The following is a 56,051-nucleotide window of genomic DNA, read 5'->3' as shown; positions in this document are numbered from 1 at the left end:
ACCCGATCAGCTTCGCCACTGATGCCTCCAGATGTCTCGCAACTGTCCTTGCCTACCGAAATCCTAGGACAAGGTAAAAACACACGTTGCGAGACACGCCGACTCGCCCGCTTACCTCGGGCGACGGCTCACGCATCCCTGCCACCGAGCGGATGTGAACTGTGTCTATTTCCCGGAATGCGCCGCTCCGATATGTCTCGTCAAAGTGTCCCGCATCCCACGGGTTCCGAGACAACCGTTGAACCACAGCACCATTTTGGTGGTTAGGCCCCGGCGGCGTGTCAGCAACAATTGCATCTCTTTTGGAGAAATACGTTAAATCCGATTTGTTCGAATAGATTCCTCTGCCTTAAAGCGCAGTTCCACGTCTGTTCCAAGGACTAATCCCGCTCGTGAATATCGTCCCCGCATCGCTGCAAACGGGATGCGACATGATCGAATCAATTTGAACTCAACCTGGACCTGATCAAACACCCTTCTATTCTCTAAGCAGTAACACTGCGGGTGCATCTGGGACCCGCTATTCACGCGAGCTCGCACCCCTGAGCGCGTGACTGGCATTGCGGCCCGCGCTAACTGGGTACTGTGGGGTGTGGCTTACGCATATGAGGACCTGAATGAGGCGCAGTTCGAGGCGCTCGTTGTCCAGGCAGCCAAGCTCAGGCTCGGAAAAGGAGTCCAAGGATTCGCGGCTGGCGTAGATGGTGGGCGCGACGCTCGTTTTGAGGGGCTAGCGGACGGCTTTCCCAGCTGGGCACGCCCGTGGGATAAGATCACGATAATCCAGGCGAAGCACACGAATTCGTATGGTTATTTCTCGGATCCCGATTTTGGCGGCACTAGCGAAACCGCGGTGCTGACCTTAGAACTCCCTCGTGCAAAAAAGCTGCACGTCGATGGAAAACTGGAAAATTATCTCTTCTACTCGAATCGCTATTTGACCGCGAACGCGAATGAGAGTCTTTTGAATCGAATATCCCGCGAGATTGGAATCGCGCGGGAGAACGTTCATCTTTGCGGAATTGAAGCTCTCGATGAGGCGTTTCGAGAGGAACCGCGGCTCGCTCAGCTTGCGGGCGTCAATCCAGTCGATGGTCCTCTCATCGTCTCCAGCAGGGAACTTGCGGAAGTCGTAGAGGCCGTTGCGGCCGCCATCGATCGCTCAGGTTCAGGGACAGGTGTGAGTAAGGGCCCGCAGGAGCGGACCTCTTTGGTTGAGAAAAACGTACTCAATTCGATGACAGGCAATACATCGAAACGATTGATGCGAAACTATGGTCACCTTCTTCGTCAGATCAAGACGTTCCTCGCCGACCCCGCCAACGCAAGAATTCGAGCAATCTACGACGATTGCGCCGAGGATTTCCATTTCAAAATCGTTGCGCATCGCGAAGAGCACCAAACATTCGACAAAGTATTCAGCTATCTTGTCGATCTTTTAATTTCGCGAGACTCCCTGCTCGGACGCAACCGTTCGCTCACGCGAGGAGTGGTTTTCTATATGTATTGGAACTGCGACATTGGCGAGATCGCGAAAGAAATAGAGATTGAGGTCTCGAGTGCTCTTTCCCAGTAAGCATGACCACCCAGATCGCACTGTGATCGCTATATCCACGGCGATGATTAAGCATGTCTCCCGATACAGAGTAGTGACGTATGACAACCTCCTGGAGCACTGCCGTAAGCGGGATATCTCGGTCGATTACCTATTCGCCCAAGCACTTAGCCTCCTCTACGTACTGGGTCTCGTTGAGTATTTGCCAAAGGCAGACTCGTTCGAGTGGGTTGGAAGCCCAGCGACATGAGACTAGTGAGGCTTTACTCGAACAAGCCCGACATTTTTCCCCCTATTGAGTTTCACCCTGGAATCTCGGCGGTCGTTGCAGAGATCAAGCGACCAGAGAATATGGGTAAGACAGTCCACAACCTAGGCAAAAGCACGGTTGCGCGCCTTGTCGATTTTTGCTTGCTGAAAGGCCGACACCCGTCTTTCTTTCTATTTGCACACGAGGCCCTTTTCGATGGTTTTATATTCTTCCTGGAAATTCAGAAAGACGACGGTCGATTCTTAACCATCGCCAGGTCTCTAAAGTCACGTAAGCCGGTATCGATTCTCGCCTCTGGCGTAGACGTAAACGATGCGACAGAAGTTGACTCCGGTCACTGGAGCCACCCCGACCTTGGGATAGCGCCGGCAAAACGCCTACTGGATGGTCTCCTGGGCTTCTCCGTCATTGCACCTTATGACTATCGCGACATCATGGGGTATGTACTGCGTGAGCAAGACGACTACGGAGACGTCTTTCATCTCCGTAAGTTCCGAGGCAAGCACCGCGAGTGGAAGCCTTTCCTTGCACAGCTATTAGGCCTCGATGCCCAACTCACAACGAATTTCTATGCCGAGGTCGACGAGGTCGACCGCCTTGAGGGCGAAATACTCCGACAACGTGCAGAGATCGGGATGGCCGGCGAGGCGGATGTCATACGAATCGAGGGCATAATCACTATTCGCCGTCGAGACGTGGATGAGCTGTCGGCAGTACTCCAGCACTTCGACTTCGCCCGAGCCGACTCGGACGCTAATCGAGAGTTGGTTTCGGAAGTCGAAGAGCAGATCGCGACCGGGAATGAAAAAAAGTACCGCCTATCGCAGCTGCTTGTTCATCTAGATGAATCGCTTCGCGAAGATGCGATCCTGTTCAGCTCGGACCAGACGGCCACCCTATTTGCAGAGATAGGCGTCGCATTCAAGGGTCAGCTGAAGAAGAACCTAGAGCAGCTCGTAGCGTTCAATAGGGCCATCTCCGAGGAGCGCCGCGGCTACCTACTTGAGGAACGCGCCGAAGTTACCGCGAGCCTAGAGCGCATCGATCCGGTGCTAACCGAACTTCAGGCACAGCGTGCGCAACTTTTCGAGTTCTTGGAGGGTTCTGACACGATCGCAAAATATAAGGAAATCTCGACGCGCGTCATTGAGTTGCGGTCCGACATCACTGCGCTGGAGCGTCAGCGAGATACACATACGAGGATCGTGCGACTTAAGCAAGAGCAAAGGCAGGTCCAAGATCGTAAGAATCAACTTCAGACAGCCATAGAAGTCGACCTCCAGGCTCAAGTCGATGACAGCGGGAGTCGGTACAGGGAAATCCAGCGCTACTTCGACGAGATCGTGCACGCAGTGTTGGACGAACATGCGCTTCTAACGGTCACTCCTTCCTCTTCAGGAAGTCTCGACTTCCTCGCCGACTTCGTTAGCGACTCGGGGGCACGTACCAGCGCGGCGCGCGGGTTCACTTTCAAAAAGCTTCTATGCATCGCGTTCGACCTCGCTGTCTTGAGGTCTTACGGCGACCAGTCGTTCCCTCGCTTCGCGTTCCACGATGGGGTATTCGAGAGTCTCGAGACGCGTGCAAAACACCGGCTTTTAGAGGTTCTGCGAAAATATGCGGCGATGGGTTTGCAACCGGTCATTACGACGCTCGATTCAGACCTACCTGAACCCATCGACTCGGATCTGACCGCGCTGTCGTCGAACGAGATCGTGCGCCGCCTAAGTGATGAAGGCGACAGCGGACGTCTGTTCCAAATGGAATCTTTCTAGTGCCCCCTATGACGCCTCGTGTTCTGTCGGGTTTCCCGTCAGCTGCAATTTAGAATCGTGATCAAAGTGAGTTCTCTGGTATGACACGCCCAAAGATCATCAAGACATCCCACTCACTGCTCTGGCAGGCGGCTGTGATTCTCTCTGATGAGACGACACCAACCCGTCGGACGGCGGGGCCGCACGGAGGGTGGGTCGCCCTCGGAATTGGCCTAATCGTCGCGGGTGGGGCGGCCGTCCTTGTCGGCAGTGTGCTCGCAGAAGAACACGGAGGCTTTTGGCATTTTGTCCTCCTAGTCGTTGGCATCCTCGCTCTGGGCTTGGGAGCACTTTTGGCGGTGTGGGCCGGCAACGACAAATCTGCGCGATGGTTCAACCAGTACGTTCGCGCAACCGAAGTGGCCCGCCGCATCATTGGTCGCATAGTATCTCTTGCCCTCTCGATCGTCGTCGCCTTCTGGGCTTTCGCCAATGCACAAGGTGCCACCTCGGTTGCGTCCTTTGTTGTAATCCTGGCAGTGCAATTGATCGCCGTTGCGCTTGCCGTCTCCGCCCTGTCGGCGAGCCCACCGATAATCGGGGTTCTCACACGGGCTAGACCCGGGCGAGCTCGGACATGGTCCTTACTTGTGTGGCTCATCGCCTGCGTGGTTGCGGGTGCCGTGTCAACCGTCGCGGCATCCCAATTGCAAAGCCAGGTGGCAACGATCGGCGTGGTCATCGCTGTCGCGGCAGTCTTCCTAACGACTTACGGACAACAACACAAGACATTCGACGTACGACTTGACTTGCTCCAAGAATCCCTTTCCGCGCTCCACCGACAACTCATCACCGATGACTCCGAGTCGCAATTACTCAAAGCAGCCACTGACCTCGAAGCTGCTCTCACTCCCTACCCGCCGGCGCCATTCGCGCTCCCTGTACCGGCTCCCCTCGATAGTGCGTTGCGCGCCAGTCTGTTTTATGCGCTCACGCGTGTGACGAGCCTTCCCTTCCGTGAAGTCCTTACCGGGGATGCATCAAGACTCGATGGAGTGTTAGCCAGTAGAAACTTGCGAGAGGAGCTTCTGGACTTCGTCTGGGAGCTGCGCCGCCGAGTCCTATATTCGGCCAGCGTCGTCATCCAGCAAGGCACTTCTAGGTATAGTCCGCCACCGGCTCAGGTTTTGCTCGGCATAGACGCGACAGAAGAAATCCTTACGCCTGAATCCGAATTAGAGGCCACCACTTACCTCCCGGCGCCTCGTTCCCTGGAAGCCCGACAGAAATGGCCACCTCACGATGCCCTGATGTTGACGTTCTCAGACCACTGACTGATTGAACCTAGCAAACCCTCGCTGGGCTAAGCCGTTGATGGTTGGCTGCCCGGTCTGCATCCCGGGGGATGCGTGATGCCTCGGTCCAGCTTGCTTGCGGCTTGCGGCTTGCGGCTTGCGGCTTGCGGCTTGCGGCGATCATTGAGCCCGCGCACTGTATAAAAGGGGATGTGGTGTGGTGCCGCTGCCTGTAGTTTTCTTGACTATTTGGCATCCCACACCTCGCTGGCCAACGGCGCGTCGTTCAGTTCATCGCGACGGACCTGCCAGTCGGGCATGTGACGGTCCATGAGTTCGACGAAGTGTTCATTGTGGGTGCGCTCGATGAAGTGGGTCAGTTCGTGAACCACGATGTACTCGAGGCAGCGCGGGTTCTTCTTCGCGAGCTCGGGGTTGAGCCAGATGGCACGGGAACTGGCTTGGCAGGTACCCCACTTAGTCTTCATACGGCGCACAACGAACTTTTGTACTTCCTCGCCGACGAGGGGTTGCCATTTTTCTAGCAGCGGCGGAACGGCAGCCTTGAGCTGCTCTCGGTACCAGCGGTCGAGCAACGCCCTGCGCTGGTCCTCTCTGTGGTCAGCAGGGGTGGTCACCCACAGCGTCGTGCCGGCAACGCTAATCTTTGATCTCCCGTGGCGGGATGAGTCGAGGCGGAGACGCTGACTCCACACGTAATGCGTCTCGCCGGAGAGCATCTGGCGCTCAGTCTGACGGTCAGAATCCCGAAGCTGCTCGCGCTGCCGCTTGATCCAAGCGAGACGCTCAACAACAGCGCGCCGGATCGCGTCCTCGTCGAGACGATGCGGAGCGGCAACGCGAACCCGACCAACCGGTGGGTATACGGAGATGTGCAGGTTTTTGATGTCCTTAAAGACGATGTCGATGTCGAGTCCGGCGACACTGAGGTAGGCGTTAGTGGTACTCATCGCGGATTCTCACCAGTTCAAACAGCTCTTCGAAGCGGTCGAAGCTGTTAGGCAGCACCCGGTGTAGCTCCCGGGCCAGAGCTCGTTCCTTCATACGATTGCCAACCCAGCCGTGCTCCTTTTGGCGCATCACGGTGTAATCGACGACGACCGCGAGATTGGTATCAGCGAAGTTGAAGTCCACCAGCGCACGCTGCGCACCATTGTTGGCCCATTCGGGATAAACCGTGTCGGACTCCTTATTGCCGACCTTGGTCGCGAGATCGAGCAGCTGCTGCAAGTAGGCCTTGTAATCCAAGGCATCCTGCCGGCGCTCCTCAATTAGAGCGTCGAGCAACTCGGACATCTTGTCGTAGTAGCGGGGATTCATGGCGCGTTCATCAACGATGGTCTTGCGGACGTTGTTGACTATCGTTTCCGCCGCAGCTTTCGGGTTCTTTCGAAGGTTTGCCGGCAGAGAAGCAAGGGCGTCCACGCCACGTTCGACGATCAGGTGGACTAAGCCCTTCTCGAAGGTGGCGACGACGTCAGACGGGTCTGCCTGGATGTAGTTGTCCAGTAGCGCCCGCATGCCAGCCTCAAACTGCTTCATGTCAATGTTTTCGCCGGCACCGAGCTCAACCTCGTCGCGGACAGCCACAAAATGAGTAACTTCGTCCTTGATCGCAGCAGCCTCACGGTACGTATAGCCGGCGGCGTCCAGGTCGTTGGCCAGCCCTGTGTAGGCACGCACCAGTCCAGCGACGGCCTTGTACAGTGCGACGCGTTTGGCCTCGTTGCTCTTGATCGCACCGGCGTCGCCCGGCACTGATGCAACGAAATAGTGCTGATATTCCAGCGTGCCTTTTGGCGGTGAAACAGGCTCGACCAACGCGCGCATCTTCTCGAGTGCGTCGTCGAGATCCCGGCGACCCTGCTCGACGCGGTCCTTAAGCAGACCCTCGACGTCCTTCTCCTCGTAGCCGTCCAGGGCGCCGGAGGTGTAGTCGGTTATGGCCGACTCCATGGAGTCGAACAGGTCTCGGTAGTCGATGATGTAGCCGTAAGTCTTGTCATCACCGTCGAGACGGTTGACACGGCAGATGGCCTGGAACAGACCGTGGTCGCGCATCTTCTTGTCGATGTACAGGTAGGTCGCACTCGGCGCATCGAAGCCGGTCAGAAGCTTGTCGACGACGATGAGCAGGCGCATCTGACCTGGTTCCTCGATGAAGCGACGCTTGACCTCCTTCTCGAACTCTTCGATGCGACTCACAGCCTCGTCGGCAGGCACCCCAAAGAAGCTGGCCAGCATCTGCCGGTAGATGTCGTACTGGCGCAGGGTCTCCGTCGCCCCTTCACCCGAGTCCTCCTTCGAGATGTCGCTGGGGTTCGGCACGTAGCTCGTGACGATGGCAACTTTGTCTTTATAGCCAGCGTTGACGAACATCTCGTAGAACTTGCAGGCCTGGTAGATGCTCTCGCTCACGAGCATGGCGTTCCCGCGGCCAGTCACGAGACGTGGTTCAGTTTCCATGTCCAGCAGGATGTCCTGGACTATCCGCTTGGCTCGGGGCTCCGCGGACACGATCTTCTGCATCGTGCCCCATTTCTTCTTCAGCCGAGCCTTACTGAGGTCGGTAAGGCCCTTCGTCTTAGCCTCAAACCACTTGTCAACCTTTTCCGGGCTGGTCAGATCTTGCTCGATGCTGCGAGCCTCGTAGCGCAGATCGAGCACGACACCGTCCCCAACAGCCTCGTTGAACTTTTAGGTGTGGATGAACGAGCCGAACGTCTCGATGCTGGTCGCCGCGTCCGCCTTGAGCAGCGGCGTGCCCGTGAAACCAATGAACACCGCACCGGGGAGTAGCTCTTTCATGGCGCGGTGCATCTTGCCCGATTGCGTGCGGTGCGCCTCGTCGACGAAGACGAACAGGTTGCCCTTGGGAGCGAACCCTGCCAGGACGCGCGAGCGCAGTTGAGCGATGAAGTCCTCACTATCCCGATCGACATCCTTATCGTCGTCACTCCCGCGGAATTTATGGACGAGAGAACAGATGAGCCAGGGGTCATGCTTGTTGATCTGGGTCAATAGGTCTGTACCGGAGGTTGTGCGGTAAATGCTTTCATTGACCCCGCCAAAAACCTTTTCGATCTGCTCATCCAGCTCGGTGCGGTCGGTGATTATGAGTACGCGAGACCCGGGCTGTTTCTCGCGGATCCACTTGGCCAACCACACCATTACCAAGCTCTTGCCCGAGCCCTGGGTGTGCCAGATGATGCCGCCCTCGCGCTTGGCGATGCGGGCTTGAGCAGCCTTCACTCCGAAGAACTGATTGTGCCGCGCAGTCTTCTTTTTGCCTGCGTCGAACACCATGAAGTCATGGATGAGCTCAAGGAAGCGCTCCTTCGAGCACATTTGAAAGATCGCCCTGTCCAGCGGCTCGGCCAAATCAGCGCCGACGTTGCTCTCTTCCGGCTCCTTCCACTCCAGCCAATACTTCTCCACCGTTTCAATCACCCCGTAGCGCAAACCCTCGACGTCGTTGCCCGCGAACACGAACTGGACCGTCGAGAAGAACGTCCGGATGAAGTGGGCACTTTGGTTGCCAATATTTGCTCGCTCCATCGACGTTCGAGAGCCATTGGCCAGTGTGTACGTGTGCGATCCCGGCGCCGAGGGGAACGCTTCCAACGCTGCACCAAACTCCTTTTCGAGATGTCCTGGCGCGGGCTCCCACACCGTGCGCGCGCAGGGTCGGCGAAGCGTTTTACCTGGCACCGACGCGGTGCAACGTCAGCCACTGACGCGCGTCCATCAGGTGTACCCAATTGAGCAGGTCAGGAATCCCTCAGGATCTCTGCGAGCTGGGCGTCATCATCGTTGCCGCCGAGGAGCAGGGGAATGAAACGGGCGAGGGTGGTGAAGCCGCTGGCCTGGTCTGGGTACACGCCGAGCGACACCAGGTGTGTGCTCCCGTTCGAGGTCGTCAGCTCCACACAGGGGTAGTGCTCTTCCGGCGCGATTCCCTCGCGCACCGCGTCCGCGAAGGTGTTGCTGTCGAGCTGTTCCTCGATCAAGACGACCTGGTCGAGGTTGATCCAGACATCGTCGGCACCGATGATCGGCCGGGAGCGGTCGTGTCCGTAGGTGGTGACGGCAAGTTTGAGAAAACGCATGAGGATCCTTTCCTGACGGGTAGGCCTTGACGCTAACGCGCGGAAACCGGCGGCCGCCGGCCGTCCAAGCGATCTGTGGATAACGTCGCGCTGTACGGGGAGTGTGAGGGGGACGTTCCCCCTCACCGGGGTGAAACCGCCGTTAGGCGGCGGCCTCGCCCGGTGTTAGTGTCTGGTGTTGTTGAGGGCGGCGAGGGCTATTTCCAGTGCACGGTCTTAGCTGATTCCCGCGGGTCGAACGTAGCCGGGCACGAATCGTTGCGACTTGGGCAGTCGGAGCGTCCCGGAGTATCCTTCCGGAGCGTCCTGCAGGGGCCCATAGCTGGGGTGCAGGAGTAGCCACTGGCTGAAGGGCTGGTCGTCGTTGAGGACGGCGGCACGAAACTTGGCGGTGGGGTTTAGGCACCGGGCCCAGAAGCGGTCGGCTTGGCCTCGGGCCGTGAGGCGTTCACCTACCGGGCGGGGCGTCACACCGGGGGTCGGCAGGCGCTTCATAGTCGCCGCGTGCACATAGGGACGTAGGCGGGAATCGTCGCGAGTGGGAAAGTCATTGAGTGCTGCTTGGGTGGCACGTTTAGCTCGTCGTGCGGTGCGATGCGCGGTGGTATCGCCTGCGTGGATTCGGGACCACTCGCTGGCTTCCATGACGCAGCAAATGAGGTTCCAGTCGTAGCTGTAGAACCGGATGAGGGCGTCTCTGTCGCGCTGAGTTCTGGGGCTGCCAGTGTTCGCATATCGGGCAAAGAACGCGTTGGCCGTTTTACGGTCGGCTGCTATGTCATCGCTGGTGCGTTCGGGACGGGTGGTGACGGGGAACTGGTGCATGATTCTCTCCGCTCAACTGATTTTTTTGCCTGGCTGGCAAGAGAATCGATAGAGAGCGGGAGTGCTGAAGTGCACGGCTGGTCGGGGGAAATAAGGGAGCTTGCGACCGCGCCCGAGCAGGTGGGCACGTAGGCACGGGAGCGAACTACGATGACCGGCCAGACAGACGAAAAAAGATAAATGACGTCCGCGCAGCGATCCGAGGACCCGCAGGGTCTCCCCCGGGGTTGCGTTTGGTGTTAGGCGGCGTCTCCGCAGTACGACCACCGATTCACAGGGTTGAGTACGCCGAGGTTTATGAGCTCCCGCGCCGAGTGGTAATCACCACGCTGGTCGCGCGTCGTGGCGCGCACCTGGTCGTTTCCTAGCCGGAAGCGCTACCCGGCTCCCCCGAATCTCGTCCCTGGGCCGGGCGGTTAGTCGCCGATTTTGGCGATGAGGTCGGGCCGGAAGCCGGCCCAGTGGTTGTGGTCGTCGATGACGACGATGGGAGCGCTGCTGTAGCCGAGTTCGTCTTGCACGTAGGTGAGGGCGGCGGGTGTTTCGGTGAGGTCGACGACGGTGTAGCTGATGCCCTGTTGGTCGAGGGCGAGTTTGGTCATCCGGCAGGGCTGGCAGTTCGGTTTCGTGTAAACGATGATGCCGACTGTTTCGTTCATCGCGGGGCTCCTTTCACTCACACTGTCGGGGTGGTGCTGTTCGGTAGCGGAGGTTCGCTGTGCCCGGGAGGGAGCGACCTTAAGTGCGGGACCGAGTGGTGGGGCCAGTGGGTGAGGAAATAAGCGACCGGAGGGAACGCCGAGCCCAGTTGTCCCACCGGTCGGCACATCGTGCGCACGTTGGTCAGCGCCAGCCCGGGCTAGCATGCTCCTCGAACGAACGGGCGGCATCCGTGACGTGGGTGGGGCTGCGCCGTTAGCCAACGGTCATCGGATCGTCGGATCGTCGGATCGTCGGATCGTCGGATCGTCGGTGAACGCGACATCGAGGTGCAGGTGATTGCAAGTGTCGTCGAACTGGGTGAAGTGCACCAGCGCCAAGTTGATGCCGGCCACCCGCCGGCAGTCTGCCTGCCCGATCCGCGCCCCCGTCGGCATGACCGGGTCGAGCAGTCCGATCAGTCGGAGGGACTGGCCGTCAGCGCCGGTGAGGTTGCGGCTGCCGAGGGAGTAGAAGTCGACGGCTCCGCCTCCGCCGTTGATCCAGTGCGAGGACGCGGTGCCGGCGCCGAGGAGCTGCCCGGTGCATTTGCGGTTGATGTCGCTGACACCGACGTGATGAAACTGGTTGACGGCCAGGACCATCACCTGCAGGATGCGGGTGTCGATCCCGCAGTCCGGGACGGTCTGGCCGCTGGCGATCCACCGGATCTCTTTCAGATGGTCCGGGACGAGGCCGCGCAGCTGCCCGTTGTCGGCGGCGGTGACGAGCTGCTGCGCCAGCCCGACCGCATCCTCGCCCACGACACCACACGCGCCGCCAGCACTTGCGGTCAGTGCGGTGACGACGTCGGTCGCCGGTGCGAAGAACGGTGCGTAGTGTTTCGGGTCGGCATTGATCTGCACAGCGGATGCTGCCGCCGACGGCGTCATTGTCTCCCACCCCGATAGCGCCACTAGTCGTTGGAAGAACAGCCGTGCCGCGGTGGCGGGGTCCATTCGCTCCGCGAGGGATCCCCAGGTGGCGCGTTGTTGGAACAGGCCGCGGCTGTCGGGGCCTGCGGTGTCGCCGTGGTCGAGGTTGGTCAGGCTGGACTCCCCCATCGCCGTCATCACGCCGAGGCTTTGCGCCTGGGCGGTGAGGCCGAGCTGGGCGCCGGCGTTGATGATGTCGGCGGCGTTGGCGAGCTGGTCGCCGCTATACCCGGCGACCGGGTCGTGCCCGGCGGCATCCGCCCGGCTGACCGCGGCCACGCCGCAGCTCGTACCGGTGCCGGAGGAGAGGGCGACGGTGCCGCCGACGGTCAGGAGCAGGCCGGTGAGGCTGGCGGCGAGCAGTTTGACCAAACCCATGATGTTAGAAGATGGTGCCGACGGACAGGCCCTCGTCGGTGTTGGTCAGCTGACGCTCCCACTCGGAGCGGATGTGCTCCACGTGCGCTTCCGGGTGCGACCCGAACTTGAAGATGTAATGCCCATCCGCCAGTGTTTCGATGGTGCGCGCCGTCTCCGGAGCGAACCCGAACGTCTGCTGGCACCAGTGGGCGTCTTCGGGGCGGGACTGCCGGTAGACAATCACGGTTTGGGCTTCCTGGATGATCGCCATGCCGGGTGAGTCCTTGGGAATGTCGGTGCCTTTGTGCATGACGAACACGTTCGAGATGCCCAGGCCGCGGGAGAGTTTTTGGTTGGCTTTGATCAGCTGCGCCGACGGCCCGCCGATCATGTGCCAGCCCTCCTCATAGACGACGGTGGTCGCGGAGTCGCGTTCGCTGCGCAGCCGGCCCAGCATCCACATGTTCCCGATCGCCATGACCACCGGCACCGCCGGGCCGTCATCGGGCAGCTGCGAAATATCAAACGACGTCAGCTTGCCACTGAGGTCGACTCTGGAGGATGTTTCGCCGTCGAGTAGGCCGGCGTATTCGTCGAGTAGCCCGTTCAATGTCCACTTCACGGACAGGCCGGCCTTGTGCAGGTCGTCGCGGGCGGTGACCGACAGGGTGCGGTAGTCATCATCGTCGACGACGAGGCCGAGGTTCGGCAGCACGTCGGCGAGCACCGGTGCCCGCCCGTGGGCCTGGCCGACGGTACGGCGCAGCGCCGCACGGAGGGCTTCCTCCTCCCATTCGCTGAGGGGCTGATCGCCGCGGGCGATGCGGGTGACGATGTTCAGCAGCCGAGTTTGCCCTTTGACGCCGGTGCCGCGGGCGATCATCGGATCGAGCAGGTTTAGGGTGGTGCCGGTGCCGTCGGTGGTGAACCGGATTGGTTCAAAGCCATAATGCCGCACCACGTTGGAGTACTCGCCCTCCCCATTCTGATCCTTCTTGTCAAACACCGCCCCACGCCGCCCCTGCAGCAGAAGCGGGCGGACAACGTAATTGCACTTTGTGTGCGAGCTCTTCCCGGCGCCGACGTCGCCCATCACGATCACGTTCGGGCTCGACACCTCGCGAGGCTCGGAGTTGTAGGCGGTGACGGGGTCGTGGGAGATCGTCGTCCGCGACAACACGTCCCGCCCGTTGACGACACCGCGGGTGCCGGTCGGCGGGCCGATCAGAGCGGTGTTCAGAATCTCGGCCTGCCGCGTCGTCGTCGGCGCACCGGTCAGCGCAGGCGCGTAGAAGCCGCGGCGAGCCGCCGCAGCTTGCGTGCGTAGCGGCGTGCCCGGCAGCGCCCACGGCACAATCTCGACTGAACCAGCCCGACCTCCGCCTGTGTCGCGGTCGCTGGCCTCGTCGGCAGGCCCCTCGACGGGCGGCGCGAAGCGGCGCAGCACCGGGAGTGTCCACAGTCTCGAGCGTGTGCTCTGGGGGTCGGGTGTGGTCATGTGAGGGCTTCCTTGTCGGATTTGCCGGCCAGGCGGCTGTAAACGCGGGCGGAAAACGACGGCGCCGAAGCGACCAGGCCGCGGCCAATCGGCCACGTCGTGCCCGATGCCGCGGCCTGATACGAATCGAGCCAGTCCAAGCTTTCAATGCCGAGGCCAGTGGAGCAGGTCTCCTCGAGCTGCCGCGACGCCCGCGCCAGCTCTTCCCGGGAGCGGACGGAGATGGTCACGAAGCCGATCCAAAGAGCACCGTGGTGCTGCGACCCGGACACGAGATCTTGCCGGCGACGACGGGCGGCCGTCATGTGCACGTCGGTATCATCCGTGTCGAGCTGCCCGGCCTCCCTGCGGGAGAGCGCTTCGGCGGTGTCACGGACCAGATCTTGCCGAGCGGCGACTTTCGCCTCCGACGCCGGCACCAGGTGAAGGTGAAAGCTGACCGACCGGATGAACTGGATGTCCTTCCCGATCAGCAGATCCAACACCCACAGCTGCGTGCCGGCAGCAGTCGCGAGCGCTTCGGCACGAATCGCGGCGGTGCGATGCCACCACCGCACCGGCAGCCCGGTGAGCGGGTCAATGCTGTCGACGATGTGCGCGGAGAACTCTTCCTCCGCGGGTTCGCCGACCCGGTTCGGGTGCACGTCAGCGACGAAGTCGATCGGACGCGACGGATTCTGCTGATGACGCACCACCGCCGCCACCTGCCGCGCCGTCAACACCTCCACCCGGCCGATTCTCGACTCCGTCAAACCACGCTTGGTCGAGGCGATCTCTTGCCGCATCAACGCCCGCCATCCGTCTCGGCCGTCACCATACTTGGCAGCGGCGTCAAAAAATGACGGTGTGAGGGGCCAGTTCACGGTGACGAAGTGGCGTTGAACCATCGCGTCGTTCCCGGTCAGGCGCAACACCTCCTCGTAGGAGGCGACCGCGTCAACCGGCGCCGCAGGGTCGAGATTATTGAGCACCCAGAATTCCTGCAACGCGGTATCGGCCGGTAACACCCGCGTGGTGATCTGCACGTCTTGGACGAGGGCGGAGGGGACAGCGCGGGCGGCGAGGAACGCGCCCCAGCCGTGGGCGGCGCGCGCCATGACGCTGGCCGATTCGATCCCACGCAGCTGACCGCTGACAGTGAACGTCACTGACAGGTAACTTTGCTCACCGACCGGGGCATGCCAGACAATGCCGGGCTCTCCCCTGCCGTATTGCAGCCAACCGAGCCCGTCCGACCCGTCCGGGTTCGCCCGCATCGCCACCACCGCCCGGCCCGCCTCCGCGGCAGTCTCCCGGGCTACCGCGCCCTTAGCGGCGTGTGCGTCGGCGAGGGCTTGCTGGACCTGGTCCCACGCGCCGACCTCGTAAGGCACAAACTGGGTCGTGCCGGCCCGGGTGCGTTTCTTCCAGCGAGATCGTTTGCGCCGGCGATCGACGATCGATCCGCGGTGTGTTTTCGCTGTGACGAGGAACGTCACCCCGCAACTGACTGCTGCCGCTGCGAGGGCTGGCCAACCGATCAGCGGGGTGAACACCATCCCGAACACGAGCGAGCAGGCCAGGAAAATGATCCGGGCGCGAGAGTGCGTGCCGCCGAAGAAGGAGCGGTGCCCGCTCTCCCCGCCCAAATAGCGAATAACCGTGCGGTTACGCAGGTCCGTCATCATGTGTGATCTCCTCCCAGGGTCGGGGTGTCATCCATCGACTCCGTCGCCTGCTCTCCCGCGGTCTGGACCATGTCCATGCCTTTCCCGACGGCCTCGATGCTCTTGTGCGCGGCGGCGATCCCCGCCGCCGCGATCAGCTCGCCTTAACCAGCTCGATACCGCGGACGTGATTATATTCCTCGCCGGCACGGGTTGCCGGCTGGGAGAAGTCTTGGCCATCCGTTGGTCCGCACTCGATCTGGATGCCGGCACTGTAGCAATCAACGCCAACGTGATCCGTGCACGTGGTCAAGGTGTTCGCCTGCAGGACCACACGAAGACGAAGGCCGGCGTGCGTACGATTGCGATCCCAAAGTCACTCGTCGACCTGCTCCGCGACCGGCAAGCAAAGTTCAAGATTCGGAACGACCACGATCTAGTCTTTCCGACCATGCGTGGCAATATTCGAGATCCTCGCAATACTTCGCGCGACTGGCGAATGGCTCGCGACCGGATCGGTTACCCGACGGTCACGACCCACAGCTTCCGCAAGACAGTAGCAACCGCTCTGGACCAGTCAGGATTGAGCGCTAGAGAAATTGCGGAATACCTCGGACATGCGAACCCATCCCTGACCCAGGACGTTTACATGGCAAAGAACACGGGTGGTATCCGTGCTGCCGAAACGATGAACTCGCTGCTGTCGACAATGTGAATCTGCGGGGTTTCCGCGGGGTCGAAAAAGTGAGCATCCGAGACATCTGCGCGTACTATTACTCACCTCTCGATGGACCCCTGGCGGGACGAGAAAAGGAGTGAAAAGAAGGCCCTGGAAACGATGAAATATCGAGTACACCCGATTTCAATCTGCGGGGTTTATGCGGGGTTGGCCCGAAATCGGTGAAAAAATACCCCGGACTTCCGCAGAAATCCGGGGTTTTTGTAGCGGGAGCGGGAATTGAACCCGCGACACCACGATTATGAGCCGTGTGCTCTAACCAACTGAGCTACCCCGCCGCGACTTGTCGGCTGTTCGCTTCCAAGCCTGAGCCCCCTGTGGGAATCGGACCCACTACCTCTTCCTTACCAAGGAAGTGCTCTACCAATGAGCTAAGGGGGCAGAGCAACCAAAGAACAGTTGCAATGCCGCGTTTTTGGCAACCTAGAAACTTTATCACCCCGACAGGGCGCTCTAGACCATTACTCACGCTACAGGCATACAGCGCCAATGCCGTAGCATTTTAGGATGACTGGCACCGAACTGACCCTTGGCACCGAATGGTGGCGCACCGCCGTCATCTATCAGATCTACCCCCGATCGTTCGCCGACGCGAACGGTGATGGCATGGGAGACCTCGCCGGCATCAGCGCGCGACTGCCGCAGCTCAAAGACCTGGGCATTGATGCCATTTGGCTGTCTCCTTTCTATACCTCGCCACAACGCGACGCCGGTTACGATGTCTCCGACTACTGCGACGTCGACCCATTGTTCGGCACCCTCGACGACTTCGAAGTGCTGCAGCGCACCGCCCACGACCTCGGAATCCGTGTCATCGTCGACATCGTGCCCAATCACTCCTCGAGTGACCACGGCTGGTTCCAAGCGGCCCTCGCGACCGGCCCGGGCAGCGAGGAACGCGGCCGCTACACCTTCCGCGACGGCAAGGGCGAGAACGGCGAACTGCCGCCGAACAACTGGGAGTCCGTCTTCGGCGGCCGCGCCTGGACCCGCACGACCGATCCGGACGGCGCCCCCGGCCAGTGGTACCTGCACCTGTTCGACAGCAGTCAGCCCGACTTCGACTGGGACAGTGAGTGGGTGCGCGAGCAGTTCCGTGCGGTGCTGCGCTTCTGGCTCGATCGCGGCGTCGACGGCTTTCGGGTGGATGTAGCGCACGGCATGATCAAGGCTCCCGGCCTCCCCGATTACACGCCTCCCGCCGAGGGCGGCAGCATGGGCGGGGCACCGGCATCCGCTCTCGAACCGGGGATCAGCGCCGAGACGCCGCTGACGGCCCCCTACTGGGCGCAGGACGGCGTGCACGAGATTTATCGTGACTGGCACCAGGTGCTCGCCGCTTACCCCGGCGACCGTGTTCTCGCGGCCGAAGCCTGGGTTGATCCGCTGAGCCAGATGGCCAAGTGGGTGCGCCCAGACGAGATGCACCAGGCCTTCAACTTCGCCTACCTGGAGACCCCGTGGAACGCGCCGCAGCTGAAGAGCGTCATCGACGAGTCGCTTGAAGCTTTCGGCAACGTCGGGGCGCCGAGCACCTGGGTACTCTCCAACCACGACGTCGTACGCCACGCCTCCCGGCTCGCCCTCACCGGCGATAACCTGCAGGGTCATGGCATCGGCCCCAAGACGGTTGGACTGCCCGACACTGTTCTGGGGCTGCGACGCGCGCGGGCGGCATCGGCTTTGATGCTGTCGTTGCCCGGCTCGAGCTACCTGTACCAGGGCGAGGAACTCGGCTTGCCCGAGGCCGTCGATCTGCCCGACCATGCCCGCGAAGACCCCACCTGGTTTCGCACCAACGGCGAACGCTACGGGCGAGACGGATGCCGCGTGCCGATTCCGTGGGAAGCCGCCGGCGAGTCGTTCGGCTTCAGCACCGGGGAGAAGAGTTGGCTGCCGCAGCCGGCCGAATGGGCCGGGCTCGCTCGCGACCAGCAAGACGGCGTGGCCGGATCAACCCTCGAGCTGTACAAGCTCGCGTTGCGACTGCGCCGGGAGCACTCCCTCGCCGCCGGCACGGTCGAGTGGATCGACGGCTTCGGCCCCGAGGTTGCGGCGTACCGCAACGGCGGCGTGACCGTCGTGGCGAATACGGGGTCGGCATCCGTTCAGCTGCCCGCTGGCGAGGTTCTGCTGGCGAGCGAAGAGCTCGTCGGCCGCACCCTGCCGGGCGATACGACTGCCTGGTTGCGCACCGTTCAACCATGACCACGTTCGACGATGCACCCGTCGGCGGCGCGGCCGACTCAGGTAGCGTCGTCTCGCCCGACTCCGGTAGCGTCTCGCCCAGTACCCCTGCGAGCATCGCCGCCATGCGAGAGTTGAAACTCGAACTGACCCGGTTCATGATGTCGTACAAGTTCGCGACCGACGAAATACTGACCAAAATCAATATTTTGAAGGAGGAATTCAGTGCGATTCATGACTACAGTCCGATCGAGCACGTCAGCTCCCGTCTCAAGTCACCGGAGGGTGTTCTCAAGAAGGCCATCCGCAAGGGGCACCCGCTCGAGCTGACCGGGATCCGCGACAATATCCAGGACATCGCCGGAATCCGCATCACCTGCAGCTTCATCTCCGATACCTATCGCGTTCGCGACATGCTCGCCGGACAGCGCGACGTGACGGTGCTCCAAGTCAAGGACTATATCCGGGAACCGAAGGCCAACGGATACCAGAGCCTGCACCTCATCGTCGCGATCCCGGTATTCATGTCCGACCGTGTGCAGCCAGTCACCGTCGAAATTCAGATCCGCACGATCGCGATGGATTTTTGGGCGAGCCTGGAACACAAGATCTACTACAAGTACAACGGCGCCGTGCCAGACACCCTGGTAGAAGACTTGCGGCAGGCAGCGGATGCCGCCAACCGGCTCGATGTGAAGATGGAACTGCTGCACGACCAGGTCGTAGCGCTCGAACCCGTTACCGATGACGCCGATCTGTTCAGCTTCGACAGCCTGCCACCGTTTCCGCTGCCGAAGGGCCTGCTCGAGTCCTTCATGCGCGGGCGTCGCGAGTCGAGCTAAACCGGCTGCGGCGGCGCCTCGAGCTGCCCGCCCACCGCGCATAACTCCTGCAATTTGCGGGCATTCCGAAAAACTCCCGCGACTTTCCGCGCCTTCCCTGTTCGGACGCACGAAATTGCAGGAGTTGTGCGCGCGCCGAGGGGTAGCACGGACCCGAGGTGGGCTAGTTGGTGTTGGCGTAGAGCCAGGCGAGCGGGTCGACCTTGGTGCCGGTGATTCCGCCCTCGCGAATTTCAAAGTGCAGGTGCGGGCCGGTCGACATCCCGGTGCTGCCGGTCTTGCCGATAACTTGGCCAACCTTGACCACGTCACCCTCGGCGAAAAGCATCGATCCGTGGATCATGTGCGCGTAGACGCTGGTGACGAGCTCGCCATTGATCATGTGGTCGATCATCATATGCACGCCGAGGCTGGCTTCACCGTCTTCGGCGTAGCTGACCACGCCGTCGGCGATGGCCTGGATCGGTGCGCCGACGCCCGGGTTAAAGTCCTGGCCGCCGTGGTTCACTGAACAGCCGGCGCAATTGCGGTAGCCGATCTGGTCGCCGATATGAACACCAACGGCGAACGGCCATTGAATGGTTCCGTTCGGATTATTGGTGAAGGTGTCTTCCATGCGAATACCGCTGGCTGCAGCAACCTCGGCGATGGTGCTCGACTTGTAGCCATCACGCACGACGGTAACGGTGTCACCGCCGGCCAGATCCATGCTCTGCATATCGTCAGTTGCCGGAACACGCTGCGATTCAAGAACGGATGCCTGCACGTCTTGCGAGGACAGTAACGCTTCGGCCGGAATCGAGGTGGCGACGGCCATCAGGGCCACGAACGACATGGCGAGAATCGAAGCGCCTTTGGCCGCTCGCTTGCGCATGGTGCTGCCGAGCGGTCGCGCACGCGGGGTGCGGCGGGGCAGCGCCCCGGCCGGAACGAAATCGCGCGCGGGGGCAAACGTCTCCCCCGGCTTCTGCTCGATGCGATGGCGACGTGGCCGTTCACCGGCAGCGGGAATGACCGTCGGGATCGATTGGGTCACGCCGGGAGCCAACAACTTCTCATAGTCGGTGGGCTCGGCGTCGGCGGCCGGGCGAGCCGCGACAATGCGGTCAGTCTCGATGAACACAACCGGTTCCAGGTCCGGCTCGGCTAGATCGGTGGCGATTATCAGATCGGCCGCGGGGCTGAGCCGCACGAGGTCATCGGTCGTTTCCGTGAACGGTGCTGTAACCGGTGATGCGAGTTGTGAGAACGCTACCCGCTCGCGCTCGCGTCGTTCCCGACGGGTAAGCGCTGCCGGTTCGGCCGGGGAAAATACGGTGCCGTCACTGCCACCGGACACGGAGGTGTCCAAGGGATGAGTGTGACGTGACAAAGTTCAGCTTTCGGCGTAGCGGACGGGATCTTGTGCTCGTTCTGAATAACGCCAAATGATGAAAGATCAATATAACGATTCAGCTAAGGGTAACGCGCAACCCTGAGAATACCAGAGGAAAGCGAGCAATCACACCCAAAAGGGGGTAGTGGGCATTGTTTCAGCGGGGTCCCTCGTCCGACGGGAAGCTTTCGAAGAGCGCGGCGAGTACCGGTGAGAACTGATCGTAAAGGGCCGGAGCTGCGGCGATGATCAGGTCGCGGCCCTCAGCATCCGCCTGCACAGCGCCGACCCGAGCGCCCGCTTCCCGCGCGATCAAGGCACCGGCGGCGTGGTCCCAGGGGTTCAGCCCGCGTTCGAAAAAAAGGTCGAGACGCCCGCAGGCAACCGAGCAGAGGTCGAGTGCGGCCGACCCGATACGACGGATGTCCCGTACCTGGCCGATGAGACCAGCCACGACTTTCGCCTGCCACACCCGCCGGTCCGCCTCGTAGCTGAAGCCGGTGCCGGCCAGGGCGAGCGAGAGCAAAACGTCGTGATTCACGTGCAGGCGTTGGTCGCCCAGCCAGGCGCCCGAACCCTTCGACGCGGTGAACACCTCGTGGAGGGCGGGGTTGACAACGGCGCCGGCGAGAGTGTTCCAGCTGGCCGGGTCGGGATCGCCCTGCACAACGGCGATGCTCACGGCGTAGAACGGAATGCCGTAGAGGTAGTTGACCGTGCCGTCGATGGGGTCGACCACCCAGGTGAGCCCGCTGGTGTGCGCGGATGCTTCGGATTCTTCGCCGTAAAACCCGTCGTTCGGTCGGGCGTCTGCGAGCAGGTCGCGAATGAGCAACTCGACCTCGCGGTCGGCCGCGGTCACAATGTCTTCGGGTGAGGACTTCGAAGCTGCAATCTCGACCCCCTCGGTGCGACGCCGATGGGCGAGCGCGCCTGCGGTGAGGGCGACGGTGCGTGCAAGGTCGAGTAGCTCGGTCGGGGCGGGATGCGTCATCCCCACACGCTACAGGCAGGGCCTTAACCAGAACAGGCAGGCCCGAGGGCCTGCCTGTTCTGGTGATGCTCGTGGCGAGTGCGAGGTTCGAACTCACGAAGGCTACGCCGTCTGATTTACAGTCAGATCCCTTTGGCCGCTTGGGTAACTCGCCAGGCGCTCCCGACCAGGTGTAATCACTTGACCGGAGACGCGGGTTAACAATACAAGACGAAACGCCTCACCGAGAAATCAACGGGCGTCGAAATCATGATGAGGCGTTTCCGGTACCCGGCGGTCGGCACTCCCCGGTTGGCCGGCAGGGTGTGCATCTTGGTCGACGTGTCGCCGCCGATGACGGTGAGCACACGATGGCCGCGGTATCCGCCGCCTGCCCATTGCCGATGTTCGAGACCGCAAAAAGCGTTCGCGTGCGGTGTCTCACCGCGCACTTTTTGCCCTCTCGCGGGTCGGATACCATGGGGGAATGGCAGATTCAACGTTCGACATCGTCAGCAAGGTCGACCCGATGGAGGTCGACAACGCCCTCAACCAGGCGCACAAAGAAGTCGCGCAGCGCTACGACTTCAAGAACGTAGGAGCTTCGATCGCGATGAGCGGTGACAAGGTGCTCATGAAGGCGAACACCGAGGAGCGCGTCAAGGCGATCCTTGAAGTGTTCGAGGCCAAGCTGATCAAGCGCGGCATCTCACTGCGCAGCCTCGACGCTGGCGAGCCGTTCGCCTCCGGCAAGGAATATCGCATTGAGACGAGCATGAAGGCCGGCATCGACCAGGAGAACGCGAAGAAGATCGGCAAGATCATTCGCGACGAGGGTCCGAAGGGCGTCAAGAGCCAAATTCAGGGTGACGAACTGCGGGTCAGCTCGAAGAGTCGCGATGATTTGCAGGCCGTGATGGCGCTGCTCAAGGGTAAAGACCTCGACGTGGCCCTGCAGTTCACCAACTTTCGCTAGCGGACCTTTTTGGCAGGGGACTCGCTCGTCCTCTGTCTGCCAGGCCCACCTTATGAACCGGGGCCCAGTTTATAAACTGGGCCCGCGGACGGGGCCCGGGCCCCGTCCGCAGAGGCGCGCACTCGGACTGCTACTCGGCGCGGGACACCGCCACCATTTCGTCGCGGTCCACAACCTTGATACGGGTGCGGCCCACAGCCTCACCGAGCCCGAGTTCGTGCTGGTCGAGGTTATGCCAACCGTCCAGACCGGTGTATTTCACGCCGCGCGCATCGAGCAAGTCCACGATGCTTTTTTCCGACGGCGACTCGGGGCGCCACCAGTTCCCGAGGTCATTGATCAGGTGACGAATCGTTTCCATCGCGTCGCTCTTGGTGTGGCCGATCAGACCGACCGGCCCGCGCTTGATCCAGCCGGTCGCGTAGACGCCGTACATCTGCTGGTTGAACAGCCCGCCGGTACCGGCCGACGGGTCACGGCGGAGCACCTGGCCCTCGCGGTTAGGAATGATGCCGCGCTTCTTGTCAAACGGCACGCCCGGCAATTCCGACCCAAAGTAGCCGACGGCTCGGTAGACGGCCTGCACCGGGATCTCGCGAATTTCGCCGGTGCCGACGACGCCGCCGGCGCCATCCGTTATGGTGCGTTCCCAGCGGAACGCACCGACCCGGCCTGCGCCGTCGTCGACCAACTCGACCGGCTTGGCGAAGAAGTGCATGTGCAGCCGGCGGCTGGCGGTGCCGGTCTCGCGGGCGCGCCACTGGTTCAGCGTCTTATCGATCACGAAGACCTGCTTGTTGCTCGCGACGGCGGACTGAGCGGCCTCGTCGTAGTCGAAGTCCTCGTCATAGACGATCATGTCCACATCATTCAGCTCGCCCACCTCCCGCAGTTCCAGCGGCGTGAATTTAACGGATGTCGGCCCACGCCGCCCAAACACGTGCACGTCGGTCACCGGTGACCCTTTCAACCCCTCGTACACGTTTTGGGGGATCTCCGTCGGAAGCAGGTCGTCGGCGTGCTTGCTGAGCATGCGCGACACGTCGAGGGCCACGTTGCCGTTGCCGATCACGGCGATCTCTCGTGCGTCAAGCGGCCAGGTGCGCGGTACGTCGGGATGGCCGTCAAACCAGCTCACGAAGTCGGCGGCGCCGTAGGAACCGATCAAGGACGCGCCTGGAATATTGAGGTCGGCATCCTGCACGGCGCCGGTCGCGAAGATGACCGCGTTGTAGTGCTTCTTGAGGTCGTCGAGGGTGACCTCCACTCCGAACCGCACGTTGCCGAACACACGAATATCACCACTGTCGAGCACGCCCCGCAGAGCGGTGATGATGCCCTTGATGCGGGGGTGGTCGGGGGCGACGCCGTAACGCACGAGGCCATACGGCGCCGGCAGGTGGTCGAACAAATCGATCGAGACCTCAAAGTTGCGCTCGGCTTTGAGCAGAATATCCGCGGCATAGATGCCCGCCGGTCCTGCGCCGATGATGGCCAGTCTCAATTTGGTCACTGAAGATTCCTTACTGCGCGGGCCGGCCGGGCCCAAGCCCTCGCCCGCTCTCGACTGGATCTAGCTAGAGCGCTCGACGATGGACTCGGCGAATCGGGTGAGGGCTTTCTTGACCGAGCCGTTCGGCAGCGGAGCGAGGGCGGCGACGGCGTCGCGGGCCCAGCCGTGTGCCTCGGCCAGGGTTTCGGCCGTGACGGCGTGCTCGCGCAGCGCGGTGATTGCCGCGTCTGCGTCCGCGCCCTGTTCAGCACCGGCCGTCATCACGTCACGTTCCAGCCGCTCCAGCAGATCAGCGGATGCCCCATCGCTCGCGGCACGTTCGCGCAATCGAAGCACCGGAAGCGTGACCACACCGGCCCGCAAGTCCGTTCCCGGCACTTTGCCCGTCTCCTGCGGCTGCGGTGATAAATCGAGCACATCGTCGATGAGTTGAAAGGCAACGCCGATCTTCTCCCCGAAGTCCACGACCGGCTGCTCGTACTCGGCCGGCGCGTTGGAGAACACTACACCGCCCTGGGCAGCCGCGGCGATGAGCGAACCGGTCTTTCCTGCGAGCACCTGAATATAGTGCGCGACCGGGTCTTCACCGACGCGTGGGCCCACCGTCTCTTGAAACTGACCGAGCACGAGGCGCTCGAACGTGGTCGCCTGCAGTTTGATGGCGCGTTCACCGAGCCGGGCCATCAGCTGGCTGGCACGGGCGAACAGTAGATCACCCGTGAGAATGGCAATGGAGTTGCCCCATACGGTCTGCGCGCTCGGCACGCCCCGACGCTTGTCCGCGTCGTCCATGACGTCGTCGTGATAGAGCGAGGCCAGATGGGTCAGTTCGATGGCTGTGGCTGCGGTGACAACGTCGGGCACAACGCCCTCGCCCAGGTGCGCGGTGAGCAGCGCGAGCATGGGACGCACGCGTTTTCCACCGGCATTGAGCAGGTAACGGCTGGTAACGGTGGCGATTTCGTTGGCGTAAACGAGCTCATCGATGAGCGCCGCTTCGACTTTTTCGATGCCGGCGTCGATATTAGCCGCTAAGCCGCGGTCGGCGGAAGTCGAGAAAATACGTTCGCCGAGGCCCGCCTGGCTGGTCACCGACGCGGTGCGTCGAATCACGGGGACTCTGGATTTCACGTAAGTCAGCCTATCGAGTTGGTCAGGGCTTGGTTCCGCGGTGCAGGGCCACGATGCCGAGGGTGAGGTTGCGGTAGGCGACGGCGGAGTATCCGGCTGAGCGCAGCCATCCGCTGAGCACCCGCTGGGTCGGCCAGGCCGCGATGGACTCGCCGAGGTAGTCGTAGGCTTCGGCGTTGGAGGACGCGAGGCGCACGACGCGCGGCATGACGTGGTTGAGATAGGCAAAGTAGCTCTGGCGAATCAGCGTCAATGGTGGAGTCGAGAACTCGCAGATGACGACGCGTCCGCCGGGCTTGGTCACGCGGTAAAACTCGGCCAGAGCTTTCTTCGGCTCGACCACGTTGCGCAGTCCAAACGAGATGGTGACAGCGTCGAACTCGTTGTCCTGGAAGGGAAGGGCGGTCGCGTCAGCCTGCACGAAGTCGATGTGCTCATTGTGGGCGTGGCGAGCCCGACCAACCTCGATCATCCCGGCCGAGAAGTCGGCGGCGACGACCTGGGCTCCGTTGTGGGCGAGAGCCGCGCTCGAGGTGCCCGTGCCGGCCGCGATGTCGAGAATTCGTTCGCCCGGTTGCGGGTTGACTGCCTTGGTGGTCGCGATGCGCCAGAGCGACGCGTTGCCGACCGACAGCAGCGTGTTTGTGCGGTCATAGTGGGCGGCGACCTCGTCGAACATGGCAGCCACCTGCGCGGGCCGTTTGTTCAGGTCTGCTCTATTCACCCCATCATTCTAGGTTGCATAGGCCCGCCGAAACTGCACGGTTGCCGGGGCACACGCACGCGGGCGTAGGCTACAGAAGTGAATGTGCGGGCCTTGACGGTCGAAACCTCCCCGATGGCCGATATCCGCCAACTGATCCTGCTCCTCGATCGCCGGACGCCCCTACTCTGGATGCGTCGCAACCAGGGTCTGGCCGGCATCGGCTGCGCGCTGCGACTGGAGTTTTCCGGCCCGACCCGCATGACGGATGCCGCGGCCGCCTGGAAACAAGTCGTCGCCTTGGCCACCGTGACAGATCCGCTCGCCCGCGCCGGCAGCGGGCTGCTCGCCTTCGGTGCTTTCGCCTTCGATGAGACGTCGGCCGAGACCAGCGTGCTCATCGTTCCCGAGATCATCGTCGGCCGCGAAGACGGCCACTGCTGGGTCACGCGCATCTGGGAGACCGGGCAGAGCGCGCCCGAGAACCCGCTGACGCTGCATCCGCTCGGCGACGAGTACCGCATCGCCCTGCTGCCCGGCACGCTGCCCCCCGAAGATTTTCGCATAGCCGTCAGCGCGGGCGTGTCGCAAATTCACAGTCAACGGATCAATAAGGTCGTGCTTGCTCGCGACCTGGTCGGGCGGGTGCCGGCCGAGTCCGACCTGCGCCGCGCCATCACCAAACTTGCGCTCGGTTACCCGGACTGCTGGACCTACGCCGTCGACGGCCTCATCGGGTCGAGCCCCGAAACTCTTATTCGCGCCGACCACGGTTCGGTCAACGCCCGCGTGTTGGCCGGCACGATCTCCCGGGGAGCGGATGCTGAGGAAGACCGCGAGGCCGCCCTCGCCCTGGCGACCTCCTCGAAAGACGGTGACGAGCACGAATTTGCCGTACAGAGCGTGCTCAAGTCACTTCGTCCGCACACCTCAGCGCTCGCCACGAGCGAGATTCCGTTCACGGTGAAACTCCCCAATCTCTGGCACCTCGCGACCGATCTGGAAGGCACATTGAGCGACGGGTCGACGTCTCTCGATTTGATCGCGGCGTTGCACCCCACTGCTGCGGTCGCCGGAACCCCGACCGACGCTGCTCTGGCCCTGATTCGCGAGCTTGAACCGTTCGACCGTGGCCGCTACGCCGGACCGGTCGGCTGGGTGGGCGCCGACGGCGACGGCGAGTGGGCGATTGCGCTGCGCTGCGCGCAGGTAATACCCGCCGGCGGCATCACCGCGTACGCCGGCTGCGGCATCGTGCTGGACTCCGACCCCGACCGCGAGCTCGCCGAGACCAAAATGAAGTTCCGTCCCATCGTCGAAGCCTTCGGTTGATTCGAACCGCTACCGAACTAGGGGAACCTCGAGGATGCTGGGGCGGGTCGGGGCGCCGGTGAGGGCACGCTCCAAGTCGGATCTCGTGGCAGCGATCTCATAGTCCCAGCCGTAGGCGGCGGCAAGGGCTTTCAGATCCACGCTGCGCGGCGTGTAAAGCACCCGCTCCATCGCGGTGGCCGAAGCCGTCGCGGCGACCTCCAGGCCGTCGAAGATGCTACCACCACCGTCAACGCCGACGATGACCTGCAGCCGGGGCTCTGGTTCGCCCGGGGCGAGCAGCAGCGAACCGACATCGTGAAGAAAAGTGAGGTCGCCCATCAAGACCCGGGTCACGCCGACCGAACGCGGCTCGGGCTCGACCTGGCTGGCCAGCGCCACCCCGAGCGCGGTGGCAATAGTGCCGTCGATGCCGGCCAGCCCGCGGTTGGACAGCACGGTGATCTTCTTGCCGGGGACGCGCTTATCGGCCTCGCGGATCAGCCGGGACGCGCCGAGCACGAGCCGGTCGTGCGGCCACGATGCACGCCAGACCGCGTCGACGAGCAGCGTCCGCGTCAGCGGCGCTCGCAAAACTGCCAATTCAGCGCGGGTTATGCCGCGTTTATCGATCGGTACCCGGCCTTCATCAGCCGCGGCCTCTGCAAGAGCCCTGCTGGTCATGACCCAGCGGCCAAGCCACTCCCGTGCCGCGGGCGTCCGGGCCACCAGCACACACTCAGCGTCAGCGCCGATCGAACGGGTAAAAGCGCGTGCAGCATGGGCCGGGTTGTACCATTCGAGTCCGGTCGTTGCGACAACGATGGTTTCGACACCGTCACGGGCGATGAGCGCCGGAATCTCTCGGCTGAGGGTGGGATGACCGAACACGACCACCCGTTCCACCCGGCCGCCGAGATCGGCGGCAGCGAGCAGTTCCCGGTAGTGCACGATCAAGTTCGGGCCGAACCGGGCACCGCTCGATACCTCGGCCAGCAACGGCCACCCACCGGCGTGGGCCAGCTCTTCGGCCTCAGGTCCGGCACCATCGCCGGCCACAACGACCGTGCGCGGTCCCGGTGCGAGGAGCATGGCCGGCCCATCACTTGATGTAGTCGGCGCTACGAGGATAGAGCGTGCCATCAGGGAAGGGCGGGCCGGCCGCGTCGCCGACAGCGGCTCACGAAAGGCCAGGTTGAGTTGTGCCGGGCCGGGGGCCGCGGTCGAAACACCCGTCGCAGCATCCATTGCCTGCCGTGCTAGCGCCACGGCAACGCCCTCCTCATCGGGCTCACCGACCGGTGCCGGAACGTCGAGGCACAGCCGGGTGGCAACCCCGAACAGGCCTGACTGTACGGTGGTCTGGTTCGAGCGGATACCGCGCAACTCGGCCGGGCGGTCGGCCGTCAGTAAAATCATGGGCACCCCGGCATGGTGCGCCTCGAGCACGGCCGGGTGCAGGTTGGCGACCGCCGTGCCCGATGTCACCACGACGAGGGCCGGCAGGCCGGTCTCGAGGGCGAGTCCCACGCTGAGAAAGCCGGCGCTGCGTTCATCGGTGCGCACGTGCAAGCGGATGCTCCCGGCCTGTTCCAGCACCGCCGCGGCCAAGGCGAGCGCCTGCGAGCGCGCTCCGGGACAGAGCACCAGGTCACGAACCCCCAGCCGAACGAATTCGTCCAGGAGCGCAAAGCTGAAATCGGTCGCCGGGCTGCTCGTGAGGCTTTCAGGCATCCCGCCGGCCAGGCTGCTCGCCGTCACCCGGTTCGTTCTTCTTTTTCTTCTTCGTCGTTTCCCCGGGAGTTGGGTCGTCCTTATCGAGGTCCGCGAGGTCCTGCTCCATCCGGCGAATGCGTTCCTGCTGGTCTTTCTCGTTGAAGGGACGGTTTTGGCCGGTGTCGGATTTCGCGTTGCCGCCCTTGAGTCCGGCGCCGTCAGGACCATCGCTGTTCAGCCCGCGCAGAAAATCGAGGTCGTCATCGGGCGCCACCGAACGAAAGGACCGGGTTGCGGGAGTGGAGCGCCCGTGGCCGACGAGCAGCCACAGCAATGGGCCGATCAGCGGCACGAGAACGATGACGAAAATCCAGACCCAGCGCGGCAATCCGCGAATGCGTTTGCGGTCGAACATGGCACAGTCCACAAGGGTGTAGACGGTGAGGATGACGAGGGCCAGTCCTAGTCCGATCAAGAGCTTGGGCATATCTAGATTGTAGGCCGCTTGACCGTGAGAGACATGTGCGCCTACTCAGCCGCGGCATCCTAAACTTGATCTATGAAATTCCTGCCCCCCTGGTTGTACTACTCCATATTGCGCGTCTTGATGTTTGCCGTACCGCTGGCAATCCTCCTGTCCCTGGGGTTCTGGCCCTGGGCGTCCGCTGTGATTGCCGCGCTGGTCGGCCTGTGCTTGTCGTATCTTCTGCTGGGCAAGTCCCGCGCACGTGTTGCCCGCGACCTCTACCAGGCGCGGCACCCCGACAAGCAGACCGCCAACCCGGATTCTGAGATCGAGGACTCGCTGACGAGTGCCCAGGAACGCGTCAAGTCAGAAGGCGAAAGCAAGTCCCAGTAGCAGGCCGTAGGCCAGCGCCGCGAGGCTCGTCAGCTTGAGAGCGAGGATGAATTCTTTCGCGGACGTGGCCGTGATCGTGATGAGGCAGGCTGGCAGAGCCAGCAGCAGCACGAAGAACGTGAAGATTCCGAGCGGATAGACCAGGCTGAAAAGCCCCGCGATCACGAACGGCAGCAGCAGAAAAACGCAGAAGACGACCCGGGATGCCGTGCTTCCGATTCGCACCGCGAGAGTGCGCTTGCCGGCGGCCTTGTCCGGCACGATGTCGCGCAGGTTGTTGACCATGAGCACGGCACAGGCGATCAGCCCCATCGCCACACCACCGAGAACGCTCTCGGTGGTGAAGTCGCCGACCTGCACATAGGTCGTGCCCGCGGTGGCTACGAGACCGAAGAACACGAACACAAACACTTCACCAAGGCCCTGGTAGCCATAAGGCTTCTTGCCGCCGGTATAGAACCACGCTGCGGCGAGGGCCACAACGCCAACGAGCAGTAGCCACCAATACTGGGTCAGAATGACGAGCGTGATGCCAGCCACGGCAGCAAGGCCAAAGAAGATCAGGGCCACGCTCAGCACGGTGCGCGGATTGGCGACGCCGCCGCCGGTGAGCCGGGCCGGCCCAACCCGAAAGGCGTCGGTGCCTCGAATGCCGTCGGAATAGTCATTGGCATAGTTGACGCCGATCTGCAGGAGCAGCGCCACGGCGAGTGCGAGCAGCGCGCGCACCGGATGGTAGACGCCGGGTCCGCTCGCCACGATCGCGGCGCCGGTACCGAGCAGCACCGGAGCAACGGCGAGCGGCAGAGTGCGCAGGCGTGCGCCCGATACCCAGTCGGCGGCGGCGGCCGGTTTGACCGCGGCCGGTCCCTTGCGGGGTGGTCCGTTCTTGATGGCCGGATGGCCCGATTTGCCGCTGGTCTTTCTGGCGGGATCAAGACCAGCCAGCTTCGCTGCGGGGTTCAATCGTTGTTGTTTGGGCCTGACCGGCCGAGCTCCTTGTGCCACGCCCCCATGTTACTTGCCAGCGCAGTACTGGGCAGCGCAGTACTGGCCAGCGTGAGCCGGTCGGGCTTGCCCGAAGCCAGTAACGGAATCGCCGCCACCAACACGACGCGTGCAGGCCGGGCTGCACGCCCGAGCGCCGCCACGACGGATGCCGCCACGTCGGAAAAGTTCACAGGGTCGCCAGCGGTCACTACGACCGGAACTTGCCCCCACTCGTCGTCGTCGGCCCCGGTCACGACAGCCTGTTCGAAACCGGGGCAGGACCGCACGATGCCCTCGACGGCATCGAGTGACACCTTCTCGCCGCCCGAAATGATGACGTGATCGGCGCGACCCAGTACCGTGACCCGAGCCGTTATCGGGTCGATTTCGCCGAGGTCACCAGTGCGATACCAGCGCACACCGTGCTCCACCAGAAAGCGCTCACCGGTGCGCGTTTCATCGCCGAGGTAGCCCTCAGCGAGCACGGAGCCCGATAGTTCGAGCTGCCCGTCGACAACCCGCACGAGGGTATCACCGATTGGAACACCATTGTAGATACAGCCGCCAGCGGTCTCCGACGACCCGTAGGTGCGCACGACTCGCACGTTCAATTCAGCTGCCCGAGCAAGGAGATCAGGCCTGATCGCCTGCCCGCCGACCAGAATCGCGGTGAAGCGACGCAGCACAGCCAGCAGTGCCGGGTCATCCGCTGCGTCGAGCAGGCGGGCCAGCTGCACCGGAACCAGCGCGGTGAAGCGCAGCGGCTCGGTCATGGTCTCGGCTAGCCGAAGAAAGTCCTCTGGATCGAAGTGGCCCGGTGGAAGCACGAGCGGGTTGGTTTCGGCGGCGATCGAGCGCACAAGCACCTGCACCCCGGCGATGTAGTGCACGGGTAGAGCGAGCAGCCATTGTCCGGTCCCGCCGAGGGCGACAGCCGAGGCTGCGGCGCCGGCCAGCAGTGCATTGGTAGCGAGCATGACCCGTTTCGGCGTGCCGGTCGACCCGGAGGTTTCAATCACAACCGCGACCCGTATCGGCACGTCTTCAAGAACCATTTCACCACCCGTCGGCATCGGCATCAGTGCCGGTCCGTTGCCCGCGAGTGCATCCCTCAGCGCCGCGAGAAAGGCGGGCGGATGCTCCGGCACGAGAGCCTGCAGCGGCCTCACCACGGTGCTGCCGCATCGCTCGGGCGCCCGGACGAGACGTCGCGCACCTGTTCACCCATAGTGCCAGCCTACGCGCCGCCGGCATTGACTTTTCGAATTTTCCAACTCGTAAGATTGGGTATTGAGAAGACGAAAAAACCTCAGGTAATGTGGCATGTGCAAGAAGTCAACCCCTTGTCGTCCACCCCGTTCGGGGGTGTACTAATGACTTGGAAAGTATGGGGAGGTCGCCATGAACATCACGCAAGGTACGAAAACTACATGCGGGGGCTCATAACGATGACTACCACCGCTCAGGAATCACGAGCGACCCCCGCGTCGCCACGCCGATCGGCCTCGCCGGGCAACTACGCCGCCGCATCGACGGATGCTTTCGGCGACTATCTGCGCCGCATCGGCAAGGGGACCTTACTCAACGCCGAGCAGGAAGTTGATTTGGCGCGACGCATCGAGGTCGGACTCTTCGCCGAGGCCAGGCTGCTCCAGGGCGACGGTGCCGGTACTCGTGACTCGACCGACGAGCGCGAACTCTCCTGGCTTGTGCACGACGGGCGCCGCGCCAAGAATCAGTTCATCGAGGCCAACCTGCGTTTGGTCGTGAGCATCGCCAAGCACTATTCCGGCCGCGGAGTGCCCATTATGGACCTCGTGCAAGACGGCAACATGGGGCTCGTTCGTGCCGTCGAAAAGTACGACTTCATGACCGGCTACAAATTCTCCACCTACGCCACGTGGTGGATTCGCCAGGCAATCCACCGCGGCATGGCCGATAAATCCCGCATGATCCGCATTCCGGTACACACCGCCGAGAAGCTCAATAAAATCAAGCGGATCCGTCGCGATTTGACCAGCGTGCTCGACCGTGACCCCACGGCACGTGAAATCGGCGAAGCCGCCCAGCTTCCCGTGCGCGATGTGCTGCGCCTCTTGCAGTACGACAACGAGCCGATCTCTCTGCACACTCCGGTCGGTGATGGCGCTGGCGATATGGCGGAACTGATTATTGATGACGACCTCCCCCAACCCGACGAACACGCCACGCTGACGCTGCGAGCGGCAGACATCCGCTATTTTCTCGACACGCTGCCACCACGGGAACGTTCCATTTTGCGAGCCAGGTTCGGCCTCGACGGTAACGAACCGCGCACCCTGGACCAGATCGCCCACACTGAGGGCGTCACCCGGGAACGAGTGCGCCAGATTGAGAAGCGTGCCCTCGCCCTGCTGCACGTGCCACGGTTGGAGCATTATCTACGGGACTAAACGCCGACCGTATCGATTGCACGCCAGCAGGAGCGCGACATGGGAAAATTAACCTACGACTCGACCCTTACCGCAGACTTCGACGATCGCGTGCTCGCCCATATTCAGGTCGTGATCGGTGCCAAGCTGCGTCGGGGGGAATCGTTCTACTTCACCTGGCGCGATGAGCCGCAGGCCAGCGACGGACGCATCACGATTTGGCTCCACCCCGGAATCCCCATCGCCTATAAGTATTTCGGCAGCCGTGCACCCACGCTCAACCGCGAGTGGATCGAAGCACTCATGGCGACGGCAAATTCCTCCGGTGGGCTGCACATCGTTCCCGAAACCAGCTCCCCGGCAGTGCAGCCGAGCGTTTTGAAGGACGAGCCATAAGCCGCATCGACACCGTTTACGACGTGAAATCATGTTCGCCTAGCGACCGTTCCATCGAATCGATCCAGATCGAGATCGAGATCAAGATCAATGGCGGCGAGCTGTGTGGGTGGGATGCAGGAGTCTCTGGCCGTCTACCCAGTCGGAGACTGACACACTGGTTTCATGATGCCCTCACTGGATGAGTTACTCGGTTCCGCGCACGTCGTCTCCCTAAAATTGTTCGACCGGTTTCGCGGGCTGGACATTCGGGAAGCACTGCTGCTGGAAGGCCCTGAGGGCTGGACTGAGTTCTCCCCGTTCGTGGAATACGATGATGCGGAGGCCGCCAACTGGTTGCGCGCCGGGATCGATTTCGGTTGGCAGAGCACGCCGCACGCGCTGCGCACGAGCATTCCAGTCAACGCCACTGTACCGGCCGTGCCAGCGGACAAGGTCGCCGAAGTGCTTGCACGTTTTCCCGGTTGTCGCACGGCGAAAGTCAAGGTCGCCAGCCCGGATCAAACCCTGGCCGATGATGTCGCCCGGGTGGCCGAGGTGCGTCGCGTACTCGGTCCGGAGGGTCGTATCCGCATCGATGCGAACGGCCTGTGGAACGTGGACGAAGCCGAACACGCCATTCACGCACTGAGCGCTTTCGACCTGGAATACGTCGAACAGCCGTGCATGAGCGTGCCTGAACTGGCCGAGATTCGCCAGCGCACCACCTACCTGAGCGTACCGATCGCCGCCGACGAGAGCGTGCGCAAGAGCGGCGACCCGCTCGCCGTGGCGCGGGCCGGCGCCGCCGACATTCTCGTCATCAAGGCGCAGCCACTTGGGGGCATTCGCGCCGCACTATCGATCATCGGTCAGACCGGGCTGCCTGTCGTGGTCTCCAGCGCCCTCGATACGTCGATCGGGCTCTCGATGGGCGCACACCTCGCGGCATCTGTTCCTGGACTGTACTTCGACTGTGGTCTCGGCACCGCCTCACTGCTCGCCGAGGATGTCACGGACAATCCGCTGCTCCCGGTCGCGGGGGCCATCCCGGTGCGCCGAGTCGTGCCAGACGCTGCTCTCCTCGACCAGCATGCTGCTAGTCCTGAGCGTCGCGACTGGTGGCTCGCGCGCCTCGCGCGCTCGCATGCGCTGGTGGCCGCTGAGTAGCGGCACACGGAGGGCTACAGGCCCGAGTAAGCGTGCAGGCCCTTGAAGAACACGTTGACGATGCCGAAGTTGAACATGACCGCGGAAAAACCGATGATCGCCAGCCAGGCCGAACGCGACCCGCGCCAGCCACGGGTTGCGCGGGCGTGGATGTAACCGGCATAGATGACCCAGATGATGAAGGTCCACACCTCTTTGGTGTCCCAGCCCCAGTAACGTCCCCAGGCCTGTTCGGCCCAGATCGAACCCGCCATGAGGGTGAAGGTCCACAGAATGAAGCCGATGATGTTGATGCGGTAGGCCAGGTTTTCCAGTGTCGCCGACGACGGCAAGGTGGCCAGAAAGCGCAGGCGCTGACCGGGTGCTAGGGCCGAACGCGGTGCGGCGGCCTCGAGTGTTCTGTTCTCGCGCCGGAACTGCAGCAGTTGCACGGTCGACAGCGCGAAGCCCAGCGCGAACATGCCGGTGGCCAACGACGCGACGAAGACGTGGATGACCAGCCAGGCCGACTGCAGTGCCGGCGGCAGTGGAGCAACCTCCACATAGAACTGCAGGGCCGCCACGCCGAGCAGTACCAGCACGAGACCGGTGACGAAGGTGCCGAGAAAACGCAGGTCGGCGCGGATCAGCACGACCAGGAACACCGTCATGATGAGCAGCGTGCCCGTCAGTGCGAACTCGTACATGTTCGCCCACGGCACCCGGTCGGCTGCGAAGCCGCGCATGATGGTAGCCGCGAGGTGCAACGCCCAGCCCAGTACGGTGAGTGCAACTCCCACGCGCAGGCTCGACGAGCGGCCGTACGGGAGCGCCGCGTCGTCGTCCATGCGGGCGCTGATGCGCGACAGCACGGGTCGCTTCAGGGTGACGGTACTGCCGGCGGACGCGGCAAACCCGGCCGAGGAGGCAGCATCCGTTTCGACCAGGTCAGCGGCTTCAATCGCCCCCACAGCGCTCGAACGACGCGCGAGGTCGACTGCGAAAGCAATGAAAGCGAAGGCGTAGATGGCCATTGCCGAATACAGCGCGTAGAGCGAGTACGAGTTGAGCAGTGCGGAGTCAGTCAGATTCACGGTGCAATCCTAAGTCGATTCGGGGGTGGCGACGACGGTTTGGTGGGTCTTCAACAGCTTGAGATGACGCGCGGCCACCGCGCTGACGGCGGCCTCGAGGGCCGGGTCGTCACCACGGGCCAGGCCCGCGTATTCGAGGTGCACGGTTCCGTCGGCTCGGGTCGTTGCTTTCACCCAAACACGGCGACGCGGCACGAGCAGCCCGGTGAACAGGCCGAACAGTACGAGCATGGAGAAGGAGATCAGCCAGATCTGTGTGGGGTCGTGATGAATGTCAAAGCTCGCAAAACGCGGAACCGACTGGGTGAAATCGCCCGCCGCCGAGGCGGCCGGATTGTTGTCGATGAAGCTGACGGTGCCGAGGCCGCCCGGCAGCTCGGCCGATGCACCCGGCTTCAGCTCGATCGAGGCAACGCCGGTCTTACCGCCGGTCTGCTGGGTCAGGGTATCGGTGACCAGCGAATAGACGGATGTCGGCACTCCGGCATTGAGACCGAGGTCACCGGTATAGACATTCAGAGTGAGCAGCGGGTATTCGAGGTCGGGGTAGCTGGAGAAGTTCGCGCCGGAGGCCGCTTTGTCCTGAGTGGGATAGAAGAAGCCGATCATGCCGAGCTGCTCGGCCAGTCCGTCGGGCACTTTCACAATACCGAGCGAGGTGAGGTTGGCGTCCTGCGGCAGAAATGGCACCGAGTCTGAAAAGACAACGGTACCGTCGGGTGCCGTCACCTGAATGGTCGGTGCGTACCCGTTGCCGAGCAGGTAGATGCTCGTGCCGTTGGTGCGTAGCGGTCCGTTGACCTTGACGGCGCCGGGCTCAGCCGCCTCGCCCTTGGGCGTGACGGTCACGTCGGCGGTGAAGTCGATCGGCTGGCCGTAGGCCTGCAGGTTCCGTTGTTCGTAGGAGACCGAGAAGTCATCCAGGCTCAGCGTGTAGGGGTCGAGAGTGGTGTCGTCGAAGAATCGTCCCGGATTGAAGGAGTCGTAGGCGAGCAGCGTGTTCACGAAGGTCTGCCCTTCGACCAGCACGCGCTGGCCGGCGAAGCCGTAGCCGCCGCCAAATCCAACGGTCACGAGAATTCCCACAAGCGCAGCGTGAAAGACAAGGTTGCCGGTCTCCCGCAGGTAGCCACGCTCGGCCGAAACGGATGACTCGGTGTCGGAATCAAAGCGCGCGACGCGGTAGCCGCTGGATTTCAGGACGGTGCGGGCGTGCGTGATGGCGGCGCGGGCATCCGAGTGCGGCGGCGCGTCTTGTGTGGTGAAACCAAACAGGCGTCCGAGGCGAGCCGGCGTGGTCGGCGGTTTAGCGCGCAGGGCCTGGAAGTGATGCTTGGTGCGCGGAATGACGCAGCCGATGAGCGAGATGAACAGGAGCAGGTAGATCGACGAGAACCAGGCCGAGGTGTAGACGTCGAAGGCCTGCACTTTATCGAGAATCGGCGCCAGGTCGGGGTGGTCGGTGAAGTACTGGGTGACCCCGTTCGGGTCGCTCGTTCGTTGCGGCACGAGTGAGCCCGGAATGGACGCGATCGCGAGCATGAGCAGCAGAAAGAGGGCCGTTCGCATGCTCGTGAGCTGACGCCAGAACCAACGCAGCCAGCCGGTCAGGCCGAGCTTGGGCTGCACGACACCGGTCTGCGGCGCCTCGCGGCGGGAATCGTAGTGGTCAGATGGCCGGGACAAAGTTGCCAATCACCCCTTGCAAATCGAGGAGCCAGGCGTTCCAGATGCCACTCACCATGAGTACTCCGATGACGACGAGCAGAACACCGCCGAACAGGTTGATGGCACGAATATGCCGTTTGAGGAATGCGACCGATCCGGTGGCCCAGTTGAGGCCGAGAGCAATCAGGAGGAAGGGAATTCCGAGGCCGAGAGAGTAGAAAAGGGCGAGCAGCCCGCCCTGCCAAGGCGACCCGGTGCCGAGACTGAGCGAGTTGATGGCCGTGAGCGTGGGCCCGGTGCACGGCGTCCAGCCCACCGCGAAAACCGCACCGAGAACGGGGGCGCCGGCGAGACCCATTTTGGGACGCCAGTTGGTCTTGATCGTGCGTTGCATGGCACCGAACTGGCCGACGAAGACCAAACCCAGCAGGATGACCACCACGCCAGCGAGGCGCGTGATCAGGTCGCGGTAGGAGTTGAGCCAAAATCCGGCGGCACCGAAGACCACACCGGTGAGCACGAACACCACGGTGAAGCCGAGCACGAACAGGCCAACCCCGGCCAGGAGCCGGGTGCGGCCGCGACGATGACGCTGGGAGGCGCCGGTGCGTCCGTCCGCGAAGCCGCCGATGTAGGCGAGGTAACCGGGAACGAGCGGCAGGATACACGGTGAGGCGAACGAAACGAGGCCGGCGAGGAGTGCGATGGGGATAGCGAAGAGTAGCTGGCCGCTGAAGACGATCTCTCCAAAGGGATTGTTCACTCGGTCGTGCCAGTCTCCGCGATCGTGTCCCGAATCAGGGTCTCCAGAATGGACGGTGAGGTGACCTGGCCCAGAATGCGCGCCGCGATCCGCCCTTCGGCGTCGAGCACCAGGGTGGTCGGCACCGCATTCGGCGGAATACTGCCGCTGAACGCGAGTTGCATGGCGCCGGTATCAACGTCGAGCACCGAGGGGTAGGTCACGCTGTAGGTCTCGTTGAACGCGATGGCGTTTGGGGCCTGGTCCCGCACATTGACACCGAGAAAACTCGCGCCCTTGTTTTCAAACTTCGCGTTGAGGGCCTGTAGGTCGGATGCCTCGGCGCGGCACGGTGCACAGCTCGCGTACCAAAAGTTGACCACGAGAACTTCACCGAGCGTGTCGGCGCTCGTGACCGGCTCGCCCGTCTCGGTCACGCCGGAGAAGTCAATGGCGTCACCGCGATCGGCGACGGCAATCTCGGTGACGCTTCCGTCTCCGGCGATGAAACCCTTGTTCGAGCCTTCCCGGTACTGATCCGCGAGCGGGTCAGCGGAGCAACCCGAGAGCAACAAGGCACCGGCGGCCAGCCCGGCCAGCAGGGGGCCGAGGCGGCGGCGTTGGTTCACACGCTGGCGGTTCATACGGCACCCACATCGTTGCTTGGGTCAAGAAGTGCCAGCGCCGGGCTGACGTAGGCGGTTTCGGCGAAATGATCGCCGTGCCAGCACAGGGTGGTGATACTCGACAGGTCGCACCGGCGTTTGCGCGGGTCGTGGGCGAGGCGTTCATAAGCCAGGGCTCGATGCACCATCCAGATCGGCAGCTGGTGGCTGACCAGCACGACGTCACCCTCATCGACCGAGTTCCAGGCGTCGTCGATCGCTGCGAGCATGCGGGCGGAGATTGAACGGAAGGGTTCTCCCCAACTCGGCTTTATTGGGTTGATCAGGGCCGGCCAGTTGCGGAGGTCGCGCAGCGCGCCGTCGGGGCCACGCATCCGTTTGCCCTCGAAGGCATTCGTCGGTTCGATGATACGTTCATCGGTGTCGATCGAAAGCGCGAAGGCTGCGGCGATCGGCGCGGCTGATTCTTGCGCACGTTGCAGGGGCGAAGCGACGACGCGCACGACCGCGCGGCCACGTTCCACTAATTCCTCCGCGGCAGCAGCAGCCATAAGCACGCCCCGCTCGGAGAGTCGGTACTGCGGCAACCGTCCGTAGAGCACGCGTTCGGGGTTGAAAACCTCACCGTGACGCACGAGATGCACTTGACTGGCTACCACCTTACTATTCTACGGAGGGGTCAGCCTAGAAACCGCCGTGAGCGGGCCGCTCGGGCGGCTCCGGCTAAACTTGGATTGTGACTTCGCGCGTATTGATCAAGAACCTGTCCGCTCTCGACGACGGCCCCGTATCGGTGTCCGGCTGGGTCGATACCGTTCGAGACCAGAAAAAGGTGCAATTCGTCGTTCTGCGCGACGAATCCGGCGCCGTGCAGCTGGTCAACCCTCGCACGACGGATGCCGATGGCGTCGTCGTCGCCGACGAGCCAGCCACCAGCATTTCGGGCCTCGCCCAGGGCACCTTCGTCACCGTGACGGGCCAGCTCAAGCATGACGAACGGGTCAAGCTCGGCGGTATCGAGATCAAGCTCAGCACACTGACGGTAGTGTCGGCCGCTATTCCGGAGACGCCGATCGCGGCCGACTCGAGTCTCGACAAGCGCATGGACTGGCGCTTTCTCGACCTGCGCAACCCCAAGCAGAACCTCATTTTCCGCATCCAGACGACGTTCGAGCATGCGCTGCGCACGTACTGGATCGAGCACGACTTCATCGAACTGCACACCCCCAAGCTCATGGCGAGTGCGAGTGAGTCGCGCGCCGAATTGTTCGAGGTGGGCTATTTCGACACCAAGGCCTACCTGGCGCAGAGCCCGCAGTTCTTCAAGCAGATGGCCCAGTCCGCTGGCTTCGGCAAAATCTTCGAGGTGGGCCCGGCATTCCGAGCCGACCCTTCGTTCACGAGCCGGCACGCTACGGAGTTCACGAGCGTTGACAGTGAGATCAGCTGGATCGACAGCCACGACGACGTCATGACGCTGCACGAAGACCTCATGGTCGCCGGGTTCACCGCCGTACAGAAAAAGCACGGAGACGAGGTCAAGGCCCTGTTCGACGTTGAAGTGACCGTTCCGAGCACTCCGTTCCCACGTATTCCCCTGGCCGAGGCCAAGGAGATCGTCAAGAGCCGCGGCTACGAGGTTCCCCGCGATGACGACGACATGGACCCGGAGGGCGAACGCCAGATCGCCGCCTACGTGGCCGAGAAATATGGGCACGAGTTCGTGTTCCTCACCGACTACGCCTCGAGCATCCGCCCGTTTTATCACATGCGTCACGACGGCGACGCGTCGATCACCAAGAGCTATGACCTCATCTTCAACGGCACCGAGATCTCCACCGGCGCCCAGCGTGAGCACCGCATCGACGTGCTCGAAGCTCAGGCCATCGAGAAGGGCCTCGACCCGAAGGAAATCGAGGGCTACCTCGACTTCTTCCGCTACGGGGTTCCTTCGCACGGCGGTTTCGGCATGGGCCTGGCCCGGGTCTTGATGCTCATGCTGCACCAGGCGTCGATTCGCGAGGTCACCTACCTGTTCCGCGGCCCGACCCGTCTGGAGCCGTAGCTTCGGCTTCTCGTTCGGGCCGCAGGGTACGTAAAGCCGGCATAATTTGCGACACGCCGGCAGCAGCATCCGTTTGGCGCGGCGAATCGCGAACTGACCGGCATGCGCTACGCCCGCTGGCGCTGGCGCCCGGGACGTACCGCTGGCGCCGGGCTAGACCTGGAGGTCGACGGCCAAGCGATCGGCGACGACGGTGCGGATGAATGCGCCGACCTTCTTGTGCTCCGGGTGCCTCTGATAGCGGTCGAGGGCCTCGATATCGTCGAAGTCGGCGATGAGGGCGACGTCCCAGTTTTCGTTGCCGGCAACATCCAGCCCGACCGTCAAGCCTCGAATCTCGGGAACGACACCTACGAGGGCCTCGAGGCCGGCCACGATGCCCGCGGCATCCTCAGCCTTCTTGCGCGGGGTCAGCGCGTTGAGCTTCCAGCAAACGATGTGACGAATGGTCATGAGACCTCCAGTAGGGCGGTTCGCAGACGCACGGGATCGATGCGCCAATAATTGTGCACTTTGCCGTTGATGAGGAGCACCGGGATGTCCTCCAGGTAGCGCTCGTGCAGCTCGGCGTCATCGAGAATGGAACGTTCCTCGAACGTGATCTCTGGGGCCGACACGTCGTCAGCGAGCTTGGCCACGACACTACCGACCAGATCACGTGCGTCGTCGCAGAGGTGACAACCGGGCTTGCCGATCAGGGTCAGGTGTGAGGTGGGCATGGTCCCAGCCTACGGCGACTTCGTGCCGGGGCGCACGGGCACGACACCCCGAGTGGTAGACAGCAAAAAGCGCCAGTCCCGAAGGGCTAGCGCTTTGCTCAACGAGCAGCTAGATAACTACGCAGTCGATCTACTTCTTATTGCGACGCTGGTGGCGGGTCTTGCGAAGCAGCTTGCGGTGCTTCTTCTTCGCCATACGCTTGCGTCGCTTCTTAATTACAGAACCCACACGGACCTCACAAGTATTGGTTTAGTCGCGGGGCCCGCGACTGACACGAAAACACCATTCTACCGGACAAAACCAGCTCCGACTACTCAGCTGCCGGATCGGGCCTCGTTCAGCCGTTTCTGCGCCACTTTTTCGCCGTGGCATCTTTGACGACATGCGACATTTGCGAGGCATCGGCAAAGGCCTTGCCAATAGCCGAGGCGAAGGCACGCTGTTCATCTTTCAGGCCGGCATCGGCCTCCAGATCCACGTCCTTGACGGCCTGGTCGAAGTCGACACTCAGGAAGGGAATCAACCAATCCTCAATCTCTTCGAGCGGCGAGTACTCCAGATGGTAGAAGCGGTGCTGCCCCTCTTCGCGAACGGTGACCAAACCGGCCTCGCGCAACACTTTGAGGTGCTTAGAGACGGTGGGCTGACTCAGCCCGAGGTGCCCGACGATGTCGGACACGCTCAGTTCGCCACGCAGGTCCCGGGACGCACCGCGAATTTCACCGGAGGGAACTGCGCGCTCCAAGAGGATGCGCAAGATGTCTCGTCGCGCCGAGTCCGCCACCACGGTGAAGATGTCTGCCATAACCTCAGGGTAGTCATTACTACTGGGTAATAACCAACGCCGGGTAGTACAGTTTCAACCTGGCAATAGTCGCAGGCTTATCGGGGGTTCCAGGTGTCGTTGAGAACTGGAACTGAACCGTTCTTTCCGCGCCCGGTCGCCATTGTGAGGCGGATGCGCGACGAAGTGGACTCGCTCGCCCACAAGTCACCATCGCGGTTCGCCATTCTGGTGTTTTCCGCGCTCATCATGGTGTTCACCGTGTTGTTCTCGCTACCGATCGCCGCAGCGGATCGCACGATCACCCCACTGCACGACGCCGTCTTCACGGCAGTATCGGTCATCTGCGTGACCGGATTGACCACGGTCGACATGGCCACCCACTGGTCGGCGTTCGGTAATATTCTGGTATTCGTCGGTGTCAATATCGGCGGCATCGGCGTATTGACGCTCGCGTCACTGATGGGACTGGTCATCTCACGCAGACTCGGGCTGCGCGCAAAACTGATGGCGGCGAGCGATTCCAACCCCTCCCGCATTCACGCCGGACCGGTCAATGAGGGCCAGACCGTGCGCCTCGGCGAGGTCGGCAGCCTGCTGCTCACCGTGGCAATCAGCGCGTTCGTCATCGAGGTCGGCGTGGCAGCGCTGCTCTTTCCCCGCATGCTGCAAGCCGGTGCGCCCCTCGGCGAAGCGATCTGGCACAGCTTCTACTACGCTGCCATGGCCTTCACCAATACCGGTTTCAACCCGAACCCCGGCGGCCTCAGCCCGTTCGCCGATGACTATTGGTTTCTCGGCGCGCTCATGATCGGTGTTTTTCTGGGTAGCCTCGGGTTTCCGGTGATCTACGCGTTCGCGCGCGGCTGGCGCAAGCCGCGCCGCTGGTCCGTACACGTCAAGCTGACACTCGTCACGACAATCGCCCTGATGATCCTCGGAATGATCTTTTACATCATTCTCGAGTTCGATAATCCCAAGACTTTCGGGTCACTCAATGCCGGCGACACCATTTTTCAATCGTTGTTCATGTCGGTGATGACGCGCTCGGGCGGCTTCGCGACCATTGAGGTGAGCGACCTGAACGGGTCCAGCTTGCTCCTGACCGACATGCTCATGTTCATTGGCGGAGGGTCGGCGTCGACCGCTGGCGGCATCAAGGTCACGACCCTGGCCATCCTCTTTCTGGCCGCCTTTGCCGAAGCACGCGGCAAGCAGGAAATGGAGGCGTTCGGCCGCCGTATTCCAAGCGATATCCTGCGCCTGTCGGTCAGCGTCGTGCTGTGGGGCGCGACCACCGTCGCGGTGGCGAGTATCCTCATTCTGCACATCTCGAAACAACCCTTGGACGTCGTCCTCTTCGACGTGATCAGCGCTTTCGCTACCTGCGGCCTGTCGACCGGGCTTACCGCCAATCTGCCGCCGGAGGGCGTCTACGTCATGGCGGCAACGATGTTCATGGGCCGGGTTGGTACAGTGACTCTCGCGGCGGCTCTGGCCGCAAGCCACAGCAGGCAACTGTTCAAACGCCCGGAAGAGAGACCCATCGTTGGTTGATCGCATTAAACACGACGCCCCCGTGCTCATCGTCGGGCTCGGACGGTTTGGCGCGGCCACCGCCGGCCAGCTCGATCGACTAGGCCGCGAAGTGCTCGTCGTCGACACGAGCGAGGCGCTCGTGTCGAAGTGGTCAGAACGGGTCACGCATGCCGTACAAGCGGATGGCCGTTCGCTCGAGGCCCTGCAACAAATCGGCGCCCAGGACTTCTCGATCGCCGTCTGCGCGGTCGGGTCCTCGGTGGAAGCCAGCGTGCTGATCGTCGCCAATCTGGTGGACCTGAAGATTCAACAGATCTGGGCCAAGGCTATCTCCAAGTCACACGGCAAGATTCTCGAACGCATCGGTGCCAACCACGTCATCTACCCCGAGGCCGAAGCCGGCGAGCGCGTCGCCCACCTGGTGTCTGGTCGCATGCTCGACTTCATCGAATTCGACGATGATTTCGCCCTCGTGAAGATGTACCCGCCGAAGCCCATTCGTGGCCTCGCGCTCGTCGATTCCGGCGTGCGTCGCAACTACAACGTGACCGTCGTCGGCGTCAAGAGTCCGGGAAAGCCGTTCACCTATGCGACCCCGGAGACCGTGGTGTCCAACCATGACCTCATCATCGTGTCGGGCGCTGAGGCTGATATTGAACGGTTTGCCGCTCTCGGTTCATAGTTCTCCCCCTATTCGGGGGAGTCGACCGGCTATTCTGCTAGTACGGACACTTCTCGCCGCGGCTCACCTGAGCCTGCACGCCGGCTCGTGTGCGTGGATGGAAAGGCTCTTCTATGTCACCCAACGTACCCGCTCTCGCCAACACCCCGGCCGACATCGTCGCCACGGTTCAGACTGACACGACGGGCGAGGTGACCATTGACGGGTCCTCGCACCGCGTCACCAGTGCCGATGAGGCCGGCGTTCGCGAGGAAATCATCGGCCTCGTGGTCGAGACCGCTCGCCGTCGCGGGCAATCGGTTCTCTTGCAGGTCAGCGACGAGCAGGGCGATTGGCCGTTGACTGTGCACCCCAACGGGCGGGTCGAATCGGCCGGGCCGGTTGTCGTGGCCGACCGACCAAAACCGGCGAGCACCGCGCCCGTTCCAGTCGTGATCCCCCACGAGGGGCCGATACCGTTTGCCACGCTGATGCAACCAACCGTTACGGCGCCGCCTACCGCCCTGTTCGAATCTCTGGTGACACCGGCAGCGGATACCGCGTCCGCTGTGCCGAATCTGGCCGATTTTCTCAGTTCGCGGCCACCGGCCCCCGCCGGACCGGCCGCGCTGGGCTGGCAGGGCGCCCTGCGCCGTCTCAGCGGCGGGTTCGTCTCGCCCACGCCGAGTCCCGCCGAACAACGGCACCGCACCGCCATCGCGGCCGTGCAGCGCAGCCTGAACGGCCCGCGCACGATCGTGGTACTCAACCCTAAAGGAGGAGCGCACAAGACGACGGCGACGCTGCTCATCGCGGCCACGTTCGGCATCTACCGCGGCGGCTACACCTTGGCCTGGGACAACAACGAGACCATGGGCACGCTAGGCGTGCGGGCCCAGGCCGCCCGGCACACCAACACGGCGGTCGACCTGCTGCGCGACCTCGACCGGTTCGGCGATGCCCGCTCCCGGGTGGGTGACCTCGACAACTACGTGCGATCGCAGGGTGATGCCCAGTTCGACGCCCTCGCCTCCGACCTCGATCCGGCGGGCGCCGCGAGCATCGACGACGACGCTTTTCGCAAACTTCACACGACCCTGAGTCGCTTCTACCGGGTGCTTGTCATCGACACTGGCAACAATATGCGCGCCAGCAACTGGGAAGCCGCGGTCGATACCGCCGACCAGCTCGTGATCGTGTCGACCATTCGCGAAGATACCGGCTACGGTGCGGCCTCGCTGATCGACGGCCTGCGGCAGAAGGGTCATGCCGACAAAGTCGCCGAGGCGGTCACCGTGCTCGCATCGCCGTCAAAAACCGCCGATGAGCAGTTGTCGAAGCGCCTGCACGACCACTTTCGGCAGCTCACCCGCACGGTCGTCGACGTTCCCTACGATGCCTCGCTGGTCGGTGGCGGACCGCTCAAAATCGACGCACTGGCACCGCGCACCCGCGCGGCTTGGGTGGAGGCGACGGCGGCCATCGCCGAAGGGCTGTAGGCCTCCCTACGAGGCTGCGAGTTCTGTCGCGCGAGAGAGGGCGGCATCCGTTGCGGTGTCGAAGAGTTCTTTCAGGCCGCCCTTTTCGAGCTCCTGGACGGCTCGCTCGGTCGTACCGGCCGGGCTGGTCACCTGGCGTCGCAACTCGCTCGGTGACTTGTCGGACACAGCGAGCAGCGCGCTCGTGCCGAGGAAGGTGCCATTGACCATGACCGCGGCCTCTTCGGGGGTGAAGCCCTTGCTGATGGCCGTTTCGGTGAGCTGTTCGATGAGGTAGAACACGTAGGCCGGGCCGGAGCCGGAGATGGTGCTGAGGGCGTCGAGCTTGCTCTCGGGCACGACCAGCACGTCGCCGACGGTTGCGAACAGGGCTCGGGTGAGTTCAAGGTCAGCGTCACTGGATCGGGTGCCGGCACTGATGCCGGTGACGGCCATGCCGACGATGGCGGGGGTGTTGGGCATGGTGCGGATGACATGCACGGCGCTCGGCAGGAGCGCTTCGAAGGTCTCGATGGTCACGCCGGCCGCGACGCTGAGCACGAGCGTGCCGGGAGCCAGGGAGTCGCCGATTTCGGCCAGCAGGTCGGCGACCATGTACGGCTTGACCGCGACGATAACGATCTGGGCGCCGTCGATGGCCTTGAGGTTGGCTGCGGCGTCGATCTCGGTCGCGTAAGCGGTGACGCCTTCGGTGTCGGCGAGTTCAGCGGCCTTTTCTGCGGTGCGGTTGGTGACCCGAATGCCACCCTCAACGGTCACGCCGGGCTTCTGCAGGCCGGCCAGAATGGCGCGGGCCATGGATCCCGCGCCGAGGAAAGCGATCGTGGGCAGAGTCACATTCGAGGGAGAAGTCATTCGAATAGTCTACTTTTTCCGCACTCGGGGTGCCCAAAACTGTCGCCCCGGGCGCAGCCTGCACCGGGGCGACGTGCAGTTCTAGGATGATTTCATGAGCGCATCCGGCGGAAATAAGGCAATCGTGGCAGCATTCGCGGCCAATCTGGGCATCGCCGTCACCAAGTTCGTGGCGTGGGGCCTATCGGGGTCGTCTTCGATGCTCGCCGAGGGCGTGCACTCGGTAGCGGATGCCGGCAACCAGCTCCTCCTGCTACTGGGCGGTCGCAAGGCAAAGAAGCGGGCCGACCTGGAGCATCCGTTTGGCTATGGGCGCGAACGCTACGTCTACGCGTTCGTAGTGTCGATCATTCTGTTCTCGATCGGCGGGGTGTTCTCACTCTATGAAGGCTTCGACAAGCTGCAGCACCCGCATCCGCTGGAGAATGCCTGGGTGCCGATTCTGGTCCTCGCCATCGCGATGGTGCTGGAAGGCTTCTCGCTGCGCACCGCGATCAAAGAGTCGAACCATGTGCGAGGAAATGAGACCTGGGCGCAGTTCATTCGCCACGCCAAGGCGCCCGAGCTGCCCGTCGTGCTGCTCGAAGACGTCGCGGCCCTCACCGGCCTTACCTTCGCCTTCGTGGGCGTCGGCCTGACCATCATCACGGATGAGCCGCTCTGGGATGCCGTCGGTACGCTCGCCATTGGCGCACTGCTCGTTTTGGTCGCGATTATCCTCGGCATTGAAACCAAAAGCCTGCTCGTGGGCGAGGGCGCCAGCAGGAAAGACCTCGACGCAATCGAGGCCGCCATTCTGAATGGCCCACAGACCAAGCGCATTATCCACCTCAAGACCCTCTACCTCGGCCCGGATGAGATTCTGGTCGGCGCCAAGATCGCCTTCGACGGCGAGCACCGGTTTGCCGACATCGCCGCCGACATCAACGCCGTCGAAACTCGTATTCGCGCTGCGGTACCGCTCGCACGCACGATCTATCTCGAGCCGGATATCTTCTTCGATCCAAACCTGGCCAATCCGCCAACCGACACTTTTGTGATCAAGGGACTGGAGTAGGCCTCACCAGGCCGCCCGCCGGGCGGGATCGTCGAAAAACTCGCGGAGGATCTTGCCGCATTCCGCGTCGTTGACGCCGGCGAAGACTTCAACGCGATGGTTGAGTCGACGGTCGCGCAGCACGTCGTAAACCGATCCGACCGCGCCCGCCTTTGCATCCCAGGCGCCGAACACGACCGTGGGCACCCGTGCGGCGAGGATCGCACCAGCGCACATGACGCAGGGTTCGAGCGTAACGATGAGGGTGCAGTCGGTCAGGTGCCAGTCGCCGCTGTGCTCGGCCGCCTGCCGTATGGCAACGACTTCGGCGTGCAGGGTCGGGTCCTGATGCCGTTCCCGTTCGTTGCGGCCCCGGCCGATCACTGTGCCCGCGGCGTCGACGACGATGGCCCCGACAGGAACGTCATCCGAGACCAGGGCGGAGCGCGCCTCGGTCAGGGCGAGCAGCATCCACTCGGCGTGCTGATCTCGTGCGCTCATCTGTCACCTCAAACCGGGGGGATTGCCTCTAGTAGAATTGAGCCTATGCGAGTCCATGTTGCCGACCACCCGCTCATCACGCACAAGCTCACCGTGCTTCGCGATAAAGACACACCCTCACCGGTGTTCAGATCGCTCGTGGAAGAACTCATGACGCTACTCGCCTATGAGGGCACGCGCGGCGTGCGCGTAGAGGCGGTCACCGTGCAAACCCCCGTGTCGGCGGCTCAGGGCGTGCGCATCAGCGACCCCAAGCCGCTGGTCGTGCCGATTCTGCGCGCCGGACTCGGGATGCTCGAGGGCATGGTCAAGTTACTGCCCACCGCCGAGGTCGGTTTTCTCGGCATGGCCCGCAACGAAGAAACACTGCAGCCCACAACCTACGCCGAGCGGCTGCCCGATGACCTCTCGGATCGGCAATGTTTTGTGCTCGACCCGATGCTCGCCACCGGCGGGTCACTCATCGCCGCTATCAATTTTCTGTTCGACCGTGGCGCTGTCGACGTGACCGCGATCTGCATTCTGGCCGCACCGGAAGGCCTCGACGCCGTGGAGCAAGCCCTGGCGGGCCGCGAAGTCACGATCGTACTGGGCGCCGTGGACGAGAAACTTGACGAACAGGGTTACATCGTGCCCGGTCTCGGCGACGCCGGCGACCGCCTCTACGGCGTGGTCTGACGACCTGATCGATGAAACCCGGCCGACGTATGCAGGTCCTGCGACCAGCGACACGCCAGGCCGGGTTTACATCAATAATCTTCGATTTCTTGACATTTCGTCTGGGAAAATTTCACAATGATGTGATGGTGCAACGAATCGCCTAAATGGACGCGGCCTCGCGAACGTGGTGCGCGTCATGCGGAGACTTACCGCGACGTTGAATTGACACACGGCGTCACAATCCGCTTTACTCGCAGTTATGACAACAAGCGCACGCCCCCTGACCTCCCTCGAGGCCCCCGGGACTGCCGCCATGATGATGGCCGGCATCCCCGCCATGCGCTGTTGCCGAATGTGCCGCTAGCCGAGACTTCCCTCCGCGTCCTTCGCCTGACTGAATTCTGAATCGTCAGGCCGACGCCTCGAGTGCTTTGTACGGCACTCGCCCTCCGGCCCCACGGGCCAACTGGAGCTTTTACAGACGGAGATCGCGTTTCGCGCTTCGTCGGGCTCCCTTCGATCGAACAGTCAAGGACCCCTCATGTCTCTCGCACACATCCACGCCAATCGCCCCACACCTTTCAACCGCCCCGACCTGACGCTGGCGCCGACCGTCGCCGCCCCACGTATTCGCGCAGTGCCGACCGGTACCGAGGCTCGCGGCTTCGTGCTCTACGTCGGTATCGATGAGGCCAAAGCGGCCGCAGCCGGCACGAGCTTGAACCGCATCGTTGAGGCGCTGAAGGCCCTCGCCGCCGACATCGCTCCGTCCGCCGAGACGTACGCCGCCGTTGCTCTGGCTCCCGAGGGCGCTGGCGGACGGGACGTCGACGTCGTGCGCCTGGCCCTCCAGGACCCCGCTGCCCTGGCCCAGCACCGAGCCGAGCCGCAGGAACAGGACCGTGCCCGCAGCGGCGTGGTCGTCGACATCTCCCGGAAGCGCGTCATTCTGGACAACGAGACCGCGGCACTGACCTACAAAGAGTTCGAGTTGTTGCAGTACCTTGTACTGCGCGAGGGCCGCACGGTCGATCGTGCCGAGATCATTGCCTCACTGTGGAACTCCGCTGACGAGGACGATATCCCGAACGAGCGCACCATTGACGTGCACGTACGCCGCCTGCGCTCCAAGCTCGGCCGCTACGAAGACATCGTGCGTACAGTGCGTGGTGTGGGCTACCGCTTCGACCGCCATGCGGACGTTGCCATTCGCCAGTCGACCACACCGAGTCCCGACCTGTTCTAGACGCCCCGCACGGCGCCTGCTAGCAGGACTGAGGGCCAGTCGCAGAGGCTACGACTGACCCTCTTCCCTTGCACCAAGAGTGTCCTGCAATCACATTTCACGTCGTCCGCCACAGCAAACGGTTGACGCGCTTAAAACATATAACGAATAGGTAACGGGCGCCACCTCTCATCGAGTGAATCCCCTGCTAGTTTCATGCCAGGCACCTGACAATCTCCGATCGAACTCACGCCGCCGTCACCGTCGTCACCGTTGTCGGCAGTGCCCGCCGACCGTGCCGAGTCTCTATTCTTGAAGAACGGCGTGGTGAACGAAACGAGGAGCCGCAGGTGGTGGATCGAATGATTGCGGTGGGTGCATGGGAGTCCCTTTTTCGGGCTCAGGTCGCCATTATGCGTAGCCTGGCGGCGGATTTCCCTTCAAAAGACATTTCGCTCAACGAGTACGACGTGATGTTCAACCTGTCTCGGCAGCCGGACCGGTGCATCCGCTTGCGTGAACTCAACCAGCACGTGCTGCTCACCCAACCAAGCGTAAGCCGCCTCGTCGACCGACTGGTTTCTCGTGGATACCTGCTCAAGCACTCCGACCCAACCGACGGGCGCGGCGCCATCATCGAACTAACAGAGTCGGGCCTCGCGCTATTTCGGCGGGTCGCCGTTGACCACATGGACTCTATTACCCAGCGCATCGGCGAGACGCTCAATGAAAGCGAACTGCAACAGTTGACGATGCTCTGCGACAAGTTGCGCATCGATTGCCCAGTCGACGATGCGGCGCGCCAAGGTTAGTCGGGAAACAGGGCGATGGAACGAGGGCCCTACCCCTCGTCCCACCGAGGCAATCCCTCGCAGGAATGCCTTCCTCACCGGGCGCCCGAACATTGCCCGGTGAGAAACTTGGACGCAAGCACATACCGATCTCCGCGAATAAACCGAACGCAGATCACCTGAGGAATGCTCACGCTGCACGATGGTACCCCAGCTCGGGGGTCGAAACCCTAATCCTGCGCAAGCACTCAGCATCTCGTCTACTCTGTAGCCATGACTTCCCTCTCCGGTTCATCCGTTCTCGTCGTCGGCGCTACCGGTGGCTTGGGCCGCGAAATTGTTCAGCTTCTGAGCCAAGAAGGCGCCTTGCTCACGCTGCACGGGCGTAGCGCAGAGCGCCTCGCCGAACTCGGCAACGTTGGGGCGACGGTCGCTGGCGACCTGAGCGATTCGGACACGGCCGCACAGCTCGTGTCCGCCGCCCTCGCCGCTCATGGCCGCCTCGACGGAATCATCAACGCCGCCGGAGTCGTCGCGTTCGGCCCCATGGCGGATGTCGCTGACGAAACCATCGATACCCTGATGGCGGTGAACGCGACGGCACCGATGCGCCTGCTCCGAGCAGCGTTCCCCGCTCTGACTGAATCGTCCGGCGGGCATCGTGATCCGTTCTTTGTCACGCTCAGTGGAATTGTGAGCGAGCGCCCGACCGCGAACATGGCGGCGTACTCGGCCTCGAAGGCAGCCCTCGCGGCATTCGCGCAAGCGGCGGGCCGGGAAATGCGGCGGGACGGCATCCGCTTTCTTGATGCACGACCCGGCCACACCGAGACGGGGCTGGCCACCAGGCCAATCCAGGGTTCAGCGCCGCCGCTGCCTGCCGGTTACCGGCCAGCGGATGTCGCCCGACGCATCGTCGATGCGATCATCTCGGGCGAGCGTGACCTGCCGAGCACCGCCTTCGCCGGATAGGCCCTACCAGTTCGTGCGCGTGCGTTCCTGAGCCACCACCTCGTCGCGGTCCACAAGACGCCGCAGACCGGCGAGCGGCTGGGCCATGCGGTGATTACCGCGAATGCGCGGCTCCACTCGATCCAGGAATGCCCAATATCCGGCCGTGAACGGGCAAGCCTCCGGCCCCAGCCGAATTTTCGGATTGAACCGACAGCCCCCGCAGAAATCGGTCATCTTCGAGATGTACGCGCCACCGGCGGCGTAGGGCTTCGTCGCGACAATGCCGCCGTCGGCGTGCTGCGACATGCCGACAACATTGGCCGGCATGACCCACGGTGTTCCGTCGACGAAGGCATTGATAAACCAATCCGACAATGCTGAGGGTTCGTAGCCTCGCTGCAACGACCAGTTGCCCAGAATCATGAGGCGCTGAATATGATGCGCATACCCGGTGCGGGAAACCTCATCGAGCACGTGGCTCAAGCACCGCGCTTCGACGGCGCCACCATCCAATTCCAGAAACGCCGGCGGAAGCGGCTCGTGCGCTCCAAGAAAGTTGCTCTCCGCGACGTAGTTCTCGCCGAGGTGCCAGTACAGGTGCCAGACCCAGTCCCGCCAGCCCATGATCTGGCGCACCACGGCCTCGGTGCTCGGCAGCGGAACCTGGTCGGAGTGATACGCCGTGACGACCGCGTCGATCACTTCCTGCGGATGCAGGAGGCCCAGGTTGAGCGGGACGCTCAACCGCGAGTGGGCCATCGTGCTATCCCCGATCAGCGAGGCATCCTCGTAGGGCCCGAAGTCCGACAGCCGCGTTTCGATGAAATCATCCAACGCCGCGAGCGCTTCCTTGCGGGTAGCCGCAAACCGGCGCGGGCTATCTGCTCCGATCAGGTGCACTCGGCCCTCGGCGACAAGGCGGTCAAGGTCTCGGCGCACCTCCTCGTCGATATCGTCTTCGACGGGAGCCCACGGGTCGGGCAGGCCGAGATTGGCCGCACGCTTCGGGGGCGGCTGTCGATTGTCGTGATCGAAGTTGAAGCGTCCACCCTCGGGCTCAGGGCCACGCATGAGTATGCCGGTGGTTGTACGCACGTGTTGGTAGAACTTTTCCATCACGAGCCGGGATGCGGGCCGGCCGTCGGCCCAGCCTGCGAAGTCCTGCTCGCTCGTCACGAAGCCTCGACTCGGCAGAACGGATGCCCCCAGCTCGGCGACCAACGCGCGTGCACCCCACGAGGTGGGGTTGATGACCTCGAGGTCACGACCAGCAAGCACGTCGCGGTAGTGCTCCGCTCGCAGAAATTCGACGCGATCGCCCAGCTCCCGCGCGCGGTGGCGGAGTGCGCTGAGTATGAGGTGGGCTTTGGCTCGGTGGTACGTGCGTCGCCCCAGCACGGCCGTCGCCTCGACCAGCACAATCGACCCACCGTCGTCGAAGTGCGGGCCGAGCTGGTCGGCAAACAGAAAGCGCGGCAGGGACATGCTGCCGATTCTATCCCCGCCGCTAAAAGACACAAAAAACCCCGCCCGACACATGTCGAACGGGGCCCAGATGTGCGCCCGAAGGGATTCGAACCCCCAACCTTCTGATCCGTAGTCAGATGCTCTATCCGTTGAGCTACGAGCGCATGTCAATCTTCCGAGCTGTTACGCCCGGAGACAACTTGAAAACTATACCAGCTATCGGGAGCGCTCCGTGCCGATCCGGGGCGCAGCGCGTTCGGTCCAGCAGAAATCAACCCCTTTTCTCGTTGTTCAGCCGGTGCTTTACTGACCAGATGCAACGTGAATCCTTTGACTACTCCGGTCTGCGCGCCGTCTTCATTAATTGCACCCTCAAACGCAGCCCCGAGGTCAGCAACAGCCAGGGCATCGTCGATCTCAGTGCCCGCATCATGCGGGAGCAGGGTGTGCACGTAGACCTGGTTCGGGCCGTCGACCATGACATCGCCACCGGCGTTTACCCCGACATGACCGAACACGGCTGGAAAAAGGATGACTGGCCGTCACTGTTTTCCACGGTGCAGGCCGCCGATATTCTGGTGCTAGCCGGGCCCATCTGGCTCGGCGACAACGGCTCGGTGACCAAACGCATCGTGGAACGGCTCTATGCCCACTCTGGCGAATTCAACGACGAGGGCCAGTATGTTTTCTACGGCAAGGTTGGCGGCGCCATCATCACCGGCAACGAAGACGGCGTGAAACACTGCGCGGCGAACCTGCTGTACAGCCTGCAGCACATCGGTTACTCCATTCCGCCCGCTGCCGATGCCGGCTGGATCGGCGAGATCGGCCCCGGCCCGAGCTACCTCGACGAAGGATCCGGTGGACCTCAGAATGAATTCACCAACCGCAACGTGACCTTCATGAGCTGGAACCTCATGCATCTCGCCTCGATCCTGAAAAAGAACGGTGGCATTCCAGCCTTTGGCAATCTTCGCCAGGACTGGGACCGCGGCGAACGCTTTGGGTTCGAACCGAACCCGGAATATCGGTAGCTATCAGCAGATCAGGGAACCCGCGGTACACCAGACACTCTGAACAGATTGCTCGTCGTTCCATTCATACACACGCCAAACGCCCTGACGTGCTTCTCACCGGTGGTGCGCGGCACTGGTGGGGGCCCCGTAACCTTTAGCATGGGTGTATGGCCTTCGTTCGCTCCCGCCGTGCAGCGGGCAGGGGCAGCTACCTCGCGATCGCCATGTTCGTCCTGGTTTACCTCGTCGGCGCCGTGTACTGGCCCAGGCCGCTCTGGGTGGTCGGGCTCTACCTGGTCACGGGCCTCACCTGTTTCTCGCTCTACGCGATCGACAAGCGGCGGGCGACATGTGGCGGGTGGCGGATATCGGAACGCACCCTGCTGTTCTGGGGCGTCATCGGCGGCTGGCCGGGCGCGATTGTGGCGCAGCAGCTGCTGCGCCACAAAACCCAGAAGAAGAGCTTTCGAAACGCATTCTGGGCTACGGTCATCGTCAACGTCGTTCTCTTCGCCCTGCTGAGCACTCCGGCATGTGACCGGCTGATCGCGCAGGCGATCACCGGCTTCAGCGCTCTCTAATACTCATTGAATTCAGGGCTGGTCGCCGCGTCGTGCTTGGCCTGCAAAATAGCGAGGTTGATCAGAACGAAGGCTTCCAGACGTTCGCTCCGGTGTGCGGCATAGTCGGGCGCACGCGGGTCGACGGCCAATTCGATGAGTTTGGACGACACCGCCGAGCTGACCTCTTCGCTCGCTGATCGTTGTGAGCTCGCCACTATCCGGGCCACCTGGTTAGTGTCGGCGGCCACGGCGTCGAGGGCGAGCGTCAACCGCTCGTGCACGCGAACCCTGAGGGCGAACTGTTTGAGATCGTGGCGCTGGTCGTCGGTAAAACTCGACCGCCACTTCATCGCTGCGAGATCTCGCCCCATTCGGCTCACCCGTCGGGCATACTCTTCGTTCTGCCGAGCCAGCCGATGCAGTTCGCTGCGAGCATTGTCGGCGTATCGCGCAAAGTCGTAGTCGAAGTGCTCCCGCAGCGCTCCGACGATGATGTCGTTTTTCACGGCCATCCGCACGGCTGACAACGCGATGAGCAGGCCTTCATCGACCGTGCGCTCGAGGTCGGGCAGCTCAGCGTTCACATCGGGTTCACTGACGTGCGCGTGAGCGTCAGCACGACGCCGGGACCGGTTCCAAATGATTGCGCCACCACTTCCTCGTGCAGGTGAACTCCATTTTATCGGTGAATGCGTTTACTACGGCGCGTGCTATTGCGCGCGCAGCAGTGCAAGGAACTCATCGGCCATGCCGAGCTGGTCTTGGAGTCTCTAGCGTCGCGTAACGGTGTCGGTGATGAAGGCATCCAGCTGGTGCCTGGACTCGACGTTGTCGGCATCCGCTCCACCGCCTTGCCGCAGGTCGATGACCGCGAGCAGGGCCGTCATCTCGTCGAGGGTGAAGCCGAGGGGTTTCATGCGGCGAATGAGCATCAGCCGCGTGAAGTCGTCGGGCGAGTACAGCCGAAAACCACCGTCGGTGCGAGCGGATGCTTTCAGCAGGCCAACCTCGTCATAGTGGCGAATCGTGCGTAGCGACAGCCCGGTCTTCTCGGCGAGTTCGCCGATGTGCATCGTGACCACGGACCCGGTCGCGCCTGGTATCACCGGGAACCTTCTTTCTCTCAGTCACAATCAACCCTAACGTTAGGGTAGTGTTGCAGGAGTCGGCTGACATTCCTCTGTGAGCCCACTCTCCCACCATTGTCCTCGATGACCGGTGGAGGTGCGCACCGCGGCGCCCACCCAACTCTTCCCTATCCATTTCGGCCGCACGGCCGGCCCAGCTTCTGGAGGCCTCATGGCCATTGTTCACAAATCCACCGCGCCCAACCGTTACCGAGCGGAACCCTCCGTTCTCACCGCTCT

Annotated in this window: 56 protein-coding genes, 4 tRNA genes and 1 pseudogene (1 of these 61 running past the window's edge); 24 read left to right on the top strand and 37 right to left on the bottom strand. The window is 62.8% G+C overall.

The window, feature by feature from the left end; all coding sequences use genetic code 11:
- On the bottom strand, positions 1-19 hold the 5' end (the start) of the coding sequence (locus CXY72_RS03825; protein ID WP_104126373.1) for a recombinase family protein. Its footprint begins 563 nt before the window's first position; 19 of the gene's 582 nt are visible here — the first part of the coding sequence; it begins with the start codon at positions 17-19; its stop codon lies beyond the left edge, outside the window.
- Between the two features lie 531 nt (positions 20-550).
- On the opposite strand from CXY72_RS03825, the gene CXY72_RS03820 reads away from it, so the two are divergent.
- The 4 genes from CXY72_RS03820 (at position 551) to CXY72_RS03805 (ending at position 4,914) form a co-directional block, all read left to right on the top strand.
- The gene (locus CXY72_RS03820; protein ID WP_146071043.1) at positions 551-1,576 is read left to right on the top strand and encodes an ABC-three component system protein; all 1,026 of its coding nucleotides are present in this window, start codon (positions 551-553) and stop codon (positions 1,574-1,576) included.
- A gap of 43 nt (positions 1,577-1,619) precedes the next feature.
- A complete protein-coding gene (locus CXY72_RS20530; RefSeq protein WP_370446203.1) occupies positions 1,620-1,805 on the top strand; it encodes an ABC-three component system middle component 8 in 186 nt (61 codons plus the stop codon).
- Entirely contained in the window at positions 1,781-3,601 is a 1,821-nt protein-coding gene (locus tag CXY72_RS03810; protein WP_158252459.1) for a DUF2326 domain-containing protein, read from the top strand. The genes CXY72_RS20530 and CXY72_RS03810 overlap by 25 nt, the downstream gene beginning before the upstream one ends.
- A gap of 251 nt (positions 3,602-3,852) precedes the next feature.
- A complete protein-coding gene (locus tag CXY72_RS03805) occupies positions 3,853-4,914 on the top strand; it encodes a hypothetical protein (RefSeq protein ID WP_158252458.1) in 1,062 nt (353 codons plus the stop codon).
- A 206-nt stretch (positions 4,915-5,120) separates the two neighbouring features.
- Here CXY72_RS03805 and CXY72_RS03800 read toward each other — a convergent pair.
- The 9 genes and pseudogenes from CXY72_RS03800 to CXY72_RS03765 all read right to left on the bottom strand — a co-directional run.
- Positions 5,121-5,708, bottom strand: a pseudogene (locus tag CXY72_RS03800) (M48 family metallopeptidase); the annotation flags it as partial.
- A 124-nt stretch (positions 5,709-5,832) separates the two neighbouring features.
- A complete protein-coding gene (locus tag CXY72_RS03795) occupies positions 5,833-7,563 on the bottom strand; it encodes a hypothetical protein (RefSeq protein WP_233197635.1) in 1,731 nt (576 codons plus the stop codon).
- 30 nt (positions 7,564-7,593) lie between these two features.
- Positions 7,594-8,607, bottom strand: a complete 1,014-nt coding sequence (locus tag CXY72_RS19960) for a DEAD/DEAH box helicase family protein (RefSeq protein WP_233197634.1) — start codon at positions 8,605-8,607, stop codon at positions 7,594-7,596.
- A gap of 59 nt (positions 8,608-8,666) precedes the next feature.
- Positions 8,667-9,005: a hypothetical protein gene (locus CXY72_RS03790; RefSeq protein ID WP_104126367.1), complete on the bottom strand. Its 339-nt coding sequence runs from the start codon at positions 9,003-9,005 to the stop codon at positions 8,667-8,669.
- Positions 9,006-9,221: 216 nt separating this feature from the next.
- Entirely contained in the window at positions 9,222-9,830 is a 609-nt protein-coding gene (locus tag CXY72_RS03785; RefSeq protein ID WP_104126366.1) for a hypothetical protein, read from the bottom strand.
- 416 nt (positions 9,831-10,246) lie between these two features.
- Positions 10,247-10,489, bottom strand: coding sequence for a glutaredoxin family protein (locus CXY72_RS03780; RefSeq protein ID WP_104126365.1), 243 nt, complete (start codon positions 10,487-10,489; stop codon positions 10,247-10,249).
- 267 nt (positions 10,490-10,756) lie between these two features.
- Entirely contained in the window at positions 10,757-11,842 is a 1,086-nt protein-coding gene (locus CXY72_RS03775; protein WP_233197633.1) for a hypothetical protein, read from the bottom strand.
- 4 nt (positions 11,843-11,846) lie between these two features.
- Positions 11,847-13,322: an ATP/GTP-binding protein gene (locus CXY72_RS03770; protein WP_104126364.1), complete on the bottom strand. Its 1,476-nt coding sequence runs from the start codon at positions 13,320-13,322 to the stop codon at positions 11,847-11,849.
- Entirely contained in the window at positions 13,319-14,989 is a 1,671-nt protein-coding gene (locus CXY72_RS03765) for a hypothetical protein (RefSeq protein ID WP_104126363.1), read from the bottom strand. Before CXY72_RS03765 ends, CXY72_RS03770 begins: the two co-directional genes overlap by 4 nt.
- 166 nt (positions 14,990-15,155) lie before the next feature.
- On the opposite strand from CXY72_RS03765, the gene CXY72_RS03760 reads away from it, so the two are divergent.
- Positions 15,156-15,683, top strand: a complete 528-nt coding sequence (locus CXY72_RS03760) for a site-specific integrase (RefSeq protein ID WP_158252457.1) — start codon at positions 15,156-15,158, stop codon at positions 15,681-15,683.
- 228 nt (positions 15,684-15,911) lie between these two features.
- On the opposite strand, the gene CXY72_RS03755 is transcribed toward CXY72_RS03760, so the two are convergent.
- Together CXY72_RS03755 and CXY72_RS03750 are read right to left on the bottom strand one after the other, a co-directional pair.
- Positions 15,912-15,985 (bottom strand) — tRNA-Met (locus tag CXY72_RS03755).
- A gap of 31 nt (positions 15,986-16,016) precedes the next feature.
- A tRNA-Thr gene (locus CXY72_RS03750) sits at positions 16,017-16,088 on the bottom strand.
- 126 nt (positions 16,089-16,214) lie between these two features.
- On the opposite strand from CXY72_RS03750, the gene CXY72_RS03745 reads away from it, so the two are divergent.
- The gene (locus CXY72_RS03745) at positions 16,215-17,915 is read left to right on the top strand and encodes an alpha-amylase family glycosyl hydrolase (RefSeq protein WP_104126361.1); all 1,701 of its coding nucleotides are present in this window, start codon (positions 16,215-16,217) and stop codon (positions 17,913-17,915) included.
- On the top strand, positions 17,912-18,736 hold the full coding sequence (locus tag CXY72_RS03740; protein WP_199183948.1) for a GTP pyrophosphokinase family protein: 825 nt from the start codon (positions 17,912-17,914) through the stop codon (positions 18,734-18,736). The genes CXY72_RS03745 and CXY72_RS03740 overlap by 4 nt, the downstream gene beginning before the upstream one ends.
- Before the next feature lie 163 nt (positions 18,737-18,899).
- On the opposite strand, the gene CXY72_RS20395 is transcribed toward CXY72_RS03740, so the two are convergent.
- The 3 genes from CXY72_RS20395 to CXY72_RS03725 form a co-directional block, all read right to left on the bottom strand.
- Positions 18,900-20,087: a M23 family metallopeptidase gene (locus CXY72_RS20395; RefSeq protein ID WP_104126360.1), complete on the bottom strand. Its 1,188-nt coding sequence runs from the start codon at positions 20,085-20,087 to the stop codon at positions 18,900-18,902.
- Between the two features lie 181 nt (positions 20,088-20,268).
- Positions 20,269-21,105 carry an inositol monophosphatase family protein gene (locus CXY72_RS03730; protein WP_104126359.1) on the bottom strand — a complete coding sequence of 279 codons (837 nt, stop codon included), beginning with the start codon at positions 21,103-21,105 and terminating at the stop codon, positions 20,269-20,271.
- Between the two features lie 72 nt (positions 21,106-21,177).
- Positions 21,178-21,259, bottom strand: a tRNA-Tyr gene (locus tag CXY72_RS03725).
- Between the two features lie 312 nt (positions 21,260-21,571).
- On the opposite strand from CXY72_RS03725, the gene CXY72_RS03720 reads away from it, so the two are divergent.
- Positions 21,572-22,060, top strand: coding sequence for a YajQ family cyclic di-GMP-binding protein (locus tag CXY72_RS03720; protein ID WP_104126358.1), 489 nt, complete (start codon positions 21,572-21,574; stop codon positions 22,058-22,060).
- 130 nt (positions 22,061-22,190) lie between these two features.
- Here CXY72_RS03720 and CXY72_RS03715 read toward each other — a convergent pair whose 3' ends face one another.
- Genes CXY72_RS03715 through ubiE form a run of 3 tightly spaced genes read right to left on the bottom strand, consistent with a single transcriptional unit; the run spans position 22,191 to position 25,428 of the window.
- Positions 22,191-23,573, bottom strand: a complete 1,383-nt coding sequence (locus CXY72_RS03715) for an FAD-dependent oxidoreductase (protein WP_104126357.1) — start codon at positions 23,571-23,573, stop codon at positions 22,191-22,193.
- Positions 23,574-23,633: 60 nt separating this feature from the next.
- Positions 23,634-24,704 carry a polyprenyl synthetase family protein gene (locus CXY72_RS03710; RefSeq protein ID WP_104126356.1) on the bottom strand — a complete coding sequence of 357 codons (1,071 nt, stop codon included), beginning with the start codon at positions 24,702-24,704 and terminating at the stop codon, positions 23,634-23,636.
- A 22-nt stretch (positions 24,705-24,726) separates the two neighbouring features.
- Complete coding sequence (ubiE, locus tag CXY72_RS03705) at positions 24,727-25,428, bottom strand: bifunctional demethylmenaquinone methyltransferase/2-methoxy-6-polyprenyl-1,4-benzoquinol methylase UbiE (protein ID WP_104126355.1); 702 nt, start codon at positions 25,426-25,428, stop codon at positions 24,727-24,729.
- Between the two features lie 114 nt (positions 25,429-25,542).
- On the opposite strand from ubiE, the gene CXY72_RS03700 reads away from it, so the two are divergent.
- A complete protein-coding gene (locus CXY72_RS03700) occupies positions 25,543-26,739 on the top strand; it encodes an isochorismate synthase (RefSeq protein ID WP_104126380.1) in 1,197 nt (398 codons plus the stop codon).
- Between the two features lie 9 nt (positions 26,740-26,748).
- Here the strand turns inward: CXY72_RS03700 and menD are convergent, their stop codons facing one another.
- On the bottom strand, positions 26,749-28,452 hold the full coding sequence (gene menD, locus CXY72_RS03695) for a 2-succinyl-5-enolpyruvyl-6-hydroxy-3-cyclohexene-1-carboxylic-acid synthase (RefSeq protein WP_104126379.1): 1,704 nt from the start codon (positions 28,450-28,452) through the stop codon (positions 26,749-26,751).
- Positions 28,445-28,921: a PLD nuclease N-terminal domain-containing protein gene (locus CXY72_RS03690; protein WP_104126354.1), complete on the bottom strand. Its 477-nt coding sequence runs from the start codon at positions 28,919-28,921 to the stop codon at positions 28,445-28,447. Before CXY72_RS03690 ends, menD begins: the two co-directional genes overlap by 8 nt.
- Before the next feature lie 72 nt (positions 28,922-28,993).
- Between CXY72_RS03690 and CXY72_RS03685 the strand changes: the two genes are divergently transcribed.
- Entirely contained in the window at positions 28,994-29,293 is a 300-nt protein-coding gene (locus CXY72_RS03685; protein ID WP_104126353.1) for a DUF4229 domain-containing protein, read from the top strand.
- Here CXY72_RS03685 and CXY72_RS03680 read toward each other — a convergent pair.
- Together CXY72_RS03680 and CXY72_RS03675 are read right to left on the bottom strand one after the other, a co-directional pair.
- Positions 29,267-30,259 (bottom strand): 1,4-dihydroxy-2-naphthoate polyprenyltransferase, encoded by a 993-nt coding sequence (locus tag CXY72_RS03680; RefSeq protein ID WP_370446202.1) that lies wholly within the window; start codon positions 30,257-30,259, stop codon positions 29,267-29,269. The two genes, CXY72_RS03685 and CXY72_RS03680, sit on opposite strands and share 27 nt — an antisense overlap.
- Entirely contained in the window at positions 30,256-31,455 is a 1,200-nt protein-coding gene (locus CXY72_RS03675) for an AMP-binding protein (RefSeq protein WP_370446201.1), read from the bottom strand. Before CXY72_RS03675 ends, CXY72_RS03680 begins: the two co-directional genes overlap by 4 nt.
- Before the next feature lie 276 nt (positions 31,456-31,731).
- On the opposite strand from CXY72_RS03675, the gene CXY72_RS03670 reads away from it, so the two are divergent.
- From CXY72_RS03670 to CXY72_RS03660, 3 genes are all read left to right on the top strand, one after another.
- Positions 31,732-32,715, top strand: a complete 984-nt coding sequence (locus CXY72_RS03670; RefSeq protein WP_158252456.1) for an RNA polymerase sigma factor RpoD/SigA — start codon at positions 31,732-31,734, stop codon at positions 32,713-32,715.
- 39 nt (positions 32,716-32,754) lie between these two features.
- On the top strand, positions 32,755-33,090 hold the full coding sequence (locus CXY72_RS03665; RefSeq protein ID WP_104126351.1) for an ATP-dependent DNA ligase: 336 nt from the start codon (positions 32,755-32,757) through the stop codon (positions 33,088-33,090).
- 165 nt (positions 33,091-33,255) lie between these two features.
- A complete protein-coding gene (locus CXY72_RS03660) occupies positions 33,256-34,239 on the top strand; it encodes an o-succinylbenzoate synthase (RefSeq protein ID WP_104126350.1) in 984 nt (327 codons plus the stop codon).
- 14 nt (positions 34,240-34,253) lie between these two features.
- On the opposite strand, the gene ccsB is transcribed toward CXY72_RS03660, so the two are convergent.
- From ccsB to CXY72_RS03635, 5 genes are all read right to left on the bottom strand, one after another.
- Complete coding sequence (gene ccsB, locus CXY72_RS03655; RefSeq protein ID WP_104126376.1) at positions 34,254-35,252, bottom strand: c-type cytochrome biogenesis protein CcsB; 999 nt, start codon at positions 35,250-35,252, stop codon at positions 34,254-34,256.
- Positions 35,253-35,321: 69 nt separating this feature from the next.
- Positions 35,322-36,998, bottom strand: a complete 1,677-nt coding sequence (locus CXY72_RS03650) for a cytochrome c biogenesis protein ResB (RefSeq protein ID WP_104126349.1) — start codon at positions 36,996-36,998, stop codon at positions 35,322-35,324.
- Positions 36,982-37,743, bottom strand: coding sequence for a cytochrome c biogenesis CcdA family protein (locus CXY72_RS03645; RefSeq protein WP_104126348.1), 762 nt, complete (start codon positions 37,741-37,743; stop codon positions 36,982-36,984). Before CXY72_RS03645 ends, CXY72_RS03650 begins: the two co-directional genes overlap by 17 nt.
- Positions 37,740-38,366, bottom strand: a complete 627-nt coding sequence (locus CXY72_RS03640) for a TlpA disulfide reductase family protein (RefSeq protein WP_104126347.1) — start codon at positions 38,364-38,366, stop codon at positions 37,740-37,742. Before CXY72_RS03640 ends, CXY72_RS03645 begins: the two co-directional genes overlap by 4 nt.
- The gene (locus CXY72_RS03635; RefSeq protein ID WP_104126346.1) at positions 38,363-39,007 is read right to left on the bottom strand and encodes a histidine phosphatase family protein; all 645 of its coding nucleotides are present in this window, start codon (positions 39,005-39,007) and stop codon (positions 38,363-38,365) included. The genes CXY72_RS03640 and CXY72_RS03635 overlap by 4 nt, the downstream gene beginning before the upstream one ends.
- A gap of 92 nt (positions 39,008-39,099) precedes the next feature.
- Here CXY72_RS03635 and aspS point away from each other — a divergent pair, with 92 nt between their 5' ends.
- Complete coding sequence (aspS, locus tag CXY72_RS03630; RefSeq protein ID WP_104126345.1) at positions 39,100-40,413, top strand: aspartate--tRNA(Asn) ligase; 1,314 nt, start codon at positions 39,100-39,102, stop codon at positions 40,411-40,413.
- Between the two features lie 153 nt (positions 40,414-40,566).
- Here the strand turns inward: aspS and CXY72_RS03625 are convergent, their stop codons facing one another.
- From CXY72_RS03625 to CXY72_RS03610, 4 genes are all read right to left on the bottom strand, one after another.
- Positions 40,567-40,866 (bottom strand): Dabb family protein, encoded by a 300-nt coding sequence (locus tag CXY72_RS03625; protein ID WP_104126344.1) that lies wholly within the window; start codon positions 40,864-40,866, stop codon positions 40,567-40,569.
- Positions 40,863-41,132 carry a glutaredoxin family protein gene (locus CXY72_RS03620; RefSeq protein ID WP_104126343.1) on the bottom strand — a complete coding sequence of 90 codons (270 nt, stop codon included), beginning with the start codon at positions 41,130-41,132 and terminating at the stop codon, positions 40,863-40,865. The genes CXY72_RS03625 and CXY72_RS03620 overlap by 4 nt, the downstream gene beginning before the upstream one ends.
- 130 nt (positions 41,133-41,262) lie before the next feature.
- Entirely contained in the window at positions 41,263-41,361 is a 99-nt protein-coding gene (locus CXY72_RS03615) for a 30S ribosomal protein bS22 (protein ID WP_003792170.1), read from the bottom strand.
- Positions 41,362-41,470: 109 nt separating this feature from the next.
- Positions 41,471-41,938 (bottom strand): helix-turn-helix transcriptional regulator, encoded by a 468-nt coding sequence (locus CXY72_RS03610; RefSeq protein ID WP_104126342.1) that lies wholly within the window; start codon positions 41,936-41,938, stop codon positions 41,471-41,473.
- 153 nt (positions 41,939-42,091) lie between these two features.
- Here CXY72_RS03610 and CXY72_RS03605 point away from each other — a divergent pair, with 153 nt between their 5' ends.
- From CXY72_RS03605 to CXY72_RS03595, 3 genes are all read left to right on the top strand, one after another.
- A complete protein-coding gene (locus CXY72_RS03605; RefSeq protein ID WP_104126341.1) occupies positions 42,092-43,474 on the top strand; it encodes a TrkH family potassium uptake protein in 1,383 nt (460 codons plus the stop codon).
- Entirely contained in the window at positions 43,467-44,138 is a 672-nt protein-coding gene (locus tag CXY72_RS03600) for a TrkA family potassium uptake protein (protein WP_104126340.1), read from the top strand. Before CXY72_RS03605 ends, CXY72_RS03600 begins: the two co-directional genes overlap by 8 nt.
- A 113-nt stretch (positions 44,139-44,251) precedes the next feature.
- Positions 44,252-45,616: a cobalamin biosynthesis protein CobQ gene (locus tag CXY72_RS03595; protein WP_104126339.1), complete on the top strand. Its 1,365-nt coding sequence runs from the start codon at positions 44,252-44,254 to the stop codon at positions 45,614-45,616.
- Between the two features lie 6 nt (positions 45,617-45,622).
- On the opposite strand, the gene proC is transcribed toward CXY72_RS03595, so the two are convergent.
- The gene (gene proC / locus CXY72_RS03590; RefSeq protein ID WP_104126338.1) at positions 45,623-46,471 is read right to left on the bottom strand and encodes a pyrroline-5-carboxylate reductase; all 849 of its coding nucleotides are present in this window, start codon (positions 46,469-46,471) and stop codon (positions 45,623-45,625) included.
- Positions 46,472-46,565: 94 nt separating this feature from the next.
- Here proC and CXY72_RS03585 point away from each other — a divergent pair, with 94 nt between their 5' ends.
- Positions 46,566-47,528, top strand: a complete 963-nt coding sequence (locus CXY72_RS03585; protein ID WP_104126337.1) for a cation diffusion facilitator family transporter — start codon at positions 46,566-46,568, stop codon at positions 47,526-47,528.
- A 3-nt stretch (positions 47,529-47,531) separates the two neighbouring features.
- On the opposite strand, the gene tadA is transcribed toward CXY72_RS03585, so the two are convergent.
- On the bottom strand, positions 47,532-48,008 hold the full coding sequence (gene tadA / locus CXY72_RS03580) for a tRNA adenosine(34) deaminase TadA (RefSeq protein WP_104126336.1): 477 nt from the start codon (positions 48,006-48,008) through the stop codon (positions 47,532-47,534).
- A gap of 45 nt (positions 48,009-48,053) precedes the next feature.
- On the opposite strand from tadA, the gene upp reads away from it, so the two are divergent.
- The 4 genes from upp to CXY72_RS03560 all read left to right on the top strand — a co-directional run bounded on the left by upp (position 48,054) and on the right by CXY72_RS03560 (position 51,656).
- Positions 48,054-48,686, top strand: coding sequence for a uracil phosphoribosyltransferase (upp, locus tag CXY72_RS03575; RefSeq protein ID WP_104126335.1), 633 nt, complete (start codon positions 48,054-48,056; stop codon positions 48,684-48,686).
- Positions 48,687-49,209: 523 nt separating this feature from the next.
- Positions 49,210-49,914, top strand: a complete 705-nt coding sequence (locus CXY72_RS03570) for a winged helix-turn-helix domain-containing protein (RefSeq protein ID WP_104126334.1) — start codon at positions 49,210-49,212, stop codon at positions 49,912-49,914.
- 329 nt (positions 49,915-50,243) lie between these two features.
- The gene (locus CXY72_RS03565) at positions 50,244-50,705 is read left to right on the top strand and encodes a MarR family winged helix-turn-helix transcriptional regulator (RefSeq protein ID WP_370446200.1); all 462 of its coding nucleotides are present in this window, start codon (positions 50,244-50,246) and stop codon (positions 50,703-50,705) included.
- A gap of 252 nt (positions 50,706-50,957) precedes the next feature.
- Positions 50,958-51,656 carry an SDR family oxidoreductase gene (locus tag CXY72_RS03560; RefSeq protein ID WP_104126332.1) on the top strand — a complete coding sequence of 233 codons (699 nt, stop codon included), beginning with the start codon at positions 50,958-50,960 and terminating at the stop codon, positions 51,654-51,656.
- A 3-nt stretch (positions 51,657-51,659) separates the two neighbouring features.
- Here CXY72_RS03560 and CXY72_RS03555 read toward each other — a convergent pair whose 3' ends face one another.
- Both CXY72_RS03555 and CXY72_RS03550 read right to left on the bottom strand, forming a co-directional pair.
- Positions 51,660-53,123, bottom strand: a complete 1,464-nt coding sequence (locus CXY72_RS03555; protein WP_158252455.1) for a cryptochrome/photolyase family protein — start codon at positions 53,121-53,123, stop codon at positions 51,660-51,662.
- Between the two features lie 73 nt (positions 53,124-53,196).
- A tRNA-Arg gene (locus tag CXY72_RS03550) sits at positions 53,197-53,269 on the bottom strand.
- 150 nt (positions 53,270-53,419) lie between these two features.
- Between CXY72_RS03550 and CXY72_RS03545 the strand changes: the two genes are divergently transcribed.
- Both CXY72_RS03545 and CXY72_RS03540 read left to right on the top strand, forming a co-directional pair.
- Positions 53,420-54,139 carry a flavodoxin family protein gene (locus CXY72_RS03545; protein WP_134547044.1) on the top strand — a complete coding sequence of 240 codons (720 nt, stop codon included), beginning with the start codon at positions 53,420-53,422 and terminating at the stop codon, positions 54,137-54,139.
- A gap of 149 nt (positions 54,140-54,288) precedes the next feature.
- Positions 54,289-54,702 carry a DUF1294 domain-containing protein gene (locus CXY72_RS03540; RefSeq protein ID WP_104126329.1) on the top strand — a complete coding sequence of 138 codons (414 nt, stop codon included), beginning with the start codon at positions 54,289-54,291 and terminating at the stop codon, positions 54,700-54,702.
- Here the strand turns inward: CXY72_RS03540 and CXY72_RS03535 are convergent.
- Both CXY72_RS03535 and CXY72_RS03530 read right to left on the bottom strand, forming a co-directional pair.
- A complete protein-coding gene (locus tag CXY72_RS03535) occupies positions 54,699-55,268 on the bottom strand; it encodes a hypothetical protein (protein WP_104126328.1) in 570 nt (189 codons plus the stop codon). The genes CXY72_RS03540 and CXY72_RS03535 overlap by 4 nt on opposite strands.
- Before the next feature lie 186 nt (positions 55,269-55,454).
- Entirely contained in the window at positions 55,455-55,757 is a 303-nt protein-coding gene (locus CXY72_RS03530; protein WP_104126375.1) for a MerR family transcriptional regulator, read from the bottom strand.
- Between the last annotated feature and the right edge of the window lie 294 nt (positions 55,758-56,051).

This window comes from Cryobacterium sp. Y57 (genome assembly GCF_002929505.1).
GTDB lineage: Bacteria > Actinomycetota > Actinomycetes > Actinomycetales > Microbacteriaceae > Cryobacterium.
The sequence above is the reverse complement of the archived record's forward strand: the minus strand, read 5'-3'. Positions and strand labels throughout refer to the sequence as shown.

What these genes read in the sequence shown, in the direction of transcription:
- CXY72_RS20530 (WP_370446203.1), top strand. Translation starts at nt 1,620, where the DNA reads ATGATTAAGCATGTCTCCCGATACAGAGTAGTGACGTATGACAACCTC.
- CXY72_RS03790 (WP_104126367.1), bottom strand. Translation starts at nt 9,005, where the DNA reads ATGCGTTTTCTCAAACTTGCCGTCACCACCTACGGACACGACCGCTCC.
- CXY72_RS03785 (WP_104126366.1), bottom strand. Translation starts at nt 9,830, where the DNA reads ATGCACCAGTTCCCCGTCACCACCCGTCCCGAACGCACCAGCGATGAC.
- CXY72_RS03780 (WP_104126365.1), bottom strand. Translation starts at nt 10,489, where the DNA reads ATGAACGAAACAGTCGGCATCATCGTTTACACGAAACCGAACTGCCAG.
- CXY72_RS03775 (WP_233197633.1), bottom strand. Translation starts at nt 11,842, where the DNA reads ATGGGTTTGGTCAAACTGCTCGCCGCCAGCCTCACCGGCCTGCTCCTG.
- CXY72_RS03770 (WP_104126364.1), bottom strand. Translation starts at nt 13,322, where the DNA reads ATGACCACACCCGACCCCCAGAGCACACGCTCGAGACTGTGGACACTC.
- CXY72_RS03765 (WP_104126363.1), bottom strand. Translation starts at nt 14,989, where the DNA reads ATGATGACGGACCTGCGTAACCGCACGGTTATTCGCTATTTGGGCGGG.
- CXY72_RS03745 (WP_104126361.1), top strand. Translation starts at nt 16,215, where the DNA reads ATGACTGGCACCGAACTGACCCTTGGCACCGAATGGTGGCGCACCGCC.
- CXY72_RS03740 (WP_199183948.1), top strand. Translation starts at nt 17,912, where the DNA reads ATGACCACGTTCGACGATGCACCCGTCGGCGGCGCGGCCGACTCAGGT.
- CXY72_RS03730 (WP_104126359.1), bottom strand. Translation starts at nt 21,105, where the DNA reads ATGACGCATCCCGCCCCGACCGAGCTACTCGACCTTGCACGCACCGTC.
- CXY72_RS03720 (WP_104126358.1), top strand. Translation starts at nt 21,572, where the DNA reads ATGGCAGATTCAACGTTCGACATCGTCAGCAAGGTCGACCCGATGGAG.
- CXY72_RS03700 (WP_104126380.1), top strand. Translation starts at nt 25,543, where the DNA reads ATGGCCGATATCCGCCAACTGATCCTGCTCCTCGATCGCCGGACGCCC.
- menD (WP_104126379.1), bottom strand. Translation starts at nt 28,452, where the DNA reads ATGCCTGAAAGCCTCACGAGCAGCCCGGCGACCGATTTCAGCTTTGCG.
- CXY72_RS03690 (WP_104126354.1), bottom strand. Translation starts at nt 28,921, where the DNA reads ATGCCCAAGCTCTTGATCGGACTAGGACTGGCCCTCGTCATCCTCACC.
- CXY72_RS03685 (WP_104126353.1), top strand. Translation starts at nt 28,994, where the DNA reads ATGAAATTCCTGCCCCCCTGGTTGTACTACTCCATATTGCGCGTCTTG.
- CXY72_RS03670 (WP_158252456.1), top strand. Translation starts at nt 31,732, where the DNA reads ATGACTACCACCGCTCAGGAATCACGAGCGACCCCCGCGTCGCCACGC.
- CXY72_RS03665 (WP_104126351.1), top strand. Translation starts at nt 32,755, where the DNA reads ATGGGAAAATTAACCTACGACTCGACCCTTACCGCAGACTTCGACGAT.
- CXY72_RS03660 (WP_104126350.1), top strand. Translation starts at nt 33,256, where the DNA reads ATGATGCCCTCACTGGATGAGTTACTCGGTTCCGCGCACGTCGTCTCC.
- ccsB (WP_104126376.1), bottom strand. Translation starts at nt 35,252, where the DNA reads ATGGCCATCTACGCCTTCGCTTTCATTGCTTTCGCAGTCGACCTCGCG.
- CXY72_RS03640 (WP_104126347.1), bottom strand. Translation starts at nt 38,366, where the DNA reads ATGAACCGCCAGCGTGTGAACCAACGCCGCCGCCTCGGCCCCCTGCTG.
- CXY72_RS03625 (WP_104126344.1), bottom strand. Translation starts at nt 40,866, where the DNA reads ATGACCATTCGTCACATCGTTTGCTGGAAGCTCAACGCGCTGACCCCG.
- CXY72_RS03620 (WP_104126343.1), bottom strand. Translation starts at nt 41,132, where the DNA reads ATGCCCACCTCACACCTGACCCTGATCGGCAAGCCCGGTTGTCACCTC.
- CXY72_RS03610 (WP_104126342.1), bottom strand. Translation starts at nt 41,938, where the DNA reads ATGGCAGACATCTTCACCGTGGTGGCGGACTCGGCGCGACGAGACATC.
- CXY72_RS03605 (WP_104126341.1), top strand. Translation starts at nt 42,092, where the DNA reads ATGCGCGACGAAGTGGACTCGCTCGCCCACAAGTCACCATCGCGGTTC.
- CXY72_RS03595 (WP_104126339.1), top strand. Translation starts at nt 44,252, where the DNA reads ATGTCACCCAACGTACCCGCTCTCGCCAACACCCCGGCCGACATCGTC.
- proC (WP_104126338.1), bottom strand. Translation starts at nt 46,471, where the DNA reads ATGACTTCTCCCTCGAATGTGACTCTGCCCACGATCGCTTTCCTCGGC.
- CXY72_RS03585 (WP_104126337.1), top strand. Translation starts at nt 46,566, where the DNA reads ATGAGCGCATCCGGCGGAAATAAGGCAATCGTGGCAGCATTCGCGGCC.
- tadA (WP_104126336.1), bottom strand. Translation starts at nt 48,008, where the DNA reads ATGAGCGCACGAGATCAGCACGCCGAGTGGATGCTGCTCGCCCTGACC.
- upp (WP_104126335.1), top strand. Translation starts at nt 48,054, where the DNA reads ATGCGAGTCCATGTTGCCGACCACCCGCTCATCACGCACAAGCTCACC.
- CXY72_RS03570 (WP_104126334.1), top strand. Translation starts at nt 49,210, where the DNA reads ATGTCTCTCGCACACATCCACGCCAATCGCCCCACACCTTTCAACCGC.
- CXY72_RS03560 (WP_104126332.1), top strand. Translation starts at nt 50,958, where the DNA reads ATGACTTCCCTCTCCGGTTCATCCGTTCTCGTCGTCGGCGCTACCGGT.
- CXY72_RS03555 (WP_158252455.1), bottom strand. Translation starts at nt 53,123, where the DNA reads ATGTCCCTGCCGCGCTTTCTGTTTGCCGACCAGCTCGGCCCGCACTTC.
- CXY72_RS03545 (WP_134547044.1), top strand. Translation starts at nt 53,420, where the DNA reads ATGCAACGTGAATCCTTTGACTACTCCGGTCTGCGCGCCGTCTTCATT.
- CXY72_RS03540 (WP_104126329.1), top strand. Translation starts at nt 54,289, where the DNA reads ATGGCCTTCGTTCGCTCCCGCCGTGCAGCGGGCAGGGGCAGCTACCTC.
- CXY72_RS03530 (WP_104126375.1), bottom strand. Translation starts at nt 55,757, where the DNA reads ATGCACATCGGCGAACTCGCCGAGAAGACCGGGCTGTCGCTACGCACG.